Source organism: Microbulbifer mangrovi, from assembly GCF_002009015.1.
GTDB lineage: Bacteria > Pseudomonadota > Gammaproteobacteria > Pseudomonadales > Cellvibrionaceae > Microbulbifer > Microbulbifer mangrovi.
In genome coordinates this window covers 1-41,546 of record NZ_LZDE01000322.1, presented here as the reverse complement: position 1 = coordinate 41,546, position 41,546 = coordinate 1, and the positions used below count along the sequence as shown (strand labels likewise).

Below are 41,546 nucleotides of genomic sequence, written 5' to 3'. Positions count from 1 at the left end.
GACCAGCGCCATGGCCTCGGCCAGCGCCACCGGTGTGAGCTCCGGGCCGCCGGTCACATCGCCGAGAGCATAAATCGAGGTCACGCTGCTGCGGAAGTTATCATCCACACCGATGGTGCCGTCCTTGTGCAGTACCACACCCAGCCTCTCCAGACCCAGCCCGCGGGTATTGGGCTTGCGGCCGGTGGCGTACAACACTGCGTCAACCTCTAGCTCACCACCCTCGGCATCAATTACCTTGAGACTCCCGTTGACCTGCTTCTCGATGGATTTCACATCGTGGTTAAAATGCAGGTTCACCTGCTTTTTACCCATCTCGTCACGCACAAAGTTTCGGATATCCCGGTCGAAACCGCGCAGGAACAGATCGCGACGGTACGACAGGTGCGTCTCGACTCCCAACCCGGCGAAGATTCCGGCGAACTCCACCGCGATATAGCCACCACCGACCACGAGTACACGTTGCGGCATGACTTCCAGGGAAAACACCTCATTGGAGGTAATCACGTGCTCGCTACCGGGAAAGTCCGGCACGAAAGGCCAGCCACCGGTAGCCACAAGAATACGCTCAGCGGTATAGGTGTTATCGCCAACCACCACCTCCTGGCGACCGGTCAATTTGGCGCGACCATCAATAATCTGCACCCCGGCGTTACCCAACAGCTTGCGGTAGATGCCATTGAGCCGCGTAATTTCCTTGGCGTTGTTGTCGCGCAGGGTCGGCCACACAAAGCTGGCCTCGGTCTGCCCCTGCCATCCGTAGGCCTGCGCGTCCTCGAACGCCTCGCGATAGCTACTTGCGTACACAAAGAGCTTTTTGGGCACACACCCTACATTGACGCAGGTGCCGCCCATGTACCGATCTTCGGCGACAGCCACACGCATACCCGTAGCGGCGGCCATTCGAGCGGCACGCACGCCACCGGAGCCTGCGCCAATTACGAAAAGATCGAAATCAAACTCTGACAAAATCCACTCCTAACACAAGTTGCGCCCCGGATTCCCGCGAAACCGAAACGCTCAAATTTTCTTCATTAACCCAACAAAAAACACACAACAACCGGGTGCCACTACACCGATTTTGCATTGAAAAACCGGTACTGGTTCAGCAAATAGCACATTACTGACTAATCATACTTAAAAGCCGTTGACATCAGATTGGCGTTTCGTTATTCATGTGACGTTTATCACAATAACAAGCCTGATAGCGAAAACAACAGCAGGGCATGCAAAATGAAAACGTTTCACAGATCAAAAGCCGCGCCTTCCCACAGCCTCGCGCAGAAGTGTAAATTCCTGCCGCTAAAAGCGGCGATGATGACGAGCCTGATTGCGCTGTGCAGTACTTCAGTGTCTGCCAAAACTCACCCTTCCTACCTGACCGAAAGCTATTGTGACGGCCTGGTAGAACAGTTTGTAGACTCGGGTATGCGCAGTTTAGGAAAGTACGTCAACGAGAACTTCAAACCGGAGTATAAGGGCGGTATTCGCAACACCATCAACTTTCTCAATCAGCGTGCAGAGTGGCTGGGTGAGTGCGACGAGTACCTGAACGATACCGCGAACAGCCGCGTTTTTTACGACGACAAAAACACCAAAGCTATTTTCGATGCCATGAAAGAGCTGGCAAAGGAGCTGCAACTGGTGCGTGAGGGGGTCGAGTACCCGGATGAGTCCGGCACCAACAATCCCAGACCATTCATCAAGAGCCGTTACGAAACGCTGGCCACCCTGGTGGATCAGCACCACACCCGCCTACTGATGAAAAAGCAGTTCCAGTAATGCGCATGCAGGCCCCTCGGGGCCTGCCGCATTTACGCAGGCGGAAACTGCGCAATATCAATCTACCTGCCCGGGCCCACGGTTATCGCTCCGTCGCGCCGAAACCTTTGCCGCTGCAGACCGTGACACAGCCTCATCCGGCCAGCGGTTCTGCTCGCGCCCCAGCAAGCGCTCCTTGAGACTACTGGCGATACGCTTGGTGAGCGCACCGAGTCGCGGCCTCTGCTTTTCAGAAAAGGGGATAGGTCGGCAGCTGTGCACTGCGGCCAGACCGATACGTGCCATAAACAAACTCGCCCCCATGCCCTGCCCCAGGCGTGCAGACACGGTGCTCAGCATGCTGTCACCCACCAGTTCCGGCCACAGTTCACTGACGGCATACTCACTGGCGCCACTGTAGGCCACCAGGGCGAGAATTTTCTTGAACAGGCGCCAGCGCACCACCATGGAGGGGCGCACACCGTAGATCTGTGCCACATCGTCGATCATTCGCATGGACTGGCGCAGAGCGACGAGCACATCGAGCGTAGTGAACGGACTCAGCCCCACCAGCGCACCGGTGGTGGTTGCGTGGCGGACAATACGCCGCAGCGCCTCCTGATCCAGCGCCTCGAAAAAATTGAGCTCGAGATGGCGCAGCAGTTCACTGTTGTCGTAGTAGTCCGGGGTTTCCTCCTGCACCCTCGCCAATAGCGCGCCCTGCGGTTTACCGGCAAATAACTCCTGCAGCTGCTGATTGAGTGGTGCCACCGCATCGGTGGCGCGACTGTCGCGCACCTCCGCCGCGAGTTGCTGGGTTTTCTGCAACTTTCTCAGTGGTTTACCGGCGCGAAAATACTCCCACACCGCACTGGCCATGGTGAGCACCAGCGCCCCGATAATAACTCCAGCCAGTAGCCCCAGGGTCCAGTGCATATCTGCGGCCCAGTAGAAAAACTGGCGCAACTCCCAGAAAACCGCCCCGAATGCCAACGCCAGACCGGCAAGCAGTGCCGGCTTCCACATCCGAAGGCGAAAAAATGGCAGACGCAATTCTGAAAACGAGATCTTGTCCGGCAGAGATTCACCGGTGGTAATAGAGCGCGGTAACTCTCCGGGCTCATCTGCCAGGGACTCCACCCGGGTGCTGGCGCGCTCGTGCGCTGCAGGCTCCTCCACCTCCAGGTTTTCGATTCTGGTCTGGCGGCGGGGCTTGGGCGCGGGTTTCGCGCCGGGTTCATTGTCCAGTCGATCGTCGGAGGCGCTCATTACACCTTGTCTCCCAACAGCAGATTAAGCAGCGCATCAATGCGGATATGGGGCATATACCCCTCACGGCCGATACCCACAGGCGGGCGCAACTGCGGCGGCAGTCCGCCAGTGTAATGCCGCCATTCACCGTCCTGCGGCAGGTGCGTCATGATCTCGGCATTCTCAAAGCCGAGATAGCGGCCATCCATCGCGTGCCCCACCAGCATACGGCGCCCATCGCGGACACTTTCATTGGAGCAGCGCACCGCGGCAATGGCTTCACAATACAGGGGCAAGCCGCGGTGGCGGGCACCGGAGAAAACCTGCTGTAACTGTTGCCCCAGCAACTGTCGCAAAGCGTCGTGATCTGCCGCCAGCACCTGATCCACCTTGGTTGCAGCAAACACCAGCCTGTCGATCCGCGGACGCCACAATTTACGTAGCAAGCCGTTGCTACCGTAGCGGAAAGTGTCAGCGATATGCCCGAACGCCTTGCGCATATCCTCCAGGGATTCCTCTCCGGCAAACAGGGTGCCGATCAGATCCACCAGCACCAGCTGGCGGTCCAGGTGGCGGAAATGGCTGTCCACAAAGGGCGCCACCCGCTCCTCGACGTAGCTCCGGTAACGCGCCTCCAGTACCTTATAAACACTGTCATCCGGCAGAGACTGCAATTCGTCCTGCGACTGATGGCTCAAGCCCGGCAGTGGGAAAAAGCCGTATTCTTCACTATCGAGAAGTGCTCTGCCCGGCTGCAGATAACTCAGTTTCCGCTCACTGCGACAATCCCTGAGAAACTGACGGTAGTTCTGCCAGAGGCTATCCAGTTTGGCCGACTCCACAACAGTATCCGGCGCCAGAGCATTCAGTTGCGACAACAGCTCCGGGGCAAGCTCCGCACGGGGTGCACCGTCCAGCAGATCCCGCTGATGACGACACCAGGTGGCGAAATCCATACGCAGCAGCGGCAGGTCCATCAGCCACTCGCCGGGATAATCGCGCAACTCGAGTATCACCTTCTGACGGTAATCGCGCCCCAGGCGCCGCCCCTGCAGGTGTACGTGGAGCTCGAGGGCTGAGAGATCGCGGGTGGATTCGGGCCAGCGCGGAGGGCTAGCGGTGAGGGCATCCAGGCAGCGCTGGTATTCAAACAGCGGCAATCCGGTATCGAGGGCGGGATGCAGCTCGGCGCCCAACAGACGGCCGTTCAAAGCCGGCGCAAACCCGGGCAGCTGGGCCTTGTCAGGGTGACTGAGCTGGTAGATAAGGCTGCTGATAAGGGTAGACTTTCCGGCACCGCTGAGACCAGTGATACCGATACAGATACGCTTGTCGAGAAGACGCTCAGCGGCCCAGTGGGACTTGTCTCGCGCTTCTTTGCGCAAATGTTTGAAGCGCTGCCGGAGGGCGCGCAAGCGGTGTTTGGCGCCCTTGCCGGGCTCGCGGCCATCGCCGTCAGATGCGCTCATGAATACTCCCTGTATCCACCGGCTGCGTCACGGCCAGCAGTTAAGCAGATTTGCACGGGCACCGGCGCAGAATGCCCAGCAATACCCTGTATCGGCAACACCTGAGATAGCGACGCGACGGTCCCCGGTACTGCCATTGCAATCAGTGTAATGAAAGCAAGATGGAGGCCCGGATGACCGTTTCAACCCCTTGAGTCTAAAGCTTTAACGTAGATAGCCGGGCGCAGGTTACTCCACCAGCGCCACGTCACCAGAGCCCATCACCGAGAAAGACTCGTGCGCGGGGCGTTTCAGCACGATATCGCCGGACCCCATTACTGCGCCACCCGCGTTAGTAGCACTCAGGCTGCGCCCCATAAAGTCGCCGGACCCCATCACCGTCACGTTCAGGTTGGCCACCTTGCCGCCGATGGCCATATCCCCGGAGCCCTTGATCTGCGCGGAAAAATCCTCGCCGATAAAGTTGTCCATACGGATGTCGCCGGAACCGGTGATGCCCGCTGAGCCGTGTACGGCCAGCACCGTGCCCAGAATCAGGTCCCCGGAGCCGGTAACCCCGGTGCTCAGGGTTTCAGCAGCTACCTTCTCCACCCGGATCAGGCCGGAGCCGGTCACACGCAGCTCGAGCTTTTCACTTTCCAGGGTATCGGCGGTGGCATCGCCGGAACCGGTGACGCGTATGCCATTGATCGCGGGCAGGGTCACACGGAACTCGATCTCGGGCTCACTGCTGACGGTGACAACCCCGAACAGGCTCTTGCTGTCCTGCTCCACGGAGAGCTCAAGGGTATCGCGCTTCACTTCCGCCTTGGCATAGGCCAGGTCAGACTCCTCACCGTGGGCAGTAACCGAAAAAGAATCCCCCTGAACCACCTTAAGGTTGGAACTTCCTTTCACTGCAATGGCAGTAAATCCGTCCAGCGGGTATGAGCGGCTGCCCTGCTGGGCCTGCGCGGCGACCGCAGCGAGCGACAGCGCGAGGGCCAGAGAAACGAAAATAGACAATCTGCGAAGCATGATCTGTTTACCTGTTCTTGTTGATTGCCAGTAGGACGCGGCGACAGTCGCGGATGGATGCACCCACCCGCAACTTTTTAACACGGTTGGGCTAGTCGGCGTCCTGGCGATAACCGAGCTCGACCAACGCCTGGCGGAGCTTTGCCGCCTCCGCGGCGAGATCCTCGGACTCCGCCTGCTTCTGCAGGGCGAAGTCCAGATCCGCGATTTCATTGATCGGCACCAGGTGGTAGTGAGTGTGAGGCACTTCGATGCCGGCCACCATCACCCCGACCCGCTTAGGCGAATACACTTGCTTTTGCGCCTTGGCGACCTTGCTCGCCACATCCATAAGGTGAGCGGAGACGTCGGCCGGTACGTCGTCCCAGTGATTGATCTCTTCAACGGGAATTACCAGGCAGTGCCCCGGCTTGATCGGCGCAATAGTCATGATGGCTACCGCGACATCGTCGCGCCAGACAAAATGGCCGGGCAGGTCGCCGTTGATGATCTGGGTAAAAATGCTCGCCATTGTCAGTGCCTCTTATTCCTGTTCTGGTCCATGCTTCGGTGACTGTCCCGCGCCTTCTATCTGCCGCGAAACTCAACTGGCAAGTCTACCAGCGGCACTTCGCCCCACGCCACTTCCGGGCGTATTCATCTCGCATTCAGGGATTTTTTTCCTAGCCGCCGAAGGTTTCAACGCCCAAATCCTGCACGAAATTAAACGCACCGGCACAACCCGTGGAAGAGTGTGACAATTTCGTGCGGCTTCGTTGGCAGCGGTATATCCATCCCGTAATCTTGCCGCCCATATCGCGACAGGCAGTCCCCAGCCCACACCCGGGCCTCCGGTACAGACACGGAATCAGCACGGGCGCATACGCAGAATCGAGGCAAACCGGGCGCCATCGCGACACGATCACAAGAATGATTACCGTCTCACAGGGGGAATCTACCTATGCCGAAAGTTGTACCTGTTCTCGTACACAAACCCGTCACACCGGAAGCCCAGGGCTGCAGTCCCGGTTTCGACGAGCAGGGTCCGCTCGCCCAACTGGGCGGCCGCCCCTTCGTGCACGAAACCGTCGGCGAGTTCTATCACGCCATCGGCAAATACCTGACCCCGGAAGATACCGCCGATCACGACAAGCAGCACAGTCGTCAGGCGCAGTTCCTGAGCCACGCTCTGTCCGGCCAGTCCGAGCCGATCCACAGCGCCCGCGCCAATTTCCTCGCCCGGGGGCTGAATCCGGCGCTGTTCGAGGCTCTGCTGGAGTATTTCGAGGCGCGCCTGCTCGAAATAGGTGTCTCATCCGCTGCCAGCAATCGCCTGGTGCGCGCGGCTGGGGACCTCTACGAGCGCTGCCAGGCACCGCTGTGTATCGCCTGCTAGCACCGGAAAAACGGTGCTAGGCCTCGATTGAGGCCTGTTCGCGGAGCGCCGTCCGGCCCGCTCTGCAGTTCTCCTCCCGGCCCCTCGGTTGCGAGGGCCGGAGCCGCCCCATACAATGCCCCCTCACACAGCCTTTATCCCCGTTTGCTTTTCCTTCCGTAAGCGGTAAGCGCTACAACTCACTCTCAAGATACAAGAGATTGCCAATGAAAATTGCTAACCACAGTGTGGTGGAGATCAACTACACCCTGAAAGATGCCGAAGGCACCGTGATCGACTCCTCCGAAGGTGGACAGCCGCTGAAGTACCTGCAGGGTGTGGGCAATATTATCCCCGGCCTGGAAAAGGAAATGCTGGACAAGAGCGCTGGCGACAAATTCACCGTCGTCATCTCCCCGGAAGAAGGCTACGGCCCGCAGAACCCAGAGCTGATCCAGACTCTGCCGACCAGCGCTTTCGGCGGTGTGGAAAAGCTGGAAGTGGGCATGGCGTTCCGCGCCCAGAGCACTGAAGGCCATCCCATCGAAGTGGAAATCATCGACATCGACGGCGACCAGGTCACCATCAACGGCAACCACCCGCTGGCAGGTGTAGAACTGCACTTCGAAATCGAAGTCGTTGCCGTGCGTGAAGCCACGCCGGAAGAAATCGATCACGGTCACGTACACTAAGTGATCGCTGCGTGCAGGGCCGCCCGGCCCTGCACTCTCCCCAAGCCAGCACCCCCGATCCAGGCCTAGACTGATTTCAGAATCCCCGCGCGAAGTAATCCCGGAATTTCCCCATGCCCCTGAGCGACTCCTATCTGCAACGATTTGGCGGTATCGCCCGACTCTACGGTGAACCGGCGCTGGCGCGCCTGCACGACGCACACGTGGTAGTGATCGGTATTGGCGGTGTGGGCAGCTGGACCGCGGAAGCGCTGGCGCGCAGCGGTATCGGCAAGATTACCCTGATTGATCTCGACGATATCTGCATCACCAACACCAACCGCCAGATCCACGCGCTAGTCGACACGGTGGGGGATATCAAGGTGTCCGTAATGGCGGAACGACTGCGCGCAATCAATCCGGACATCGCGATCGAAACCCACGAAGACTTTATCGCCAGCGACAATTTCGCCGAGCTACTGGCCCCGGAAAAAGCGCCGATTGATATCGTGATTGATGCTTTCGATAACGCCCGTATCAAGGCAGCGCTGATCGCCTACTGCAAGGCACGCAAGATCCGCCTGGTGACCGTAGGCTCTGCAGGCGGCAAGAAGGACCCCACAAAAATTACCTGCGCAGACCTGGGGCGCACAGTCAGCGACCCGATGTTGGCCAAGGTGCGCCAACACCTGTACCGCTTCCACAACTTCCAGAAGTCCAGCAAGCGCCAGTTCGGGATAGACGCCATCTACTCCGCGGAACCCATGGTGTACCCACAGCCGGACGGACAGGTGTGCCAGCAGAAAAGCGGCATGCAAAACGGGGTAAAACTGGATTGCAGCGGCGGTTTCGGCGCCGCCACCATGGTCACCGCCACCTTCGGTCTTGTCGCGGCCAGTAAGGCCATCGAGCGGATTGTGAAACGAGGCTGATTCCCGGTTTAACCCGCAGGCTCGGACATCAGTGTAAACGCGCGCTCCATCAGCGCGCGAAATCCATTGCTGCGCGACTCGCTCAATTGCTGTGCCAGCCCCAGCTCCTCGAACAACGCTTCCAGTTCAGCCCGGCTTACCCGCCCAGTAGGCTGTCCACTCAATTGGGTCAGCAGCAGTGCACCGAGACCTTTTACGATCCGGCTGTCACTATCCAGCGCAAACAGGTGCTTGCCACCCTCGCAGCGATGCACCAGCCAGGCGCTGGATTCACATCCGCGCACCAGGTTTTGTTCGCGGCGAATCGAATCCTTGCGAGAAATAGTTTTTGCCCATCCCATCAGGATCCTATAACGGTCCTGCCAGGTTTTGCGACTGCGCAGTGCGTCGACCTCCAGCGTCGAGAGGTCATCCGTAACCCAATCGCGAACAGTAGTAACAGGGATTGCCGGCAGCGGCTCGCTGGTATCTTCGGCGTCCAGCTGCGCGAAGAATTCCTCAACCCCGGCTACAAACCGCTCCGCGTCCTGGCGGGTGTTGTACGCGGCAAAGGACGCGCGCACCGTAGCGGTGTGACCCGCTGCACGCAGCAGCGGCTGGGCGCAGTGATGCCCCACCCGCACCGCAATATCCCTCCCGTCGAGCCACTGGGCAAGGTCAATTGCCGCGTACCGCGGATGGCTGAAAGTGACGATTCCGAGATTGCTATGACTGTGACTCAGCAGCACCAACTCGGGAATCTGCGCCAGGCGGTCGTGCAGGTACTGCTGCAGGCCCTGCTCGTGCCGGGCCATGGCTGCGCGGTCGCAGCACCCCAGGAACTTGAGACAGGCACCGAGTCCGGCAATGGCAGCCAGGGAAGAGGTTCCCGCCTCAAAACGATGCGGCAAATCGGCAAACTCGCTGGCCAGCAGATCGACGCTGGTGATCATCTCCCCACCGCCCTGCCACGGCGGCAGCCCTGCCAGCACCGCCTCGCGTCCGAACACCAGCCCGATACCGGTGGGACCGTAAAACTTGTGTGCAGAACAGACAAAGAAATCGCAACCGATCTCTGCCACATCGACAATTTCGTGCGCCGCCAGCTGCGCACCATCCAGTACCCACATCAGATCACGCCCGGATAGCGCCTTACGCAACGCTTGTAGATCGGTGCGAAACCCGAGTGCATTGGAACCGGCAGTTACCGAGACGATGCGAGTGCGCGATGTGAGCACCTCCCCGATACGCGCAAAGTTGGGTACACCACGCTCGTCCGGCACAAAGCGCAATTGCAGATTGTAACGCTCGGCCATCATCTGCCAGGGAACCAGATTCGCATGATGCTCTGCGGTGGAAAGCAGGATCTCATCTCCCGCAGCCAATGTCGCGCACAGACTGTTGGCCAGTAAATTCAGCCCCTCGGTGGCGCCGCGGGTGAAGATGACTTCCCGGGGGGATTGCGCACCGAGGAACCCCGCCGCATCGCGCCGCACCTCCTCCACCATTTCCGTCGCGCGCCGTGCCAGTCGATGGCTGGAGCGGTGAGTGTTTGCATTCGCATGCAGGTAAAATTCACTGATGCCCTCAATGACACAGGCCGGCTTCTGTGTGGTTGCCGCATTATCCAGATACACGAGGTCGCGGTTTTCATTTTGCTGGAACAGCGGAAACCGCTGTTTAAATTCTTCGGCAGAGAAAGTCATAAATCGAATAGCGCCTGCGTATTTTTTCCAGTTCGGGCGACGATGGTTTCTACCGGCACTTCGCGCAGCGCCGCCAGTGTTTCAGCCACAGCCGGCAAGTATTCCGGGCTATTGCGCTCACCCTGACGCCCGGCATGAGGCATATCCGGGGCGTCAGATTCCAACAGCAGGTACTCGAGCGGAACGTCGGTCAGGGTCCTGCGGGTCTTGACGGCGCGTTCATAGGTGATGGTCCCCCCCACCCCCAGATAAAAACCGAGCTTGATATATTCCTCGGCAATTTCCCGGCTGCCGGTGAATGCGTGAATTACACCACCCCGTTTCACTGCAGCCTTTTTTAACGCGCGGATGACTTCATTGTGAGCGCGCACACTGTGCACGATTACCGGCAGCGACAGCGTATTGGCAGCCTCCAGCTGCGCTTCAAACACAGCGAGCTGCTGCTCCAGCGGAGTATCAATATTGCCATCCAGCCCGCACTCTCCCACCGCCACACAGCACCCTGCACCCTGCCGGCGTTCGCGCTCTACCCGCTCAACCACCGCGCGGGATAACTGCTCCGGGGAAAGGGTAAGCTGGGACACCCACCAGGGATGTACACCCGCCGCGCCGTACCAGCCCGCTTGCGCATTCACCATCGCAAACAGCTGTCGCCACTGGGGAATACTCACCCCCGGAATCACCAGTGCCTGGATACCGTGCTGCTGACAACTGGCCCAGACCCGCTCCCGGTCTGCGGCAAACGCATCAAAATCAAAATGACAGTGACTGTCGATCAGGGGCATTAGAAGGCTCGGAAATGTTTTACGGCGCGGGCAGTGGCGAACGGACAATACCCGGTAGTCCAAGACGTGAATTGTAGGTCGCGCGCCGTAGAATTGCGACGGCGGGATCGACTGGCAGTTTCTGCCAGCACCAAAGCACACGTGCCAGGAGGGAAAGAGGAAACACACCGACAAGGACAAGCGGAAATGCAAGGGAGGGTGAAAGGCGGCAGCAGATTACCGAGAAGGAACGGGAGGCCAACATCATCCTCATGCTGCCCCCGAGTTTCGCGGACTGGTTTAATCGCGCACCAGTTTGCGCCCCTCTTCCAGTTCCACCCGGAAGTTCTTGACCATCTGGCGCAGGAACAGGCCCGGCGCCAGCTTGTACAGATAGGCACCCAGCAGGGATTTGTCGCGTGGGAACAAACGCTCCTTGCCGGCCATCTGCGCCGCTACAATCCGGTCCGCCATCCAGTCCGCACTGCGAACCTGGCCGATAGTGCTCTGCGCATGGCGGGCTCGCCCGCCGTCGCCGGACAGGGCATTGGTGTCAATATCCGTGGCTACAAAGCTTGGATAAACCATCAGTACACTGACGCCCTCCTCGCGAACCTCTTCGCGGAAGGTTTCAAAGTACTGATGTAGCGCGCTCTTTGCCGCACAGTAGCCCGCACGTCCCAGCACCGGCATCCAGCCAGCCATGGAGCTAATATTCACCACACAGCCGCAAGCTGCACGCAGCGACGCCAACAGCCCTTGTGCCAGTTCCACCGGCGCGTGGTAATCCACCGCCATCACCCGGCGAATCACCGTATTGGTCGTCTGGGTAGAAAGACTGCGATGGGTGATACCGGCATTGTTGACCAGCAAATCCACATGCGGATAGAGCGCGCGAAGGCGCTCGCACAATTCCGCCACGGCACTTTCACTGGAAAGGTCGGCAACAAATACGTCTGCGTCAATATCCTGCTGCTCGAGTTCACGACCACGGGCCGCCAGTGCTTCGCCATTGACATCCACCAGGGCAAATCGCAGCGGCGTCTCGCCGGCGTGCGCCCTCACCAGCGACTGAACCAGCGCCCAGCCGAGACCACCGGCGGCGCCAGTGACGACAACCACGTTTTGACGGTTGATGCGCTTGATACCCGCCACACTCATGCCGGAACTCCTCGCTGTTCAGCGAGATCAGCACGAGTGATATTTGCCTCGCCGGGGTCAACGTCGATTCCCAGGGCCTCGGAGGCGAAATAGGCAAAGGCTTCCGCGGAGGTTTTTCTGGGCTGGTAGCCCAACTCACTTTTCAAGCGCGTGTTCAGCAACACCGGCCGATACTGCAAGAACATGACTTGCGCGGGCTGTACATTCCCCAGGCGCAAGTGGAAACTGACCCACAAAAGCGCTTTCAACAACCACACCGGCGGGCGCCGCAGTGGCTTGCCGAGTAACCGCGCAATCTCCGCCGGGGTCAGGGCGCCATCACCAGCAAGATTGAAAATGCCGCTGGCACTGTGCACCACGCCATATTCAATCGCGCCGATCACATCCTCATCCCAGATGAAGACAAACGGGGAATTGTGACCACCCGGATCGAGGATCGCGCTGCCGGAAAACAGCCCACTGATCTTGCTGTTGGTGGTGGCGCCGATAATGGAACAGGGGCGAAAGATCAGCTGCTTGAGCTGAGGGTGCCGCTGTCGATATTCCGCCAGCATCTCCTCTACCAGGCGCTTGTGGTCGGAGTAGGCAAATTCCGGATTGCCACGCAACGCGTGGGTTTCTTCCAGCCACGCGGGATTATCGGCATGGTACCCGTATGCGGCCCCACTGCTGGTGAGGGTAAGGTGCTCGACACCGGCGGTAATACAGGCCTCCAGCACATTGCGCGTGCCCTCAACATCGATGCAGTATTCCCGCGCGCGATCACGGCCCGGCGACACTACAGATGCCAGGTGCACTACATGGGTAATGCGCTCAGCCCGCATCAATTCGGCGAGTGCAGCATCGCAGATATCCATTACAAACAGCGGGAAAGATGTTTCACGGTGCTGGATATCCACCCCTACCACCGACATGTTTTTTCCCAGGAGATCCCCAAGCTGGCCGCCCACATAACCGGCGGCACCGGTAATCAATACCCTTTTTTCACTCATTTCAATACAGCTCTTATTGTTGTCGTTGGCACACAAACGCTACGGGTATTCACCCGCAGCTTCCGGGGTCGCGGCGAGCAAGCGGCGCTGGCTGTAGTTCCAGTAGCCCGCGAGGCTCAAGCCCGACACCAGGTGCCAGACACCCCAAAAACCGGCGATGACCAACATCTCTCCCGCCTCGGGATAAAAAGTAAACAGGATCGCCAGCGCCAGCCCGGAGTTCTGTATGCCCACTTCCATAGTGACCGCACGGCGGTCTCCCTGCGGCAGTCGTGCAGCGCGGCTCGCGAGGTCTCCCACCAGAAAAGCGATGGCGTTGTGCGCAATGACCAGTACCAGCACCGCTCCGGCGACCTGCACTGCGGTCTGCCAGTGTTTGCTGAAAGAAATCACTACAAACAGCAGGAACACCATCAGCGATGCGGTACGGAAATGACGCTCGCTGCGCTCGGCGAAGCCGGGAAACTTTGCGCCGACAATCATCCCCAGTGCCATGGGCAGCGCCAGAACCAGCACCACCATCAGCACCATATTTTCCGCGGGGAGCGCAATGGCTTGCAGCGCGTCGCGCGTATTGGGGTTGAGACTGCCGTACAGGGCAAAGTTGAACGGGGTCATGACCACCGCAGCAAGACTGGAAATGGCGGTCATGCTGACCGAGGTGGCCACGTTCGCGCGCCCGATCCAGGTCATGACGTTGGAGAAGCTACCGCCGGGGCAACAGGACACGAGGATCATTCCCAGCGCCAGCCCAGGACTGATGTCCAACGCCCAGGTACCCAGGCAGGTGACGGCCGGCAGCAACAGGAATTGCGCCAGCAGCCCGGTTACCGGCGCCACCGGGCGACGGAGCACACGGCTGAAGTCCGCTGTGCGCAGCCCCATGGAAACCCCAAACATCATGAACGCGAGCACCGCGTTCAGCGCGATCAGCGCCGCGGGAGACATCTGGAAGCTGTCAATGGAGCTTGTGACTACAGTATTCAAATCATTCATGGCGTAGCGACCTCAGCGGGTCGCCGCGGCCGAATTGGATGAAAAACGTGCAGTATCCGCAACCGGGACATCCCGGAGCAAGTCCCGAGTGTGACCAGCCAGTGCTTTCAGGTAGGTATCCTTGTGCACGTAGTAGGCCATGCGCTCCAGCTTCAGGTAGTTCATACCCCCATCCGCGCGCTCGCCCGCAGCGGCGCGCTTGGTCTGCTGCAGCTTGCGCGCGGAATCCGCGCCGGCCGCCAGCTGCTTGATATACAGCGCGACCATTTCTGCCTGCCGGTTGCGACCTTCCCAGCCGAGGCCGGCGGCCTCCACCATCCCCATCACGAACAGGTTGTCGTATTCCGGGTGGAACACATTCAGGTACAGCCGTGGCGCAAACCCTTCCCAGTTCAGGTGCGCGCGATCGATAAACGGATAGTGCAGCTTGTAGCCGGTGGCCATCATGACCATGTCGTACTCGTCGCTGCTGCCATCGGCAAAAGTCACCTTGTTGCCATTGACCTCAGAGATATCCTTGCGCGGTTTGATATCGCCGTGGCCGATATGGTGCAGGATCAGCGAGTTGATCACCGGATGGGATTCGAACATCTTGTAATCCGGCTTGGGCAGGCCGTACTGCTCCGGCGTGCCAAGCATGAATTTGGAGATGGCCGCACTGATACGCTGCTGCACAAATCTCGGCAGCTTGATCTTACCGCCCACCGCATCGGTGGCCTTGCCGCCGATAAACTTGGGCAGGAAGTAATAGCCACGGCGCAGGCTGATATCCACGCTGCTCGCCCGATGGGCGGCATCCACCGCAATATCTGCCCCGCTGTTACCACAACCCACCAGCAGCACCCGCTTACCTTCAAAAATGGCGGGATCTCGATAATCTGAAGAGTGCAGCAGCTCGCCGGAAAACTCGCCCGGCAGCTCCGGCATATTGGGATGATGCAGAGTGCCGTTGGCAATCAGCAGGCCGCCGAATTCGCGTGTCTGCTCCTCACCGCGACAGCGGGTCGTGATAAGCCAGTCACTGCCTACCCGCTCACAGCTCACCACCTCTGTCTCAAACTCATAGTGGCGGTAGAGATCGAAGGACCGCGCATAGTCACGGAAATAATCACGCATATCGCGGTGATGGGGGAAAAGCGCAACGTCTTCGCCCATGGGAAATTCCGCGAATTCGGTCATTTTCTTGGAGGAAATCAGGTGCGCGGACTCGTACATGGTGCTGGTCTCGCTATCGATATCCCACAGCCCACCGACGTCGCTGTGAATCTCGAAGCCCACGCAGGGAATCCCGTGCTTGGCCAGGTTACGTACACTACACAGCCCCATGGGGCCCGCACCGATGACGGCAAAGGGTTTCATTATTTTTCTCCGGGTTTTCCGCTCAGCTGCCATCCCCCAAACCGCGAATGGGTTTGCGTCAGGCGGGCAAACTGACTTGTCATATCGCCTTGGCCGTCAATATAACGTGACATCCCGATGCACCGTCGTCATAATCGGGCAGTATCTGGTTAATTTCGGACAGACGTTTTGCACAGAACTGACAACAGAAGCGTAACTTTAAGCTACACACGCGCGATTATAAGCGCCCTGGCACAACTCCAGCTGAAGCTGCCTTCCCGTGTGGAAGCTATCCTGACCTCCATTAACGATGGAGACAGAGTGCCCATGCAGGTTCAGGAAGAGATCTGGCTGGCAGTACAGGCCGCCCATCCCGACCCCCTGCTGGGCATTCGCCTCGGCCAGGCCATGCTGGGCAGCCAGATGGGGCTGGTTGGCTACCTGCTGATGACCCAGAAAAACCTGGGCGCAGCCCTGGACCAGCTGCTGATCTATCACCCACTCCTGGGCGAGGGCGGCCTGTTCGAAATGCGCCGCAGCAGTTTCTACGTGGAGCTCTGCTACCGCCCCAACTACCTGCGCTGCGCCCGCCTGCGGGTGGAAACTGTGCTGTCCATCTGCCTGGCCCAGGCGCGGGCGATGACAGGCCGTGAATTCCAGCCGCAAAGCATCCAGTTTGCCTACCCCACCCCGTCCCTGGCAATCCAGCAGCAATACCAGCAGTTGCTGCAGGCACCGGTGCAGTTCAATGCGGAGGCCTCTGGCATTCGCTTGCGTCCCCAGGACCTGGAAATCCCCCTGGTGGCCGCCGACCGCCACGTGATGGCGCGCCTCAAGCCGGAGGCAGATGCCCTGCTCAAGGCGCTGACCAGCAAAAGCCTGCAGTTACGTGTCGCTCACCTGTTGCAGCAGGAGCCCCAGCTCAGCCGGGAACAGGTTGCCGCACGGCTGTGTATCAGCCCCCGCCATCTGGGACGTAAATTGCTGGAAGAAAACGCCAGCTTCCGAGCGATCCAGGACGAAGTGCGTAGCCACTATGCCTGCCAGTGGCTGCGCGAGGGAGAAAAGACCAACGTGGATATTGCCGCCGCCCTCGGGTATTGCGATGAGAGCGCATTCGGCAAAGCCTTCAGGCGCTGGACCGGCCTGTCCCCCAAGGCCTTCAAACTGGACAGCCTGGATCATCTGGACAGCCCGGCTGCCCCGGACAGCACCCAGTAAACCAAACGATCAAGGGCACCCCTGTGTGCCCGCCCAGACCTCACAGGTGCGCGCGGAAAAACGCCTGTAGCGGCGCACGCAGTGGTGCGAGAGATTTGTAGCGGGACTCTTCCGGCGACATTGCCTCCACCGCATCGTGAAGCGCCGACAACCCCCCAGGCACTGCCAGTAGATCAGACAGCGGATTGGTCATCACGCGAATACTAAACACCACCGCGCCGGTCTCCGGCAGGCGCCGCAGCGACTGCCGCTCAATACGCAGGTAGAGCGCACCCTCCTCCGATGAAAGATCCGCAGAGCTGGCCTCATCGGATCCGCGCTGTAACAGCGCAGGAGAGTCCACCACCGACCAGTTACTCCGCCATACCGAATACTCTGGCCGCAGATGATCAAAAAAGCGGGCCACCTGCGTCCCCAGATCGCGCTGAAAACCGGGTACGGGCTTGTGAATCACCTCCAGGGGACGACCGATTTTTTCTTCCAGGCGCCAGTAACTGGGCGCAGCCAGGGATGCTGCCACGAGCTCATAGCCACGCGCACCCGGCAGCAAAATACACAGATCATCAGCCACCCAGAGACTGGCGCCCCACAACGGCTCGCCACTAGCGTATACGGTGTCGGCGCCGGGCCAACAGAGCGCATCCACGGCCCCAGAATGATCACGCCAGCACAGCTGACCGCCGGCGGCACAATGGTAAGCGCTGTGATCCCGCGACAGATGTTTCCCCAGCAGGGTAGCCAGCTCCCGCTGGGCAGGGAGAGACTCCGGCAACTGCGCAAATACCCGCTCCCCCAGCCGACGACGGGCGGCAAGCTTGTTGTGCAGGTAGTGCGGGAGATGAGCGCAGGGCTGGATCCAGTCTTGCGGCGCAAGCCGGTTCAGTCCCATATGCACGATGGCAGGTTCACGGACAAAAGGGAGCACCGCGCCAGGAGAGCGCAGGTCTTGGGCAAAGCGACGCGCATCCCGCGCCGCTTGCTGGGAATCCCCCGAAGAGACTCCGGAAAGACTAGGCACCGGAATGGCTCCGGTGCAAATTATGCGACAAAGCGATCACAGGTCGCGTATCAGCGGGATACGGTCGCCTGCTGGGCAGCGCGCGCCTGGGACAGCGCAGCCAGGTCTTCCAGCCATACGATATCCGCAGCGGCAATCTGCTGGCCGGTGTACTCACCGAGCGCCGCGCGTACCTGCTCCAGGTTTTCAACTTCCTGATCGCCAGTAACGGCTTCAAGCGGAAGCTCAATCCAGGCCTGGCCATTCTGGTCGATGACCGGCTTGCCCTCTTCCATCAGGTCAGCATCCTGGGCGTCCTGGTCTACTGCGGTGAGGTGGCGGTCAATGGCGGAAGAACCACCGGCCGGCAGGTAGATGGTGCCATTGGTGAAGTCCACCGCGAAAGCCACGATACCGGGCAGAATACCGAACAGCAGGCCTGCGCCATCAAGGATGACCACAACAGGATCAACTCGACCGCCAGCCTGCCCCTTGCGCTCAGGGTACAGAAAGTAGCCACATGCTGTGAGATTCAGCATCAGGGTCAGAAGGCAGGAAACTGCGATGCCGCGCTTGATGGATTTGTTCATGGATTTAGATTCCTTTATTGGAACATTTCGCCAGATAGTACAGGCCCGCAAGAATACCGATTTGCCCGCCGCACGGAAAGTGGCGCCAATTGGATCTTTGTGCGCCAGGTCGCAGGCACAACAAAACATCGTCGGTATTCTGATCACCGTTGGTGCCACGTAGCGACAAATTCCGGCAACGCCACCCCGGGGAGATACCAACAACCATACCCCTAACAATCCACCCCAGGGGATCCGATCCATACATCGGACCCGGTGGGGTAGCGATGGAGAAATCACCATGCCAGCTTACGTCCGATACTGCAGCCTGTTCATCATGCTCGCCAACCTGCTTGTGATCAGCGGCTGTGCCGCCCCGGGGCAGACCCGCGATGACCAGCGCCAACATATCCAGCAAACCGAGCGCGAGGTACTGAACGCACTGTATGACCTGAAGCCCGACCTGCGCAGCGACGTGGCTCGCGCCCCGGGATACGCAGTATTCAGTAACGTTAATGTCAACCTGCTGCTGGCCAGTGCCTCCACCGGCTACGGTGTGGCAGTGAGCAAGTCCGGCGAACGCACCTATATGAAAATGGGCGAAGTGGGCCTCGGCCTGGGTATTGGTATAAAAGATTTTCGCGCCCTGTTCGTATTTGACTCTCCGGAAGTGATGAACCGCTTCGTGGAGCGCGGCTGGTCATTCGGCGGCCACGCCGACGCCGCCGCCAAGGCCCAGGACAAAGGCGTCGCAGTGGGCGGAGAAGTCGTCGTCGACGGCATGCGGGTTTACCAGCTCACCGAGAGCGGCATCGCCCTGCAGGCTACGCTCAAGGGGACCAAGTACTGGAAAGACAGCGAACTTAATTTCGATTGACACCTGTATCGACAGGCGGGCAGATCAGCGAAATCTTTCGGCCGTTAACCATAACTGCATAAGCTGTCTAAAAGTTAACCGTTTACACGCCAAGTTTTCACTTGTACGGGGCAGCCCGCAATTGGGCTGCCTAAACTTTAAACAGCACCTACTGAGGTATGTCAGGGAGCAGTACAACGTTTCTGATGGTGCGGTAGTGGTTCGCACCGCGCATTGACCGGGGCAGTGAGAAGTCGTCATTGGTCTGACGCCAGAAATTTCAAGGAGCAGTAGTCTCAGCAGGTGCCGCCATGGATTGGCAGGGGCGCGGTGTTCGCAAGGACACCGCGCCTTTTTATTTGGGGCATTGGGGGCGTTTGAATCCTCCTATTCCTGTCCCAAATTCTCATGCACTTTATTTGAATTGGGCGATCCATTTCCGCACAGCCAAAAAACATACCATCCCGCTCACCATTCAATATATTGTTCTCGAAAAGAATCAGCTGATAGAGAATTCGTTCAAGCTGCCCTGGGCTATCCTGAATTTTCAGTTCGAATCTGTATCCTGCTAGCCCAAGCACAAAAAATGCCGGACACGCCAATGGCTACCGGCGCTTTCACCCCGTTCGCCCACGAATACTGCGGAGTCCTCGCATGCACATCAGCAGCGCCTTTGACAGCGGCAATATCCAGGTTATCGACAAAAACAGCACCCCTGTCGAACTCGCCATCAAGATCGATAACCAGTCGGACTTTTATCAGTGGTTCCACTTTCGCCTCGAAGGTGAGGTAGGTAAAGAGTACCCACTGCGCGTTACCAATGCCGGCAAGGCCGCCTATCCCGAAGGCTGGGAAAATTACCGGGTGTGTGCATCCTACGATCGCCACAACTGGTTCCGTATCGATGCACAATACGACGGCAAGGTACTGGACTTCACCGTCGACCTGGAACAGCCGAGCATTTATCTCGCGTACTTCGCCCCGTACTCCTGGGATCGCCACCTGGACCTGCTTGCCTGGGCGCAGTCCGACGAACGGGTACAGCAAGAGACCCTCGGCCTCACCCTGGACGGCCGGGAAATGACCTTGCTCACGGTCGGCAATCCGGAGTCCGCAAAGCAAAAGGTATGGATGATTGCCCGCCAGCACCCGGGAGAAACCATGGCGGAATGGTTTGTGGAAGGCTTCCTGGAAACACTGCTGGATGAATCCAACTCCGCAGCACTCAGCCTGCTGGAAGACACGGTGTTTTACGTGGTGCCCAACATGAACCCGGACGGCAGTGTGCGCGGACACCTGCGCACCAACGCAGCGGGCGCCAACCTCAACCGCGAGTGGCAGTCACCGAGTATGGAGAGCAGCCCCGAAGTCTATCTGGTGCGGGAACGCATGCTCGCTACCGGCGGCGACATGTTCCTCGATATTCACGGCGATGAGGCCCTGCCCTTCAATTTCGTCGCTGCCTGCGAGGGCATTCCCGGTTACGACGACAAACACGCGGCGCTCGAAAACACCTTCAAGCAGGCCTTTGAGAAAATCAGCCCGGACTTCCAGACCGAGCGCGGCTACCCTCTGGACAAGCCCGGTGAGGCCAACATGACCGTTGGCACCAACTGGTGTGGGCACCAGTTCCGCACCCTGGCACTCACCCTGGAAATGCCGTTCAAGGACAATGACAACCTGCCAGATCCTATCGAGGGCTGGTCCCCCGCGCGCTGCCGCAGTCTGGCACGGGATATGCTGTTCCCGATCCGCGAGACGCTCGCTTTTATGGATAAAAAATAATTGAAAGACCAGCGGCACGCCGTGCCGCACTCCCCCTACTTCCAATAACCAGAAAAGGACCCCTTATGCAAAAGCCCTCTGACTGGCGGCGCCTGGCGCTGCCCCTGGCCCTTGCGGGACTGACCGCAATCGCCGGTTGCAGCAAAGAAGCTGCCGACAACGGCGCCGAACAATCTGCCACAACAGCCGGCAGCGAGCAGGCGGCCACACAACCGAAAGAAATGCCCACCGCCGAGGTAATCAGCGAGCCAACGCTGACTGACGAGGAGAAAGCAGAAGTGGCGGAAATCGCCAAAGACCTGCACAAGCACATCGCGGTGCTCGCCTCGGACAAGTTTGAAGGACGCGCCCCCGCCACCGAGGGCGAAGAACTGACCGTGAATTACCTCGCGGACGAGTTCAAAAAACTGGGCCTGAAGCCCGGCGCCACCGATGCGAATGGCAACCCCAGCTGGTTCCAGGAAGTTCCAGTAGTGGAGATGCAAATAGAGAGCACCCCGCTCGAAATCCAGGGCAAGGACTTCGAACAGTCCCTGCAGCCCCTCACCGACATGGTCGCATTCACCCAGCGCCAGACAGCGGAAAGCCAGCTGAAAGACAGCCCGCTGGTATACGTCGGTTACGGCATCGTCGCTCCGGAAAATGACTGGAATGATTACGCCGGCCTGGATATGAAAGGGAAAACCGCGGTTATCCTGGTGAACGATCCCGGCTATGCCACCCAGGACAAGAGCCTGTTCAACGGCAACGCCATGACCTACTACGGTCGCTGGAGCTACAAGTTCGAAGAGGCCGCGCGTCAGGGTGCTGCCGGCGCCATCATCATCCATGAAACCGGTGCTGCCGGATACCCGTGGGAAGTGGTCAGCGGCAGCTGGTCCGGAGCGCAAATCAGCCTTGAGGCCGAAGACAAAAATGCCGACCGCGTCGCGGTGGAGTCCTGGATCACCGGCGATGCGGCCAAGGAACTGTTCAGCGCAGCGGGACTGGATCTGGCGCGGGAAATGGACGCGGCGAAACAACGCGGTTTCAAACCCAAGCCCCTGAATCTGACGGCCTCCGTCGATCTCAAGAGCAAGGTCCGCACTTCCAATTCGCGCAATGTGGTGGCCAAAATCGAGGGCAGCAAATTCCCGGATGAAGCCATCATTTACACCGCGCACTGGGACCACCTCGGGGTAAACACCCACGCGGATGACGGCGACCAGATCTTTAACGGCGCGGTCGACAATGCAACCGGTACCGCCGGCCTGCTGGCGATGGCACACCAGGTATCCAAGATGCCGCAGGCGCCCGAGCGCTCACTGGTGTTCGTCGCGGTAACCGCCGAAGAGTCCGGCCTGCTCGGCTCCAAATACTACGCCGCCAATCCGGTGGTCTCCCTGGAGAAAACTGTCGCCGGTATCAACTTTGATGCCATGGGTGTACTCGGCCCGATGCGCGACGTAATCGTTGTCGGATACGGCAACAGTGAGCTGGAGCAGATTCTGGAAAAAGCTGCGGCAACCCAGGGGCGCTACCTGGCACCGGAAGATCATCCTGAGCGCGGCTACTTTTACCGCTCCGATCACTTCAGCCTGGCGAAAAAGGGCGTACCCATGCTCTATTTCGATTCCGGTACCGACAGCTTCGAGCACGGCCGCGAATGGGCGCAGAAGAAAGGCGAAGAGTACACCGCAGAGCACTACCACAAGCCCGGTGATGAATATGATCCACAGTGGAACATGGAAGGTGCCGCACTTGACCTGGCTCTCGGCCTCGACATTGGCCTGGCACTGGCCAACAGCCGCGATTGGCCGAACTGGTACAAGGGCAATGAGTTTAAAGCCGCCCGCGATAAAACGGCGGACAGCAGAAAGTAAGTGACCCTGCTCGCTCGAGCAGACCAAGCTAAAAAGGGGCGCCCTCGGGCGCCCCTTTTTTAATTTTGACCATCGACTTATTCAGCGAGGGACTTACCCTGTTCCCCTTCGCGCGCAGCGCCGCGGGGCTCGTAGGTCAGCCTCTCTTTCTTGGCAATCAGCCAATAGGTAACGCCCAGTGCCAGCGTCGTCATCGCAATGCCGGCGACGAACTCCGGCCCGGTATCATCCAGATCGAGCACAATCACTTTCCGTGCAATCGCCATCAGCGCAGTGGCAACCACAAGCTGAATCGGTATGACGTTGGAACCCAGGTAGAGCCGGATATTGATAAAAATCTCAATAGAGATCAGCACCAACATAATTGCCCCAAAAACATCAAACAAATCACCGTGGTCAAGCAATAGCTTGGGCTCCGTGGTCAGGCGCTGGTATAGCACCCAAACCACATCCGCCACACTCCACATGATCACCAGTGCCATGAGTACCGCCAGAAAACGGATGGAAGCGCGAATGACGATATGCAATATCCGGATCAGAGGATCTTCGTGCTCGGCGGGCAGCTCTTCGTGAAGAATGATATGCCGCCTGTTTTTCTTTTCCATTGCGCGCCTCTGGGATCGAAGTCAGTGCACCACTAGTTATAGCGCACCGTATATTTCCTGCACTCCCCTGCATTCCAGACATAAAAAAACCGCTGCAAGCAGCGGTTTTTTATGTGTTGCCTTTACATCAGGCAAAAGCAGCTACAGGATCATGCGACCGTCGCTTCCTCGAGCTTTTTCAGCTCTTCATCACGCAGCTCGCGACGCAGAATTTTGCCCACATTGGTCTTGGGCAGGTCTTCGCGGAACTCGATATTACGCGGCACCTTGTACGCAGTCATGTTTTCGCGACAGTATGCGACTACCTCGTCTGCGGTCAGGGACTCGTCTGCTTTTACCACAAACAGCTTCACCGCCTCCCCGCTGCGCTCGTCGGGAATACCCACTGCCGCAGCCTCGGCAACCTTCGGATGTGCCGCCACGATATCCTCGATCTCGTTGGGATACACGTTGAAGCCAGACACAATGATCATGTCTTTCTTGCGGTCGACAATTTTGATGTAGCCGTCGTCCTGAATGACCGCCATATCGCCGGTCTTCAACCAACCTTCGGAATCGATGGTATCGGCCGTCGCTTCGGGTCGTTCCCAGTAGCCTTTCATCACCTGCGGACCGCGGACACACAGTTCACCCGGGGTGTTATTCGGCAAATCGTTACCGTTTTCATCGATCACCTTGACCTCGGTGCCCGGCACTGCGACGCCTACGGTGCCCAGTTGCACAGCATCCGCCGGGTTGAAGGAAACCACCGGTGCGGTTTCTGTCATGCCGTAACCCTCGGTTACCACACAACCGGTCATTTGCTCCCATTTCTCCGCAGTTGCGCGGGTCAGGGCCATGCCACCAGAGCAGGTAGTGTGCAACTTACTGAAGTCCAATTCGGCAAAATCCGGACAACGCATCAGGCCATTGAACAGGGTATTCAGACCGCAGAATCCGGTAAAACGCTTGCCCTTGAGGGTCTTCACAAAGCCCGGGATATCCCGCGGGTTCGGAATCAGCAGCGAGTGGCTGCCGGTGGTGAACAGGCACATGCAGTGCAGGGTGAACGCGTAAATGTGATACAGCGGCAGTGGCGCAATGTAAAACTCTTCGCCTTCGCGCATGGAGTCACCCAGCGCCTCGCGCACCTGCTCCATATTGGCTACCAGGTTACGGTGGGTCAGCATCGCGCCTTTGGCCACACCGGTGGTACCGCCGGTGTACTGCAGAACGGCGAGGTCGTCCGGTGTACGCTGCACTTCCTGGTGCGGCTGAGCGGCACCGGCAGACATGGCGTCACGGAAATTTACGCGGTTGCTGAAGCTGAACTCCGGCACCATTTTCTTGATGTATTTGGCGACACTGTTGATCAGGATACGCTTGAGCGGCGGGTGCAGGTCGGCAATTTCGGAAACAATCACCTGCTCTACAGAGGTCTCGGGAATCACCTCAGAAGCGGTATCGGCAATATTCGCCAGCACCACCAGCGCCTTGGCACCGGAATCATTCAGCTGATGCTTGAGTTCGCGCTTGGTGTACAGGGGATTGGTGTTGACCACGGTAAGGCCGGCGCGCAGCGCACCGAATACCACAACGGGATACTGCAGCACATTGGGCAGCTGTACCGCAATGCGATCACCCGGCTTGAGGCTGGTCTTGTTCTGCAGGTAGGAGGCGAAGTTGGCGCTCAGACGGTCAATATCCCCAACCGTCAGTGTGTGCCCGAGACAGGTAAAGGCCGGTCGATCGGCGTATTTGGCCGTGGCAGACGAAAACACGTCAATAATGCTGCGTTCGATGTCCAACTTATTTCTCCCAAAATGTTGTTCTTGTGGTGCTGTCCGCGCAGTGCGGAACGCCCCTTAACCCGGGATTATCGATCAGGTTGCGGACCGAAGATACCATGACGTGGAAATTAACCAACCGCGAAAATTCGCAGCCGAATGCCCTAATCTGGTACCCATGTCCGTATATAGACGAAATCCTCAAGCGAAGCGCTCTGCGGACAGATGATTATTGTAAGTTTTGATAGTTATTCGGTGAATGTCGCTATGTGAGACAAATAAGGCGCCTGAATTTTTCGGCCCCGTTATTTTTCTCTATTGTTTGTTTTATATGCCGCCAGTCTCCTGCTGGAAAACCGGATCGGCGATCACTGCTGTGAATATTGGAGCACTGATTGCACAGCAATTCTATTCCGCGGGAGGTAATCCCCGGTCAGCCGTGTGTGCAGAACAGGTCCGCCAGCGCTGCCGCCAGTTCGCGGTTTCCGGTGTAGCGGATATCCCCCAGTAGAAAAGCATGACGCGCACTCAACTGGCCGTCGCTAATGCCTTTCAGGGTGTTGAATGACATCTCCAGTTCGAGATCCGCATCTTCCGTCAGGCCTGCGATCTGTCGGGCTTCAATAGACCCGCTGGTCGCGCCCACGGACGATTGATCTTCGCCCTGTCGCTTCTGGACCTGCAGGTAAAAATCGCTGCCATCGGGCAATCGGAACTGTATCCGAGCGGTTTCAGGCAGACAAGTCAGTCGCTGTAGCCGCTCAATGATTTGCACGGGTAGATGCATCGAAGCTCCGCGTAATAAATATCCAGCGATCACCGCCATTGACAAAAGCCGGATTCAAAAACACCGCCGCTGTTGCCAGCGGCGGTGTTTTCTCTACATCAAACTCAGAATACGAAGTGTTCCGCATCCAGGCTCATCAGGTTTTCGGCACCGCTCTGCATCGCGCTGGCATGCGTGGCCGTGCGCGGCAGGATACGGTCGAAGTAGAAACGTGCGGTCGCCAGCTTGGCGCGGTAGAAGTCTTCTTCCGCAGTGCCCGCAGCGATCTGCTCGTTGGCCACCTTCGCGGACAGCGCCCACAGGTAGGCCTGTACCGCGTAACCGGAGTACATCAGGTAGTCCACGGAAGCGGCACCCACTTCATCCGGGTTCTCCATGGCCTTGACGCCGACATTCATGGTCAGCTCGCCCCACTCCTTGTTGATTTCCTGGAGTTTGGAAACGTAAGGAGCGAGTGCCTCATTGTCGACTTCTGCCTGGCAGAACTTGTGCACGATCTTGGTGAACTTGCGCAGGAGTTCGCCCTGGCTCATCAACACTTTGCGGCCCAGCAGGTCCAGTGCCTGGATACCGGTAGTGCCTTCGTAAATCGTGGAGATACGGGAATCGCGTACGTTCTGCTCCATGCCCCACTCGGCGATGTAACCGTGGCCACCGAAGCACTGCATGCCCAGGTTCGCAGACTCGTAACCTGTCTCGGTCAGGAACGCCTTGGCGATCGGCGTGAGGAACGCCAGCAGATCGTCGGCGTCCTTGCGCTCTTCATCGGAGCCGCTCTGGGAGCGATCTACCTGCTGGGCACACATCAGGACCAGCATACGACCGCCTTCGGAGAAGGCCTTCTGGGTCAGCAGCATACGGCGTACATCCGGATGCACGATGATCGGGTCCGCCGCACCTTCCGGGTTTTTCGGGCCGCTCAGGGACCGCATCTGCAGGCGATCCTTGGCGTACGCCAGGGACTTCTGGAAGCCCGCTTCCGCGTGCGCAACGCCCTGCAGGGCAGTACCCAGGCGCGCAGTGTTCATGAAGGTGAACATGCAGTTCAGGCCCTTGTTGGGAGGACCAATCAGGAAACCCTTGGCGCCATCGAAGTTCAGTACCGCGGTCGCGTTGCCGTGAATGCCCATCTTGTGTTCCAGGGAGCCACAGCTCACGCCGTTGCGCTCACCCACGGAACCGTCTTCGCTGGGCAGGAATTTCGGAACGATAAACAGGGAAATTCCCTTGGTGCCGGCAGGCGCATCGGGCAGGCGGGCGAGCACGATGTGCACGATGTTTTCCGCCATGTCGTGTTCACCCGCAGAGATAAAAATCTTGGTGCCGGTAATGGAGTAAGAACCGTCGTCGTTGGGCTCGGCCTTGGAGCGCAGGATACCCAGGTCGGTGCCGCAGTGGGGTTCGGTCAGACACATGGTGCCGGTCCAGCTGCCCTCTACCAGTTTGGTCAGGTAGGTATGCTTCTGTTCGTCGGTACCGTGGGCTTCCAGGGTGTTCATTGCGCCGTGAGACAAGCCCGGGTACATACCCCAGGACCAGTTGGCGGTACCCACCATTTCGCTCAGGATGGTGCCCAGGGACGGCGGCAGGCCCTGCCCGCCGTGATCCACGTGGTGTGCCAGTGACGGCCAGCCGGCCTCGACAAATTGCTGGTAGGCTTCCTTGAAGCCCTCCGGGGTTTTGACTTCGCCGTCATTCCAGGTGCAGCCCTGCTGGTCGCCGATCTGGTTCAGCGGAGCCAGTACGTTCTCACAGAACTTGGCGCCCTCTTCCAGGATGGCATCCACCACATCGGGACTAGCGTCTTCATAACCCAGCGTTGCGTAGTGCTGATCCCAGTTGAACAGCTCGCGCATCGCAAAGCGCATGTCACGCAGGGGAATTTTGATCTCGCTCATCCTGTATACCCTCTTTCGATATTGGTCGTCGGTGGACCGGGTCTTGTCATCCCGGGAGTCATTGCCCGGCTGCGGAAGATCCACGCCTGTCGGTGACTCAACTTTTACTTTTATTCATATTAGTTGCAAATCGGCAATACTCACTATGGCGAAAAGAGTCCAAAGCACTAACAAAATACGGCGCGAAAATGACATAAAACTGCCTGACGCAGCGGTCAAAAAGTGCTTTGGCGCAGAGAGTTTTAACGGGCACTACCGATCGCGAGTGGAGCCACAGTCAGCGGCCCCGCAGTAAGAAATTGCGTCAATATGGTGCAGGCGTGAAGAGAGAAGTGGCCCGGCGACAGTAGCTACACGCCGGCGGCGGAGGAGCGCGGGCTTTTGCGATATTCTCCGGGAGTCACCCCGGTCCATTTCTTGAACGCGCGAAAAAACGCACTGGCTTCATCAAAACCGAGCATTTCCGCAATCTGGGTGTTGGAGAGATCCGGACAGCTGAGATAGTGAAACGCCGCTTCCATACGGCACTCGTCTTTCAGTTTCTGGTAAGACGTGTTCTCCTGCTGGAGCTTGCGCCGCAGCGTGGTAACCGACATGTTCAGGCGCTCGGCCACCGCCTCTGCCGCCGGCATGGATTCACTCACATCCCGATTGAGAATGGTCTTCACCTTGGTCTTGATGCTGTTGGCGTTGCCGTCACTGATTACCAGATGGTAAGGCGCTGTGCGGATAAAGTCCTCCACGGTCTGCGGACTCTGCACAATGGGATAATCCAGATAGCGACTCTCGTATTCGAGTGCATTGCCCGGCTGATCAAACAGCAACTCTTCGGCCTCACTCTGCGCCAGGGCCAGGAACTCTTCCGGACAGGAAAATGAAAAATGCAATTTTGCCAGCGGGATTTCCCGACCGACCAGCCAGCAATAAAAGCGATGCCAAACCGCCAAGGTGGTGCGGATGACCCCGGGCGAAGTCTCGGCAATCAGCTGATCAAACTCGCCGGGCTGCAGGGAGCTGATCCCCTCGATGACCACGCGATCCTTGTCGCCCTCCCGGTACAACACCGGCTTGACGCGAAACCCGCGGCAGATTTCCATAAACTGGGCGCTCAGGGTAATCGCCTGCCGCACCGTTGCGCAGTTCACCACTGTCAGACACAGCAATCGGAAAGAGCCGGAGCGCACCCGCCCACCGCTCAGCATGCCAAACCACTCGTCCTGTGACAGCCACATCACACGCTGGTAAAGACGACCGTATTTCACCGCGGAAAACGCCGCGGTATCCTCCAGATCCTGCTCGGAAATACCCACCGAACCGAGCAGCTCCGCGCGATCGCATCCGTGCTGGGAGGCTTCATCCAGCAGACGCTGTACATAGGTAATCGGGATTCGGATATCTTCGTGGGTGTTTTCCATTCGACAACTGGCGACCTGGGCAGAAATTAAGGTTAATCCGTTTTTATTACTTGCCGCGGCGATTGCGAATCCAGTTCAACAACGCTCCGAAGCCGAATGCCACAGAAACAATCACCGCGAGAAACACCAGCATCAACACCAGATAGCTGAGCACATCCGCCACCGGCAGGTCCCAACTCCAGATTGCCGCCGCAATAAAAGCAATACAGGCGAGCACACTGGTGATAAACGAACGGCGGCGTTTGTTGGCCATAACAAAAACACTTTGGCTGGGAAATGAATGGTTGGTCGGCGAACTGCGCCAACACTACCCTTAATAATAGTGAGGTAACCGGCACCCACCGATAGCACGTATCGACAGCATACTTGCGGTGTCGACTGCAGGGTCCGGCGCCACTCACGGCGCAGAATCGTGCAGCATCGTCCTGCAGCTGTCAACGAACCGGACCATCAACCGCTTCCCTGAAGAAGCGGATACACCGGAGAAAAATGGAGGTGCAGACCATGGGCAAGCGATTACTTTATCGGTCTGAAGACCGGAGCGCCCTGCGTAAACTGGCCATATGGGTCGAATGTATGATGCTTTTGGCGGGCTCAATCCTGCTGGGCATTTTACTGCTCAGCTGAGCGAAGCGCGCAGTCCCGAGACTTACCTGCCTTGACTACCCGGTCCACCCCAGGATATTTCAGTCACCATCGATGATTCCCCCCTGACTCAGACGCGCCGGATCCAGCAATTTTTCCAGTTCACTTTTGGGGAGATCCGTCATTTCCACCGCGACATCCAGTATCGGTCGCCCGCTGGCATATGCCGCCTTGGCGATTTCCGCCGCGCGCGCATAACCGATCACCGGGTTGAGCGCGGTTACCAGGATCGGATTCCTCGCCAGGGCCTGCTGCATGCGCGCCTCGTTCACCTCAAACCCTGCTATCGCCTTGTCCGCCAGCAAACGGGTGCCGGTGCTGAGTATCCGGATACTTTCCAGCAGGGAAAATGCAATCACCGGCAACATGACATTGAGCTGAAAATTACCACTCTGCCCGGCCACGGTGATGGTGGTGTCATTGCCCATCACCTTGGCAGCAACCATCGCTACAGACTCCGCGATCACCGGATTGACCTTGCCCGGCATGATACTGCTGCCCGGTTGCAGTGCCGGCAACGCGATCTCGCCAAATCCGGCAAGGGGGCCGCTGTTCATCCAGCGCAGGTCATTGGCGATCTTCATCAGCGCCACCGCCAGCGTTTTCAGTTGCCCGGAAACCTCCACGGCGGTGTCCTGGCTGGCAATGGCCGCAAACGGATTCTCTGCCGGGCGCAGGTAAACACCACAATCGCCACTCAGCTTGCGCGCAAAGACTTCGGCAAATTCCGCATGTGCATTTAATCCCGAGCCCACTGCGGTTCCCCCCTGGGCCAGTTGCTCGAGGCGCGGCAGTGAATTTTCGATCCGCTCCTTACACAGACGCACTTGCGCCGCCCACGCATTCAATTCCTGAGATAATGAAACCGGTACCGCATCCATCAGGTGGGTGCGGCCAGTTTTGATCACACCCTCTACTGCAACGGCTTTTTCCTCGGTCACATCGATCAGGTGCACCAGTGCCGGCAGGAGTTTATTTTGCAACGCGAGCAAAGCGGAGAGGTGGATCGCCGAGGGGATCACATCATTACTGCTCTGACACATATTGACGTGATCGTTGGCACCCACCGCCAGACCACTCTGTTCCGACGCCATGCGGGCGAGCACCTCATTGACGTTCATGTTGGTACTGGTACCGGAACCGGTCTGAAAGATATCGATAGGGAATTGTTGCTGAAAGTCGGCTTCCGACAGTCGGTCACAGGCTGCGGTGATTGCCTCCGCCACCTCCTTGTCGAGTATACCGAGACAGAGGTTTGCCTCGGCTGCCGCCTTTTTTATCGCCACTACCGCACGCAGGAACTCCACCGGCAGGGAGTAACCACTGACCGGGAAATTTTCCACAGCACGCTGGGTCTGGGCGCCATAACGGGCACGCTGCGGCACCCGCACTTCACCCAGGCTGTCTTGTTCGATGCGATAATCGTCCGGTGAGCCGGAAGAGGATTCAGTCATGCGCTACCCCCGGTCGGAATTTGACTGGATATCTAAGACTGGTACATCGGGACTAGAGTAGCGTAGAGCGTCGCGAGGTCAAAAAAACCACGCCGGCGGGAATACAGGTACCGATCAGCGGATGCAGATCAGATACTCACACGCCCTTCCTGGGTCCATTCACAGCGTACCTGCATGTCGCCACAGCCGGGTTCATGGTAGAGACCTGCGGCCTCCCAGGTAAACGAATGCGTACCAGACAGTTCGGTTTCGAGGTGTACGGTAGCGGAAACCCAGTACATGCTTTGCAGCAATTCCTCGAACTTCTGGATCCAGTGATTCCACTCGTACTCCACCGCACGGTAGGACGCGCCAAAATGAATCACGTCTGTCTGGTACTGGGACTGTTTGACCTTGATGGTGGGAATCGAAAACATGTCGCGGCACAGAAATGGCCACTCATCGGCACTCGGCAAGGCGAGGACAGCTTCACGATTGACCCGCCGGCGGTCACTGCCGCCGGTCAGGCTATTACTGTCTTTGATACAGCCGTAAACAATGGATTCCTGATCGCCCTGAATCACTCTGCGCTAACCCCTACGCTGCCCCCGCAGCGTATTCACCACTGCCTGCAGGCCAATTCATAAAACTTTATCTGCCAACTGTAACGGCGCAAACCACAGAATGCCACTGTGGAAATCGGCGAAATCTGCAATCTCGTCGCAATTTCTACATGTGAACCGTGCGGTGATACACGTTGCCGTTACACCGGTGCCTATACACCAGACAGGTTGTCGATAAACCGATCAGGACGGTTAAATTTCAATACCTTGTTCGCGCAACATGGCCATAAGCCCTTCTTCATCGAGTACCGGCAGATCGAGGTCGCGCGCCTTGTTCAGTTTTGAGCCTGCACCCGGCCCCGCCACTACCGTATGGGTATTGGCGGAGACACTGCCAGCCACCTTGGCGCCGAGCCGCTGCAGGTAATCCTTGGCTTCGCTGCGAGACAGGGTTTCAAGCTTGCCGGTAAGCACCCAGGTCTGCCCTGCCAATGGCTGCGAGCCCTCTTCCCGCACCTCCGCCTCCCAGTGCACGCCGGCCTGCTGCAGCGCGGCAATTTCTTCCAGGTTATGGGGTTGCTCAAAAAATTCGGCCACATAGTGGGCCACCACCGGCCCCACATCATCGACCTGTTGCAGGGCCTCACGGTCCGCCTGCATCAGGTGCTCGAGATCACCAAAGTGCCGCGCCAGATTACGTGCGGTTGCCTCACCGACCTCGCGAATGCCCAGCGCGTAGAGGAACTTCGGCAAGGTTGTGTTCTTGCTTTTTTCCAGTGCGCCCAGCAGGTTCTGCGCGGATTTTTCGCCCATGCGCTCGAGACCGGTCAAAGGCTCAAGAGACAAATGGTAAAGACCGGACACCGACTTCAGCAGCCCTTCATCCACCAGCTGCTCCACCAGCTTGTCACCGAGCCCATCAATATCCATGGCCTTGCGCGAGGCAAAATGCTTGATCGCCTGCTTGCGCTGGGCGCTACAAATAAGTCCTCCGCTACAACGGGCCACGGCTTCACCCGGGGTCGCCTCGACCGGTGAATCGCACACCGGGCAGTGGGTGGGAAACTCAATATCCCGGGCACCGTCCGGACGGCGACTCTCCACCACGGAAACGACTTGGGGAATCACGTCACCCGCGCGACGGATCACCACCGTATCTCCAACCTTTACCCCGAGGCGCGCGATTTCATCGCGATTGTGCAGAGTGGCATTCGACACAGTTACGCCGCCGACGAAAACCGGCTCCAACCGCGCCACCGGGGTCACCGCACCGGTGCGCCCCACCTGAAATTCCACATCCAGCAAGCGGGTCATTTCCTCCTGCGCGGGGAATTTGTAGGCAGTCGCCCAGCGCGGCGCCCGCGCCACAAAACCCAGGCGGCGCTGTAGCGGAATACTGTTCACCTTGAACACGATACCGTCGATGTCATACGGCAGCTGCGCGCGCTTCTCACCCAGCTTGCGGTGGTACTCGATACACGCCTGTATATCCGCCGCCACCGCCATTTCACTGTTGATTCGGAATCCCCAACGATTCAATTGCTCTAGCACCTCAGAGTGGCGCTCGGGCAAGTCGCCGCCTTCCACGATGCCCACGCTGTATACGCATAATTCCAGCGGGCGCTGCGCCGTAATGCGGGAATCTAACTGACGCAGGCTACCAGCGGCAGCATTGCGCGGATTTACAAAACCTTTTTCTCCGGCCGCCCGGGCTTTTTCATTCAGGGCATCAAAGCCCGCTTTGGGCATGTAGATTTCACCGCGTACCTCGAGCACCGGCGGCACATCTTCGTCGAGCAGCTTGAGTGGGACCGAGTAGATGGTGCGCACATTCTGGGTGATATCTTCGCCCACGGTACCGTCACCGCGGGTGGCGGCGCGCTCCAGAATTCCCTGGCGGTACAGCAGGCTGACGGCAATGCCATCCAGCTTGGGTTCACAGGCATACTCGACCGGCGCGCTGCTATTCAGGCGATCGCGGATACGGCGATCAAAGTCTTCCATCTCTTCATCGCTGAACGCATTGTCCAGCGACAGCATGGGCATCTCGTGGCGGATCTGGGTAAATGCGGCGAGAGGCTCAGCGCCCACGCGCTGGGTGGGCGAATCTGAAGTGACCAATTGCGGATATTCGCTTTCCAGCGCCTGCAGTTCACGCAGACAACGGTCGTACTCCACATCCGGCAATTCCGGTGTGTCGAGCACATAGTATTCATAATTGGCGCGGTTGAGGATCTCGTGCAGTTCGTTGACGCGCTGCTGCTTTTCCTGGGGAATGCTCTTTGTCATTGTGTTTTCGCGAATTGGAAAATACTTGCCGATGGCAATGGAATTAACAGGGGATGATCAGGCAAATAATCGGAAGATTACCGGCAATACCAGGCCCGATACAAAAGCCCCTCCGCAGAGGGAGGGGCTGACGCTTTACGCCTGGGCCCGGGCCAGCGCCTTGCGTCGCTGGAACTCCATTACCCGCTGGCGATAGTGTTCTGCGGTCTGTGCGGTGAAGACACTGCGGTTTTCATCCTTCAGTTCACCACCCAGCTGCTCTGCGATACCGCGTGCAGTGGATAGCAGGGTATCAAAGGCCTTAAGGGCTTCCACCTCCGCGGGCAGCGCAAGAAACAGGCTAACTCCCGGAGTGGTGAAATCTTCCATCTCGGACATATCGAAAGTGCCGGGCACCACAATATTCGCAAGACTGAACAGCGCCGGGCCTTCGCCCGCTTCGCCGCAGTGATAGTGGAATATATTCATGTCGCCAAAGCGCAGGCCACTGGAAAGCAGTACGCGCAACAGGTCATTGCCCTCAAAACAGTCGCCCGCCGGCGCCATGATATTGAGAATCAACACTTCTTCCACCGCCCGCTCTTTGGATGACTCCGCGGCCTTGCCCTTGCCACCGCGCTTACCCGCACGACTGCTGCCCGCATCACGGCTATCTTTTGCGCCGCGGGATTCCCGAGCCGGAGGGGTCGGCTTCTTGAATTCGGGAAACTTGAGTTCCGGCAATTTCAGATCCGCAGCGGCCCAGCCGGACTTGGCCGGAGACTCGGACTCTGTGTATGCCGCTGCATCCTCGACAGGCTCTGAAACCTCCTGTAGGGATTCAAGACTTACAGACTCGTCCAGTGACGGTTCACGGCGGTCGCTAGCTAAAGATTCCTGAGCCAGACTACCGAGCGGATCGGTATCCCGATCGCGGCTGCCGGCTACTGGTCCAGAAGCTTCCGGCTGTTGCTCCAGTGGCTGCTGGTGTGTCAGCTCAGGGGCAACCTCATCCAGGTCTGCGGGACCATCCAGGACGGTTGTAGATTCCGGCTCTATGGTCGACACCTGCTCCGTATCAGCCACGGAATCCATGAGCATGGGCACCTGCTCTTCCAGGTTCAGGGAGACCTGTTCCGGCACATGGGGACGCGGCGGCTCAGCGGTTACGGCAGCCACAGACGCGTCTCCCTCGCGGCGCTCGGGCTTACTGCCCGCCAGGGGTTTGCGCGAGGACTGGAAATTCTGCTGCACCTTGCGATTGACCTGAGAGGCATCCTCCGGCTTGCGGCGCTGCACTACCCGCACGGTACCGGGCAATTCCGCGGCAATCTGGCGGCGCTTCTCCGCTTCTTCCGGATCGATATATTCGAGATCGGGCTCGGCAAAACGGGGGTTGTCCCGAGCAGCCGGCGCAGCGGATGACGGCCTTTCTGCGGCCGGCGGCTGGGCGCGCTCACCCGACTCAACCGCGCGCGACGGCGAGAGAATATCATCGTTATAGTCATCCATATCCCGGCGCATGGATCGGGACAGGTTGCGGGAAACTTTCATGGTGTCGCGGTGCTTGAGATAGGCGCGACGCGCACCATCAAGTACTACCCCGAGCAGCACCAGAGCCAGCAAATTGATCAGCCAGTTGTCCATTTGTGCATCCCTCTCCCTAAGCCGACATCCATCGAGCCGGAAAGCCCGGGCTCCACATGTTGCAATCCACCGGGATCTTCCGATTTAAACAACCCTGTACTTCCATTACGCAGACGCCAACTCCGCTGCCTCTTCCACGTCCACGGATACCAGGCGCGATACACCCGGCTCGTGCATGGTCACACCGAGCAATTGATCGGCCATCTCCATGGCGATCTTGTTATGTGTAATGTAGATGAACTGCACGTGTGCGGACATTTCTTTTACCATCCGCGCGTAGCGCCCGACGTTGGCGTCATCCAGCGGTGCGTCCACCTCATCCAGCATACAGAAAGGTGCGGGATTCAGGCGGAAAATGGAGAACACCAGAGCGATGGCCGTCAGCGCCTTTTCCCCACCGGAAAGCAGGTGGATGGTGCTGTTTCGCTTACCCGGCGGACGCGCCATGATCGCGATGCCGGTATCCAGCAGGTCGTCGCCGGTCAGTTCAAGATAGGCGTGACCACCACCGAATACTTTCGGGAACAGTTCCTGCAGACCGCCGTTAACCTGATCAAAGGTCTCCTTGAAACGGGTCCGGGTCTCTTTATCGATACGGCGGATAGCGTTTTCCAGGGTTTCCAGCGCATCAGTCAGGTCATCGTACTGACGATCCAGGTAGTGCTTGCGCTCGGATTCCTGCTTGTACTCGTCGATGGCCGCCAGGTTAATCGGGCCCAGACGGGAGATACGCGCGGCCACCAGCTCGATATCCTGCTGTACTGCTTCGATAGTCAGTTCTTCCGGGAGTTCCTCGAGCAACACATCCAGATCATGGTCCGCCTCGCGCAATTGTTCTACCAGACCATTGCGCTGGGTTTCCAGTGTCTGGGCTGCAAGACGCTGCTGCTCCAGCTGTGCCCGCACCCCCTGCAGCGCTGACTCCGCCTTGTGGCGCTCCTGCTCCTGATTACGCAGGCTGGATTCGACATCTTCCAGTTTCTTGCGCGCTTCGGAAAGCTCGTTTTCCACCTCGATACGCTGGCCCAGCTTGTCTTCGAGTTCGGCCTGGAAATCCTGGGACGGGTCCTGAGCCTCCTCCATTTGCAGGGTCAGCTGTTCGCGCCGCTCCTGCAGGCGCTCTACCTGCTCGCGCAGGACCTGCAGGGTGCGCTCCAGCGAAACTTTCTGGGTGCGTACGGACTGCTCGCGCATCGCCAGTTCGTGCGCGCGGTCCTTGTCTTCACGGGCACGCTGGCGGGCGCTATCCAGCGCCTCGCGCAGTTCTTCGCGGCGAGCCAGCATTGTCTCGCGACGATCCGTATCGTCGCTCATGGCCTCGACCGCTTCCTGCAGCACGATTCGCGCTTCCGAGATGGCTTCGGATTCCATCTCCTTCTGTTCTTTTACTTCGGCAATTTCCTGCTCGATACGACGGCGGCGCTCGTCCATCTGCTCCTGGCGGGCACGCTGGGCAGACAGCTGGCTGCGCAGGTCGCCGGTGCGACGGTTCAGTTGCTCGGCGTTGTTACGACCCTGCTCGATACCGGATTCCAGTTCTACCGCACGTCCGCGCAGTTGTTCGCGCTGCTCGGACAGCTCCTCGATGCGCGCCTCGCATTCCGCCAGGGACTGCTCGAGGTTTTCCAGTTCCTGCTTGCGCGCGAGCACGCCGGCTTCCGCATCGGCGCCGCGGCTCACACGCAGCCAGCTCGGGCCTACCCATAGGCCATCGCGGGTAACAATGGATTCGCCGGCGCGTAACTGTGCGCGCTGGGTGAGTGCCGCAGTCAGGTCCTCGGCGGTGTAGATACCGTCGATCAGGCCTGTCAGGGCCGCGGGCCCATCCACGACGTCCGCCAGCTTGGGCAGGCTGCCACTGGCGACAGAAGAAACACTACTGCCATCCACAAAGACCGCCTGGCCACTTTCGAGACTGGCAAGTGACGCCTGCAGGGATTCAATCTGATCGATACACACCGCCTGCAACTGGGCACCGAGTACGGTTTCCACCGCGGTCTCCCAACCGGAACGGGCACTGATCTGCTCCGCGAGGCGCGGGCGATCCTGCAGGTTTTGCTGTTCCAGCCAGCTGGCGACCGCTTTGCCCTGCCCCATTGCAGCCTGCTGCAGAGCCTCCAAGGAAGCCTGGCGACCGCGGCTGGTCTGCAGTTGTAGGCGCTCTTTATCCAGCTCGGATGCGATATCGGTTTCCTGGCGACGCAATTCCGCGAGCTGCTCGACCTGCTCCGAAATGGATTCGCGCAGTTCCGCCAGCTGCATCTCCAGCTCTGCCAACTCTTCGTTCTGCTGTTCCAGTTCGCTGTCATCGCCAGCACCGGAAAGGCTCTCGCGCTCACTCTGGAGCTTGCTGATACGGTCCTGCAGGCGCTGGGTCGAGGTTTCCAGATGCTGGATACGCGACTGCTGCACTTCGGCCCGCTGACGCGAACCAGAAGCGCCCTGGTTGAACTGATCCCACTCGTTCTGCCAATCGCGCATCTGATCTTCAGCGGTCAGCAATGCCTGTGCAGACTCTTCTTCTGCTGCCTGTACCATTTCCAGGTCAGGGACGATGACTTCGAGCTCAGCGTCAAACTCGACTGCCTTTTCCTGATCCGCCGCGAGCAGCGATTGGGATTCACTGTATTCCTGTTCGGTGCGGGAGAAATCGCTCTGCAGCTGGGCATTGCGCTCGCGTGCATGGGAAATACTCTGCTCCAGACGCGCAATATCCGCACCCACCGAGTAAAAACGGCCCTGCACCTCATTAAAGGCATCGGACAGATCGTGGTAAGCGACGCGCTGCTCTTCAATACCGGTGTCACAGCTCACCTGGCGAGTGACCAGTTCCTCTACGGTTAGCTCCAGCTCGCCGATTTGTTGCTGCTTGGATTTAGCCTGATCGTCCAGGTCTTTGTACTTGAGGGCTTGCAGGTGTGCCTTGTGGGTGCGCTCCTCTTCCTTGAAGCGGCTGTATTTTTCCGCTGCTGCAGATTGCCGTTCGAGGCGGGACAGCTGGCGATCCAGCTCATCGCGGATATCGGTAAGACGCTCCAGGTTCTCATTGGTGCGGCGCATGCGGTTCTCAGTATCGCGGCGGCGCTCCTTGTACTTGGAGATACCCGCCGCTTCTTCGATAAATACCCGCAGCTCTTCCGGCTTGGCCTCGATCAGCTTGGAGATCATGCCCTGTTCGATGATCGCGTAACTGCGCGGGCCGAGACCGGTACCCAGAAACAGGTCGGTCACGTCACGCCGGCGGCACTTTTCACCGTTCAGGTAATAGTTGTTCTGCCCGTCTCGGGTCACCTTGCGCTTAACAGAGATTTCGCTGAACGCCGCGTACTCACCGGTCAGCTTGCCGGCGGAATTGTCGAACACCAGTTCGATGGAGGCCTGACCCACCGGCTTGCGGCCGCTGGAGCCATTGAAGATGACGTCGGTCATGGAGTCACCGCGAAGATTTTTCGCGGAGGATTCCCCCATTACCCAGCGCACGGCGTCGATGGTATTTGACTTGCCACAACCGTTGGGGCCGACCACGGCGCTGAGGTTGGAAGGGAAGTAAACGGTGGTCGGATCGACGAAGGACTTGAACCCGGCCAGCTTGATGCACTTCAAACGCATGGTCTTGAAACTCGGTAATACCCGGCGTCCGTACGGTCACAGTTGCCGCCGCCGAACGCTCTTCGTTGTAATCACAGGAGGGATCCGGCCGCCGGGCAGCCAAATCGCCGATTTGTCTTTGCAAACCGCCGATTGTACATGGCTGCGGGCGCGGTTTCAGCGCTATTTTTGACTGCCCCACCCACTTTCACCGTGAGGGGGCATGGCGCTATTTGGATACCGGATGAGGTCAGATTTTCTCGTTGATCGAGATATGGATGGACTTGCCCCAGTCGGCACGGGTCAGGCCTTTAATCTCGCCCTGCCAATCCCCGGGTGCCGGGCGGGCATTGCCATTGATCGCCAGTCGCGCAACCAGCTCTACCTCGTCCACCGTCTTGAGACTGCGGCCGGGCATCATTGCGCGGGACTCGTCGAGCACCACGTCCGCCGGCAGATCCGCTGCCGTGAGCCGGACAATCGCCACCGGCATGGGGCTATCGGCGGTGCGCGCGTAAACAAACACCGGGGTATCCGGGGAGGACTGAATGTTATCCGGCAGGGTAACCTTTAGCGCAATTCGATTGGCGCCCCCCTCTGAGCCCTTCGCGCTCTCCGGGGAGCCGGCCTGCGGCGCTTCATTGACCGCCACCTGACCACCAGCGTCAGCAATCGCCTTTTCCGCCCGCGCAACACCGGCGGCCAGCGCCTGGGCAGCACTGGACCCCGGGGTCATCTGCGCCTGTGCGCGCTGCCAGAAATCCCTGGCACCCGCATAATCCTCGCGATCAAACGCCGCGATCCCCGCCAAGCCGAGAGCAGTTGTGTTGTTGGGCTGGATCGCCAGCACCTGATCCACTTCGTGCAGGACCTCCGGCGACATCTTTGATCCATTGCCAAAGAACAGTGCCTGAGCCAGCTCCGCCCGGATATTCGCCGCGTCGGGCTCATGGGCGACAATATAGCGATATTGCGCAATCGCGCCCTGCAGGTCGTTACTTACGAGCAAACGCTGAGCCAGCACATAGCGGCTGGAAATATCCTCCGGGTGCGACTGAACACGCGCTTTCAACTGCTGCGTAATGCGGGCCTCGGCCACCATGTCTGTTTCACCGGACTGGCTCGCCACCAGATCCCGGTGCAGGGACAGGTCCTGATGAGCGCCCCAGTAAAAATACAGCCCCACCGCTGTGAACGGCAGTGCAAACGCGAGCACAAACAAGAGCCCCCGCCCGCCTTTGCGCGCCTGGGAAACCCGGTAGGATCCCCCCTCCTCAGCCAGCAGCTTACGCGCCAGTTCATTTTTCAAGGATTGGTACTGGGCTTCATCCACCGCGCCGCTGGCGCGAGACGCCTCCAGCTCGGCCAGGTGCTCCCGGTATAGTGCCGCCTGGGTGCTGGCATCCACATCATCCGACGGCGCAGACGCCACCTTGCCATTTCCGCGCAACAGCGGCCACGCAATGAAACACGCGAGCGGCAGCAACAGCAGCGCCAGTATCAGCCAGAGATCAGTCATTGGTTTTGCTTCCGCCCTGTTCACCCGTGTTCAACAGCCGCGCGAGACGCTGCTGCTCTTCCACGCTCAATTCATCAGATTCATCATTCTGTCGGCCGCCGCGTCCACCGCGCGAGCGGACCACGATCACGATCAGGGTCAGCAGCCCCAGCGCCGCAAAAATGCCCGGCGCAAGCCACAATGCCATGGTGTTGCGCTGCAACGGGGGGCGATACAAAACAAAGTCACCGTAGCGGGCAACCATGTATTCATTGATTTCCTGGTCACTGAATCCCTCTTCCAGCAGGCGGCGAATCTCGCGACGCAAATCCGTAGCCACCATGGAGTCGGAGCCAGCCAGATTCTGGTTCTGGCACTTGGGGCAGCGCATCTCCTCAATCAGTACCTGATAGCGCGCCTGCAGCTCCGGCGTGGAAAGCGGTTCCACCTCCACCGAAGCGCGAACTGCAGAAACGGGCATGACCAGTGCAGCCAGCAGGGTCAGCATGGCAATGAGCAACGTCCTTTGGAACTTGATCAGCACGGATTCTCTCCAGTCAAAAGTGGCCGAATTATAACAGTGAGGCGACGCCACTACATACCTCTGCGGTGCTTCAGCCGCCGCCTGCAATTGCCCGCCATCGCGCTTAACTCATTGAATCACAAAAAAATTTCCAAAAAGCGTTGACGCCCAAAAAAATATCATTACTATACGCAGCTCCTGACGCGGGGTGGTTAGCTCAGTTGGTAGA

Annotated in this window: 35 protein-coding genes; 9 read left to right on the top strand and 26 right to left on the bottom strand. The window is 58.8% G+C overall.

What is annotated here, in order from left to right:
* A partial coding sequence (locus B4U49_RS12160; protein ID WP_078084867.1) for an FAD-dependent oxidoreductase occupies positions 1-969 on the bottom strand: 969 nt, incomplete at its 3' end.
* 264 nt (positions 970-1,233) lie between these two features.
* Here B4U49_RS12160 and B4U49_RS12155 point away from each other — a divergent pair.
* Entirely contained in the window at positions 1,234-1,782 is a 549-nt protein-coding gene (locus tag B4U49_RS12155; RefSeq protein WP_078084866.1) for a hypothetical protein, read from the top strand.
* A gap of 57 nt (positions 1,783-1,839) precedes the next feature.
* Here the strand turns inward: B4U49_RS12155 and B4U49_RS12150 are convergent, their stop codons facing one another.
* From B4U49_RS12150 to B4U49_RS12135, 4 genes are all read right to left on the bottom strand, one after another.
* Positions 1,840-3,030 (bottom strand): TIGR01620 family protein, encoded by a 1,191-nt coding sequence (locus B4U49_RS12150; RefSeq protein WP_078084865.1) that lies wholly within the window; start codon positions 3,028-3,030, stop codon positions 1,840-1,842.
* A complete protein-coding gene (locus B4U49_RS12145) occupies positions 3,030-4,481 on the bottom strand; it encodes a YcjX family protein (RefSeq protein ID WP_078084864.1) in 1,452 nt (483 codons plus the stop codon). Before B4U49_RS12145 ends, B4U49_RS12150 begins: the two co-directional genes overlap by 1 nt.
* 228 nt (positions 4,482-4,709) lie before the next feature.
* On the bottom strand, positions 4,710-5,498 hold the full coding sequence (locus B4U49_RS12140) for a GIN domain-containing protein (protein WP_078084863.1): 789 nt from the start codon (positions 5,496-5,498) through the stop codon (positions 4,710-4,712).
* Between the two features lie 91 nt (positions 5,499-5,589).
* Positions 5,590-6,009, bottom strand: coding sequence for an HIT family protein (locus tag B4U49_RS12135; RefSeq protein ID WP_078084862.1), 420 nt, complete (start codon positions 6,007-6,009; stop codon positions 5,590-5,592).
* 429 nt (positions 6,010-6,438) lie between these two features.
* Here B4U49_RS12135 and B4U49_RS12130 point away from each other — a divergent pair, with 429 nt between their 5' ends.
* The 3 genes from B4U49_RS12130 (at position 6,439) to tcdA (ending at position 8,455) form a co-directional block, all read left to right on the top strand.
* The gene (locus tag B4U49_RS12130; protein WP_239692607.1) at positions 6,439-6,873 is read left to right on the top strand and encodes a globin family protein; all 435 of its coding nucleotides are present in this window, start codon (positions 6,439-6,441) and stop codon (positions 6,871-6,873) included.
* 206 nt (positions 6,874-7,079) lie between these two features.
* The gene (locus tag B4U49_RS12125) at positions 7,080-7,544 is read left to right on the top strand and encodes an FKBP-type peptidyl-prolyl cis-trans isomerase (protein ID WP_078084861.1); all 465 of its coding nucleotides are present in this window, start codon (positions 7,080-7,082) and stop codon (positions 7,542-7,544) included.
* Between the two features lie 113 nt (positions 7,545-7,657).
* Positions 7,658-8,455, top strand: coding sequence for a tRNA cyclic N6-threonylcarbamoyladenosine(37) synthase TcdA (tcdA, locus tag B4U49_RS12120; protein WP_078084860.1), 798 nt, complete (start codon positions 7,658-7,660; stop codon positions 8,453-8,455).
* 8 nt (positions 8,456-8,463) lie between these two features.
* On the opposite strand, the gene B4U49_RS12115 is transcribed toward tcdA, so the two are convergent.
* From B4U49_RS12115 to B4U49_RS12090, 6 genes are all read right to left on the bottom strand, one after another.
* Positions 8,464-10,140, bottom strand: coding sequence for an aminotransferase class V-fold PLP-dependent enzyme (locus B4U49_RS12115; protein ID WP_078084859.1), 1,677 nt, complete (start codon positions 10,138-10,140; stop codon positions 8,464-8,466).
* Positions 10,137-10,925, bottom strand: coding sequence for a TatD family hydrolase (locus B4U49_RS12110; RefSeq protein ID WP_078084858.1), 789 nt, complete (start codon positions 10,923-10,925; stop codon positions 10,137-10,139). Before B4U49_RS12110 ends, B4U49_RS12115 begins: the two co-directional genes overlap by 4 nt.
* A 279-nt stretch (positions 10,926-11,204) precedes the next feature.
* Positions 11,205-12,065 (bottom strand): SDR family NAD(P)-dependent oxidoreductase, encoded by an 861-nt coding sequence (locus B4U49_RS12105; RefSeq protein ID WP_078084857.1) that lies wholly within the window; start codon positions 12,063-12,065, stop codon positions 11,205-11,207.
* Positions 12,062-13,057, bottom strand: coding sequence for an SDR family oxidoreductase (locus B4U49_RS12100; RefSeq protein WP_078084871.1), 996 nt, complete (start codon positions 13,055-13,057; stop codon positions 12,062-12,064). Before B4U49_RS12100 ends, B4U49_RS12105 begins: the two co-directional genes overlap by 4 nt.
* Positions 13,058-13,096: 39 nt before the next feature.
* Entirely contained in the window at positions 13,097-14,053 is a 957-nt protein-coding gene (locus tag B4U49_RS12095) for a bile acid:sodium symporter family protein (protein WP_239692606.1), read from the bottom strand.
* Positions 14,054-14,065: 12 nt separating this feature from the next.
* Complete coding sequence (locus tag B4U49_RS12090; RefSeq protein WP_078084856.1) at positions 14,066-15,412, bottom strand: flavin-containing monooxygenase; 1,347 nt, start codon at positions 15,410-15,412, stop codon at positions 14,066-14,068.
* A gap of 261 nt (positions 15,413-15,673) precedes the next feature.
* Between B4U49_RS12090 and B4U49_RS12085 the strand changes: the two genes are divergently transcribed.
* On the top strand, positions 15,674-16,612 hold the full coding sequence (locus tag B4U49_RS12085) for a helix-turn-helix domain-containing protein (RefSeq protein ID WP_239692605.1): 939 nt from the start codon (positions 15,674-15,676) through the stop codon (positions 16,610-16,612).
* A 40-nt stretch (positions 16,613-16,652) separates the two neighbouring features.
* On the opposite strand, the gene B4U49_RS12080 is transcribed toward B4U49_RS12085, so the two are convergent.
* Both B4U49_RS12080 and B4U49_RS12075 read right to left on the bottom strand, forming a co-directional pair.
* Entirely contained in the window at positions 16,653-17,630 is a 978-nt protein-coding gene (locus tag B4U49_RS12080; RefSeq protein ID WP_143735641.1) for a heme-dependent oxidative N-demethylase family protein, read from the bottom strand.
* 50 nt (positions 17,631-17,680) lie between these two features.
* A complete protein-coding gene (locus tag B4U49_RS12075) occupies positions 17,681-18,199 on the bottom strand; it encodes a hypothetical protein (RefSeq protein WP_078084853.1) in 519 nt (172 codons plus the stop codon).
* Between the two features lie 280 nt (positions 18,200-18,479).
* On the opposite strand from B4U49_RS12075, the gene B4U49_RS12070 reads away from it, so the two are divergent.
* The 4 genes from B4U49_RS12070 to B4U49_RS12055 all read left to right on the top strand — a co-directional run bounded on the left by B4U49_RS12070 (position 18,480) and on the right by B4U49_RS12055 (position 22,681).
* A complete protein-coding gene (locus B4U49_RS12070) occupies positions 18,480-19,055 on the top strand; it encodes a lipid-binding SYLF domain-containing protein (protein ID WP_078084852.1) in 576 nt (191 codons plus the stop codon).
* A 290-nt stretch (positions 19,056-19,345) separates the two neighbouring features.
* Entirely contained in the window at positions 19,346-19,606 is a 261-nt protein-coding gene (locus B4U49_RS18870; RefSeq protein ID WP_143735640.1) for a hypothetical protein, read from the top strand.
* An 82-nt stretch (positions 19,607-19,688) separates the two neighbouring features.
* Complete coding sequence (locus B4U49_RS12060) at positions 19,689-20,819, top strand: M14 family metallopeptidase (RefSeq protein WP_078084850.1); 1,131 nt, start codon at positions 19,689-19,691, stop codon at positions 20,817-20,819.
* Positions 20,820-20,884: 65 nt separating this feature from the next.
* Positions 20,885-22,681: a M28 family metallopeptidase gene (locus tag B4U49_RS12055; RefSeq protein WP_078084849.1), complete on the top strand. Its 1,797-nt coding sequence runs from the start codon at positions 20,885-20,887 to the stop codon at positions 22,679-22,681.
* Between the two features lie 77 nt (positions 22,682-22,758).
* Here the strand turns inward: B4U49_RS12055 and B4U49_RS12050 are convergent, their stop codons facing one another.
* From B4U49_RS12050 to B4U49_RS11990, 13 genes are all read right to left on the bottom strand, one after another.
* Positions 22,759-23,286 (bottom strand): phosphate-starvation-inducible PsiE family protein, encoded by a 528-nt coding sequence (locus B4U49_RS12050; RefSeq protein WP_193432843.1) that lies wholly within the window; start codon positions 23,284-23,286, stop codon positions 22,759-22,761.
* 149 nt (positions 23,287-23,435) lie between these two features.
* Complete coding sequence (locus B4U49_RS12045) at positions 23,436-25,073, bottom strand: AMP-binding protein (RefSeq protein WP_078084848.1); 1,638 nt, start codon at positions 25,071-25,073, stop codon at positions 23,436-23,438.
* 412 nt (positions 25,074-25,485) lie between these two features.
* Positions 25,486-25,839 (bottom strand): SCP2 sterol-binding domain-containing protein, encoded by a 354-nt coding sequence (locus B4U49_RS12040; RefSeq protein ID WP_158078613.1) that lies wholly within the window; start codon positions 25,837-25,839, stop codon positions 25,486-25,488.
* 104 nt (positions 25,840-25,943) lie between these two features.
* Positions 25,944-27,737 carry an acyl-CoA dehydrogenase C-terminal domain-containing protein gene (locus B4U49_RS12035; RefSeq protein WP_078084846.1) on the bottom strand — a complete coding sequence of 598 codons (1,794 nt, stop codon included), beginning with the start codon at positions 27,735-27,737 and terminating at the stop codon, positions 25,944-25,946.
* 350 nt (positions 27,738-28,087) lie between these two features.
* The gene (locus B4U49_RS12030; RefSeq protein WP_078084845.1) at positions 28,088-29,152 is read right to left on the bottom strand and encodes an AraC family transcriptional regulator; all 1,065 of its coding nucleotides are present in this window, start codon (positions 29,150-29,152) and stop codon (positions 28,088-28,090) included.
* Positions 29,153-29,198: 46 nt separating this feature from the next.
* Entirely contained in the window at positions 29,199-29,405 is a 207-nt protein-coding gene (locus tag B4U49_RS12025) for a hypothetical protein (protein ID WP_078084844.1), read from the bottom strand.
* Positions 29,406-29,838: 433 nt separating this feature from the next.
* Positions 29,839-31,251: a class II fumarate hydratase gene (locus tag B4U49_RS12020; protein ID WP_078084843.1), complete on the bottom strand. Its 1,413-nt coding sequence runs from the start codon at positions 31,249-31,251 to the stop codon at positions 29,839-29,841.
* A gap of 128 nt (positions 31,252-31,379) precedes the next feature.
* Complete coding sequence (locus B4U49_RS12015) at positions 31,380-31,814, bottom strand: hypothetical protein (protein WP_078084842.1); 435 nt, start codon at positions 31,812-31,814, stop codon at positions 31,380-31,382.
* A 231-nt stretch (positions 31,815-32,045) separates the two neighbouring features.
* Positions 32,046-34,082, bottom strand: a complete 2,037-nt coding sequence (ligA, locus tag B4U49_RS12010; RefSeq protein ID WP_078084841.1) for an NAD-dependent DNA ligase LigA — start codon at positions 34,080-34,082, stop codon at positions 32,046-32,048.
* A gap of 135 nt (positions 34,083-34,217) precedes the next feature.
* Positions 34,218-35,708, bottom strand: a complete 1,491-nt coding sequence (gene zipA, locus B4U49_RS12005; protein ID WP_078084840.1) for a cell division protein ZipA — start codon at positions 35,706-35,708, stop codon at positions 34,218-34,220.
* 105 nt (positions 35,709-35,813) lie between these two features.
* On the bottom strand, positions 35,814-39,317 hold the full coding sequence (gene smc / locus B4U49_RS12000; protein ID WP_078084839.1) for a chromosome segregation protein SMC: 3,504 nt from the start codon (positions 39,315-39,317) through the stop codon (positions 35,814-35,816).
* 229 nt (positions 39,318-39,546) lie between these two features.
* Positions 39,547-40,815, bottom strand: a complete 1,269-nt coding sequence (gene ccmI / locus B4U49_RS11995; RefSeq protein WP_078084838.1) for a c-type cytochrome biogenesis protein CcmI — start codon at positions 40,813-40,815, stop codon at positions 39,547-39,549.
* Complete coding sequence (locus B4U49_RS11990; RefSeq protein WP_239692604.1) at positions 40,808-41,338, bottom strand: cytochrome c-type biogenesis protein; 531 nt, start codon at positions 41,336-41,338, stop codon at positions 40,808-40,810. Before B4U49_RS11990 ends, ccmI begins: the two co-directional genes overlap by 8 nt.
* Positions 41,339-41,546: the final 208 nt, after the last annotated feature.

Excerpts from the sequence above, each read along its gene's own strand:
- B4U49_RS12140 (WP_078084863.1), bottom strand. The coding sequence starts at position 5,498 with ATGCTTCGCAGATTGTCTATTTTCGTTTCTCTGGCCCTCGCGCTGTCG.
- zipA (WP_078084840.1), bottom strand. The coding sequence starts at position 35,708 with ATGGACAACTGGCTGATCAATTTGCTGGCTCTGGTGCTGCTCGGGGTA.
- B4U49_RS12075 (WP_078084853.1), bottom strand. The coding sequence starts at position 18,199 with ATGAACAAATCCATCAAGCGCGGCATCGCAGTTTCCTGCCTTCTGACC.
- B4U49_RS12060 (WP_078084850.1), top strand. The coding sequence starts at position 19,689 with ATGCACATCAGCAGCGCCTTTGACAGCGGCAATATCCAGGTTATCGAC.
- B4U49_RS12135 (WP_078084862.1), bottom strand. The coding sequence starts at position 6,009 with ATGGCGAGCATTTTTACCCAGATCATCAACGGCGACCTGCCCGGCCAT.
- B4U49_RS12115 (WP_078084859.1), bottom strand. The coding sequence starts at position 10,140 with ATGACTTTCTCTGCCGAAGAATTTAAACAGCGGTTTCCGCTGTTCCAG.
- B4U49_RS12130 (WP_239692607.1), top strand. The coding sequence starts at position 6,439 with ATGCCGAAAGTTGTACCTGTTCTCGTACACAAACCCGTCACACCGGAA.
- B4U49_RS12025 (WP_078084844.1), bottom strand. The coding sequence starts at position 29,405 with ATGGCCAACAAACGCCGCCGTTCGTTTATCACCAGTGTGCTCGCCTGT.
- B4U49_RS12095 (WP_239692606.1), bottom strand. The coding sequence starts at position 14,053 with ATGAATGATTTGAATACTGTAGTCACAAGCTCCATTGACAGCTTCCAG.
- B4U49_RS12125 (WP_078084861.1), top strand. The coding sequence starts at position 7,080 with ATGAAAATTGCTAACCACAGTGTGGTGGAGATCAACTACACCCTGAAA.
- B4U49_RS12030 (WP_078084845.1), bottom strand. The coding sequence starts at position 29,152 with ATGGAAAACACCCACGAAGATATCCGAATCCCGATTACCTATGTACAG.
- B4U49_RS12040 (WP_158078613.1), bottom strand. The coding sequence starts at position 25,839 with ATGCATCTACCCGTGCAAATCATTGAGCGGCTACAGCGACTGACTTGT.
- B4U49_RS12035 (WP_078084846.1), bottom strand. The coding sequence starts at position 27,737 with ATGAGCGAGATCAAAATTCCCCTGCGTGACATGCGCTTTGCGATGCGC.
- B4U49_RS12090 (WP_078084856.1), bottom strand. The coding sequence starts at position 15,412 with ATGAAACCCTTTGCCGTCATCGGTGCGGGCCCCATGGGGCTGTGTAGT.
- B4U49_RS12100 (WP_078084871.1), bottom strand. The coding sequence starts at position 13,057 with ATGAGTGAAAAAAGGGTATTGATTACCGGTGCCGCCGGTTATGTGGGC.
- B4U49_RS12070 (WP_078084852.1), top strand. The coding sequence starts at position 18,480 with ATGCCAGCTTACGTCCGATACTGCAGCCTGTTCATCATGCTCGCCAAC.
- B4U49_RS12050 (WP_193432843.1), bottom strand. The coding sequence starts at position 23,286 with ATGGAAAAGAAAAACAGGCGGCATATCATTCTTCACGAAGAGCTGCCC.
- B4U49_RS12150 (WP_078084865.1), bottom strand. The coding sequence starts at position 3,030 with ATGAGCGCCTCCGACGATCGACTGGACAATGAACCCGGCGCGAAACCC.
- B4U49_RS18870 (WP_143735640.1), top strand. The coding sequence starts at position 19,346 with ATGGATTGGCAGGGGCGCGGTGTTCGCAAGGACACCGCGCCTTTTTAT.
- B4U49_RS12110 (WP_078084858.1), bottom strand. The coding sequence starts at position 10,925 with ATGCCCCTGATCGACAGTCACTGTCATTTTGATTTTGATGCGTTTGCC.
- ligA (WP_078084841.1), bottom strand. The coding sequence starts at position 34,082 with ATGACAAAGAGCATTCCCCAGGAAAAGCAGCAGCGCGTCAACGAACTG.
- B4U49_RS12055 (WP_078084849.1), top strand. The coding sequence starts at position 20,885 with ATGCAAAAGCCCTCTGACTGGCGGCGCCTGGCGCTGCCCCTGGCCCTT.
- B4U49_RS12155 (WP_078084866.1), top strand. The coding sequence starts at position 1,234 with ATGAAAACGTTTCACAGATCAAAAGCCGCGCCTTCCCACAGCCTCGCG.
- ccmI (WP_078084838.1), bottom strand. The coding sequence starts at position 40,815 with ATGACTGATCTCTGGCTGATACTGGCGCTGCTGTTGCTGCCGCTCGCG.
- B4U49_RS12145 (WP_078084864.1), bottom strand. The coding sequence starts at position 4,481 with ATGAGCGCATCTGACGGCGATGGCCGCGAGCCCGGCAAGGGCGCCAAA.
- B4U49_RS12105 (WP_078084857.1), bottom strand. The coding sequence starts at position 12,065 with ATGAGTGTGGCGGGTATCAAGCGCATCAACCGTCAAAACGTGGTTGTC.
- tcdA (WP_078084860.1), top strand. The coding sequence starts at position 7,658 with ATGCCCCTGAGCGACTCCTATCTGCAACGATTTGGCGGTATCGCCCGA.
- B4U49_RS12020 (WP_078084843.1), bottom strand. The coding sequence starts at position 31,251 with ATGACTGAATCCTCTTCCGGCTCACCGGACGATTATCGCATCGAACAA.
- smc (WP_078084839.1), bottom strand. The coding sequence starts at position 39,317 with ATGCGTTTGAAGTGCATCAAGCTGGCCGGGTTCAAGTCCTTCGTCGAT.